This is a genomic window from Methanobrevibacter sp. (assembly GCF_017431965.1).
Lineage (GTDB): Archaea > Methanobacteriota > Methanobacteria > Methanobacteriales > Methanobacteriaceae > Methanocatella.
In genome coordinates this window covers 57,672-115,342 of sequence record NZ_JAFRKB010000039.1, presented here as the reverse complement: position 1 = coordinate 115,342, position 57,671 = coordinate 57,672, and the positions used below count along the sequence as shown (strand labels likewise).

At 33.8% G+C, this 57,671-nt stretch carries 55 protein-coding genes and 1 tRNA gene (2 of these 56 cut by a window edge); 25 read left to right on the top strand and 31 right to left on the bottom strand.

Features of this window, described 5'->3' with window-relative positions; all coding sequences use genetic code 11:
• The 5 genes from IJI93_RS05885 to IJI93_RS05865 form a co-directional block, all read right to left on the bottom strand.
• A protein-coding gene (locus IJI93_RS05885; protein WP_292821183.1) for an aminodeoxychorismate/anthranilate synthase component II crosses the window boundary here: on the bottom strand, positions 1-549 show its 5' portion. 36 nt of this gene lie to the left of the window's left edge; the window shows 549 of its 585 coding nt (coding positions 1-549); the start codon lies at positions 547-549; its stop codon lies off the left edge, out of view.
• Positions 546-2,042, bottom strand: coding sequence for an anthranilate synthase component I (gene trpE / locus IJI93_RS05880; protein WP_292821181.1), 1,497 nt, complete (start codon positions 2,040-2,042; stop codon positions 546-548). Before trpE ends, IJI93_RS05885 begins: the two co-directional genes overlap by 4 nt.
• Positions 2,043-2,127: 85 nt before the next feature.
• Positions 2,128-2,529 (bottom strand): hypothetical protein, encoded by a 402-nt coding sequence (locus IJI93_RS05875; RefSeq protein ID WP_292821179.1) that lies wholly within the window; start codon positions 2,527-2,529, stop codon positions 2,128-2,130.
• A 27-nt stretch (positions 2,530-2,556) separates the two neighbouring features.
• The gene (locus tag IJI93_RS05870; RefSeq protein WP_292821177.1) at positions 2,557-3,318 is read right to left on the bottom strand and encodes a CPBP family intramembrane glutamic endopeptidase; all 762 of its coding nucleotides are present in this window, start codon (positions 3,316-3,318) and stop codon (positions 2,557-2,559) included.
• A 216-nt stretch (positions 3,319-3,534) separates the two neighbouring features.
• Positions 3,535-3,738 (bottom strand): helix-turn-helix transcriptional regulator, encoded by a 204-nt coding sequence (locus IJI93_RS05865; protein ID WP_292821175.1) that lies wholly within the window; start codon positions 3,736-3,738, stop codon positions 3,535-3,537.
• Between the two features lie 148 nt (positions 3,739-3,886).
• Here IJI93_RS05865 and purB point away from each other — a divergent pair, with 148 nt between their 5' ends.
• Together purB and IJI93_RS05855 are read left to right on the top strand one after the other, a co-directional pair.
• Positions 3,887-5,236 carry an adenylosuccinate lyase gene (gene purB, locus IJI93_RS05860; RefSeq protein ID WP_292821173.1) on the top strand — a complete coding sequence of 450 codons (1,350 nt, stop codon included), beginning with the start codon at positions 3,887-3,889 and terminating at the stop codon, positions 5,234-5,236.
• Between the two features lie 9 nt (positions 5,237-5,245).
• The gene (locus tag IJI93_RS05855) at positions 5,246-6,091 is read left to right on the top strand and encodes a hypothetical protein (RefSeq protein ID WP_292821171.1); all 846 of its coding nucleotides are present in this window, start codon (positions 5,246-5,248) and stop codon (positions 6,089-6,091) included.
• Between the two features lie 8 nt (positions 6,092-6,099).
• Here the strand turns inward: IJI93_RS05855 and IJI93_RS05850 are convergent, their stop codons facing one another.
• The 11 genes from IJI93_RS05850 to cfbD all read right to left on the bottom strand — a co-directional run bounded on the left by IJI93_RS05850 (position 6,100) and on the right by cfbD (position 16,698).
• The gene (locus tag IJI93_RS05850) at positions 6,100-8,592 is read right to left on the bottom strand and encodes a heavy metal translocating P-type ATPase (RefSeq protein WP_292821169.1); all 2,493 of its coding nucleotides are present in this window, start codon (positions 8,590-8,592) and stop codon (positions 6,100-6,102) included.
• A gap of 70 nt (positions 8,593-8,662) precedes the next feature.
• Positions 8,663-9,454, bottom strand: coding sequence for a nitroreductase family protein (locus IJI93_RS05845; protein ID WP_292821167.1), 792 nt, complete (start codon positions 9,452-9,454; stop codon positions 8,663-8,665).
• Positions 9,451-10,665 (bottom strand): amidohydrolase family protein, encoded by a 1,215-nt coding sequence (locus IJI93_RS05840; protein ID WP_292821165.1) that lies wholly within the window; start codon positions 10,663-10,665, stop codon positions 9,451-9,453. Before IJI93_RS05840 ends, IJI93_RS05845 begins: the two co-directional genes overlap by 4 nt.
• A 7-nt stretch (positions 10,666-10,672) precedes the next feature.
• Positions 10,673-11,062, bottom strand: a complete 390-nt coding sequence (locus tag IJI93_RS05835) for a DUF126 domain-containing protein (protein ID WP_292821163.1) — start codon at positions 11,060-11,062, stop codon at positions 10,673-10,675.
• 14 nt (positions 11,063-11,076) lie between these two features.
• Positions 11,077-11,760, bottom strand: a complete 684-nt coding sequence (locus tag IJI93_RS05830) for a zinc-ribbon domain-containing protein (protein ID WP_292821161.1) — start codon at positions 11,758-11,760, stop codon at positions 11,077-11,079.
• Between the two features lie 8 nt (positions 11,761-11,768).
• Positions 11,769-13,031, bottom strand: coding sequence for a tRNA pseudouridine(13) synthase TruD (truD, locus tag IJI93_RS05825; protein WP_292821160.1), 1,263 nt, complete (start codon positions 13,029-13,031; stop codon positions 11,769-11,771).
• A 19-nt stretch (positions 13,032-13,050) separates the two neighbouring features.
• Positions 13,051-13,124, bottom strand: a tRNA-Arg gene (locus IJI93_RS05820).
• A gap of 51 nt (positions 13,125-13,175) precedes the next feature.
• Positions 13,176-13,613 carry a hypothetical protein gene (locus IJI93_RS05815; protein ID WP_292821158.1) on the bottom strand — a complete coding sequence of 146 codons (438 nt, stop codon included), beginning with the start codon at positions 13,611-13,613 and terminating at the stop codon, positions 13,176-13,178.
• A gap of 51 nt (positions 13,614-13,664) precedes the next feature.
• Positions 13,665-15,029 (bottom strand): AIR synthase-related protein, encoded by a 1,365-nt coding sequence (locus IJI93_RS05810; protein ID WP_292821156.1) that lies wholly within the window; start codon positions 15,027-15,029, stop codon positions 13,665-13,667.
• A gap of 2 nt (positions 15,030-15,031) precedes the next feature.
• The gene (gene hisH, locus IJI93_RS05805; protein ID WP_292821154.1) at positions 15,032-15,628 is read right to left on the bottom strand and encodes an imidazole glycerol phosphate synthase subunit HisH; all 597 of its coding nucleotides are present in this window, start codon (positions 15,626-15,628) and stop codon (positions 15,032-15,034) included.
• The gene (gene cfbD / locus IJI93_RS05800) at positions 15,625-16,698 is read right to left on the bottom strand and encodes a Ni-sirohydrochlorin a,c-diamide reductive cyclase catalytic subunit (RefSeq protein ID WP_292821247.1); all 1,074 of its coding nucleotides are present in this window, start codon (positions 16,696-16,698) and stop codon (positions 15,625-15,627) included. The genes hisH and cfbD overlap by 4 nt, the downstream gene beginning before the upstream one ends.
• Positions 16,699-16,785: 87 nt before the next feature.
• On the opposite strand from cfbD, the gene IJI93_RS05795 reads away from it, so the two are divergent.
• Both IJI93_RS05795 and IJI93_RS05790 read left to right on the top strand, forming a co-directional pair.
• Positions 16,786-17,184: a C-GCAxxG-C-C family protein gene (locus IJI93_RS05795; protein WP_292821152.1), complete on the top strand. Its 399-nt coding sequence runs from the start codon at positions 16,786-16,788 to the stop codon at positions 17,182-17,184.
• A gap of 17 nt (positions 17,185-17,201) precedes the next feature.
• A complete protein-coding gene (locus tag IJI93_RS05790) occupies positions 17,202-17,519 on the top strand; it encodes a TfoX/Sxy family protein (RefSeq protein WP_292821150.1) in 318 nt (105 codons plus the stop codon).
• A gap of 149 nt (positions 17,520-17,668) precedes the next feature.
• Here IJI93_RS05790 and IJI93_RS05785 read toward each other — a convergent pair whose 3' ends face one another.
• From IJI93_RS05785 to IJI93_RS05775, 3 genes are all read right to left on the bottom strand, one after another.
• Positions 17,669-18,679, bottom strand: a complete 1,011-nt coding sequence (locus IJI93_RS05785; RefSeq protein ID WP_292821148.1) for an SLC13 family permease — start codon at positions 18,677-18,679, stop codon at positions 17,669-17,671.
• Between the two features lie 15 nt (positions 18,680-18,694).
• Entirely contained in the window at positions 18,695-19,018 is a 324-nt protein-coding gene (locus IJI93_RS05780; protein WP_292821146.1) for a TIGR04076 family protein, read from the bottom strand.
• Between the two features lie 814 nt (positions 19,019-19,832).
• On the bottom strand, positions 19,833-21,023 hold the full coding sequence (locus IJI93_RS05775) for a redox-regulated ATPase YchF (protein ID WP_292821144.1): 1,191 nt from the start codon (positions 21,021-21,023) through the stop codon (positions 19,833-19,835).
• Between the two features lie 81 nt (positions 21,024-21,104).
• Here IJI93_RS05775 and IJI93_RS05770 point away from each other — a divergent pair, with 81 nt between their 5' ends.
• Both IJI93_RS05770 and IJI93_RS05765 read left to right on the top strand, forming a co-directional pair.
• Positions 21,105-21,974, top strand: coding sequence for a metallophosphoesterase (locus tag IJI93_RS05770; RefSeq protein ID WP_292821142.1), 870 nt, complete (start codon positions 21,105-21,107; stop codon positions 21,972-21,974).
• The gene (locus IJI93_RS05765) at positions 21,971-24,091 is read left to right on the top strand and encodes a phage holin family protein (RefSeq protein WP_292821140.1); all 2,121 of its coding nucleotides are present in this window, start codon (positions 21,971-21,973) and stop codon (positions 24,089-24,091) included. The genes IJI93_RS05770 and IJI93_RS05765 overlap by 4 nt, the downstream gene beginning before the upstream one ends.
• Here the strand turns inward: IJI93_RS05765 and IJI93_RS05760 are convergent.
• Complete coding sequence (locus IJI93_RS05760) at positions 24,088-24,939, bottom strand: hypothetical protein (RefSeq protein ID WP_292821138.1); 852 nt, start codon at positions 24,937-24,939, stop codon at positions 24,088-24,090. The genes IJI93_RS05765 and IJI93_RS05760 overlap by 4 nt on opposite strands.
• The gene (locus IJI93_RS05755) at positions 24,939-25,724 is read right to left on the bottom strand and encodes a protein-ADP-ribose hydrolase (RefSeq protein ID WP_366513285.1); all 786 of its coding nucleotides are present in this window, start codon (positions 25,722-25,724) and stop codon (positions 24,939-24,941) included. The genes IJI93_RS05760 and IJI93_RS05755 overlap by 1 nt, the downstream gene beginning before the upstream one ends.
• A gap of 130 nt (positions 25,725-25,854) precedes the next feature.
• Here IJI93_RS05755 and IJI93_RS05750 point away from each other — a divergent pair, with 130 nt between their 5' ends.
• The 4 genes from IJI93_RS05750 to IJI93_RS05735 all read left to right on the top strand — a co-directional run bounded on the left by IJI93_RS05750 (position 25,855) and on the right by IJI93_RS05735 (position 30,064).
• Positions 25,855-26,238: a helix-turn-helix domain-containing protein gene (locus IJI93_RS05750; protein WP_292821134.1), complete on the top strand. Its 384-nt coding sequence runs from the start codon at positions 25,855-25,857 to the stop codon at positions 26,236-26,238.
• 1 nt (position 26,239) lies between these two features.
• Positions 26,240-26,878: a cobalt-precorrin-7 (C(5))-methyltransferase gene (locus IJI93_RS05745; RefSeq protein ID WP_292821132.1), complete on the top strand. Its 639-nt coding sequence runs from the start codon at positions 26,240-26,242 to the stop codon at positions 26,876-26,878.
• 127 nt (positions 26,879-27,005) lie between these two features.
• Positions 27,006-29,888, top strand: coding sequence for a hypothetical protein (locus tag IJI93_RS05740; RefSeq protein WP_292821130.1), 2,883 nt, complete (start codon positions 27,006-27,008; stop codon positions 29,886-29,888).
• Entirely contained in the window at positions 29,885-30,064 is a 180-nt protein-coding gene (locus IJI93_RS05735) for a hypothetical protein (protein WP_292821128.1), read from the top strand. Before IJI93_RS05740 ends, IJI93_RS05735 begins: the two co-directional genes overlap by 4 nt.
• 38 nt (positions 30,065-30,102) lie before the next feature.
• Here IJI93_RS05735 and IJI93_RS05730 read toward each other — a convergent pair whose 3' ends face one another.
• Together IJI93_RS05730 and IJI93_RS05725 are read right to left on the bottom strand one after the other, a co-directional pair.
• Positions 30,103-31,116: an ArsA family ATPase gene (locus tag IJI93_RS05730; protein ID WP_292821126.1), complete on the bottom strand. Its 1,014-nt coding sequence runs from the start codon at positions 31,114-31,116 to the stop codon at positions 30,103-30,105.
• 158 nt (positions 31,117-31,274) lie between these two features.
• Positions 31,275-32,102 (bottom strand): BRO family protein, encoded by an 828-nt coding sequence (locus tag IJI93_RS05725; protein ID WP_292821124.1) that lies wholly within the window; start codon positions 32,100-32,102, stop codon positions 31,275-31,277.
• Positions 32,103-32,874: 772 nt separating this feature from the next.
• Between IJI93_RS05725 and IJI93_RS05720 the strand changes: the two genes are divergently transcribed.
• A complete protein-coding gene (locus IJI93_RS05720; RefSeq protein ID WP_292821122.1) occupies positions 32,875-33,015 on the top strand; it encodes a hypothetical protein in 141 nt (46 codons plus the stop codon).
• On the opposite strand, the gene IJI93_RS05715 is transcribed toward IJI93_RS05720, so the two are convergent.
• Positions 33,007-33,303, bottom strand: coding sequence for a hypothetical protein (locus IJI93_RS05715; protein ID WP_292821120.1), 297 nt, complete (start codon positions 33,301-33,303; stop codon positions 33,007-33,009). The two genes, IJI93_RS05720 and IJI93_RS05715, sit on opposite strands and share 9 nt — an antisense overlap.
• Before the next feature lie 357 nt (positions 33,304-33,660).
• On the opposite strand from IJI93_RS05715, the gene IJI93_RS10515 reads away from it, so the two are divergent.
• From IJI93_RS10515 to IJI93_RS05695, 5 genes are all read left to right on the top strand, one after another.
• A complete protein-coding gene (locus tag IJI93_RS10515) occupies positions 33,661-33,831 on the top strand; it encodes a zinc-ribbon domain-containing protein (protein ID WP_366513283.1) in 171 nt (56 codons plus the stop codon).
• An 88-nt stretch (positions 33,832-33,919) separates the two neighbouring features.
• Entirely contained in the window at positions 33,920-34,084 is a 165-nt protein-coding gene (locus IJI93_RS10510; protein WP_366513282.1) for a hypothetical protein, read from the top strand.
• A 362-nt stretch (positions 34,085-34,446) separates the two neighbouring features.
• A complete protein-coding gene (locus tag IJI93_RS05705; RefSeq protein ID WP_292821116.1) occupies positions 34,447-38,076 on the top strand; it encodes a chitobiase/beta-hexosaminidase C-terminal domain-containing protein in 3,630 nt (1,209 codons plus the stop codon).
• A gap of 1 nt (position 38,077) precedes the next feature.
• The gene (locus tag IJI93_RS05700) at positions 38,078-38,848 is read left to right on the top strand and encodes a hypothetical protein (RefSeq protein ID WP_292821114.1); all 771 of its coding nucleotides are present in this window, start codon (positions 38,078-38,080) and stop codon (positions 38,846-38,848) included.
• A 1,034-nt stretch (positions 38,849-39,882) separates the two neighbouring features.
• On the top strand, positions 39,883-40,299 hold the full coding sequence (locus tag IJI93_RS05695) for a hypothetical protein (RefSeq protein ID WP_292821112.1): 417 nt from the start codon (positions 39,883-39,885) through the stop codon (positions 40,297-40,299).
• Positions 40,300-40,323: 24 nt separating this feature from the next.
• Here the strand turns inward: IJI93_RS05695 and IJI93_RS05690 are convergent, their stop codons facing one another.
• Positions 40,324-40,719 (bottom strand): nuclear transport factor 2 family protein, encoded by a 396-nt coding sequence (locus IJI93_RS05690; protein ID WP_292821110.1) that lies wholly within the window; start codon positions 40,717-40,719, stop codon positions 40,324-40,326.
• 62 nt (positions 40,720-40,781) lie between these two features.
• Here IJI93_RS05690 and IJI93_RS05685 point away from each other — a divergent pair, with 62 nt between their 5' ends.
• The 3 genes from IJI93_RS05685 to IJI93_RS05675 all read left to right on the top strand — a co-directional run bounded on the left by IJI93_RS05685 (position 40,782) and on the right by IJI93_RS05675 (position 45,287).
• The gene (locus IJI93_RS05685) at positions 40,782-41,567 is read left to right on the top strand and encodes an NAD+ synthase (protein WP_292821245.1); all 786 of its coding nucleotides are present in this window, start codon (positions 40,782-40,784) and stop codon (positions 41,565-41,567) included.
• Positions 41,568-41,577: 10 nt separating this feature from the next.
• Positions 41,578-44,433, top strand: a complete 2,856-nt coding sequence (leuS, locus tag IJI93_RS05680) for a leucine--tRNA ligase (protein WP_292821108.1) — start codon at positions 41,578-41,580, stop codon at positions 44,431-44,433.
• A 110-nt stretch (positions 44,434-44,543) separates the two neighbouring features.
• The gene (locus tag IJI93_RS05675) at positions 44,544-45,287 is read left to right on the top strand and encodes a Cna B-type domain-containing protein (RefSeq protein ID WP_292821106.1); all 744 of its coding nucleotides are present in this window, start codon (positions 44,544-44,546) and stop codon (positions 45,285-45,287) included.
• A gap of 49 nt (positions 45,288-45,336) precedes the next feature.
• Here the strand turns inward: IJI93_RS05675 and IJI93_RS05670 are convergent, their stop codons facing one another.
• A complete protein-coding gene (locus tag IJI93_RS05670) occupies positions 45,337-46,068 on the bottom strand; it encodes a tRNA (adenine-N1)-methyltransferase (RefSeq protein ID WP_292821104.1) in 732 nt (243 codons plus the stop codon).
• 9 nt (positions 46,069-46,077) lie between these two features.
• Positions 46,078-47,037: a zinc metalloprotease HtpX gene (locus IJI93_RS05665; RefSeq protein WP_292821102.1), complete on the bottom strand. Its 960-nt coding sequence runs from the start codon at positions 47,035-47,037 to the stop codon at positions 46,078-46,080.
• Between the two features lie 136 nt (positions 47,038-47,173).
• Here IJI93_RS05665 and IJI93_RS05660 point away from each other — a divergent pair, with 136 nt between their 5' ends.
• Both IJI93_RS05660 and IJI93_RS05655 read left to right on the top strand, forming a co-directional pair.
• A complete protein-coding gene (locus tag IJI93_RS05660) occupies positions 47,174-48,121 on the top strand; it encodes a replication factor C small subunit (RefSeq protein ID WP_292821100.1) in 948 nt (315 codons plus the stop codon).
• Positions 48,122-48,130: 9 nt separating this feature from the next.
• Positions 48,131-49,621, top strand: a complete 1,491-nt coding sequence (locus IJI93_RS05655; RefSeq protein WP_292821098.1) for a replication factor C large subunit — start codon at positions 48,131-48,133, stop codon at positions 49,619-49,621.
• Here IJI93_RS05655 and IJI93_RS05650 read toward each other — a convergent pair.
• From IJI93_RS05650 to rhuM, 3 genes are read right to left on the bottom strand one after another with little or no spacing between them, the layout of a single operon-like run.
• Complete coding sequence (locus IJI93_RS05650; protein ID WP_292821096.1) at positions 49,611-50,291, bottom strand: ATPase; 681 nt, start codon at positions 50,289-50,291, stop codon at positions 49,611-49,613. The two genes, IJI93_RS05655 and IJI93_RS05650, sit on opposite strands and share 11 nt — an antisense overlap.
• Positions 50,292-50,295: 4 nt before the next feature.
• Positions 50,296-51,147: a shikimate dehydrogenase gene (locus IJI93_RS05645; protein WP_292821094.1), complete on the bottom strand. Its 852-nt coding sequence runs from the start codon at positions 51,145-51,147 to the stop codon at positions 50,296-50,298.
• 40 nt (positions 51,148-51,187) lie between these two features.
• Positions 51,188-52,228: a RhuM family protein gene (gene rhuM / locus IJI93_RS05640; RefSeq protein ID WP_292821092.1), complete on the bottom strand. Its 1,041-nt coding sequence runs from the start codon at positions 52,226-52,228 to the stop codon at positions 51,188-51,190.
• A 254-nt stretch (positions 52,229-52,482) separates the two neighbouring features.
• Between rhuM and hisS the strand changes: the two genes are divergently transcribed.
• Genes hisS through IJI93_RS05620 form a run of 4 tightly spaced genes read left to right on the top strand, consistent with a single transcriptional unit; the run spans position 52,483 to position 56,782 of the window.
• Entirely contained in the window at positions 52,483-53,778 is a 1,296-nt protein-coding gene (hisS, locus tag IJI93_RS05635) for a histidine--tRNA ligase (protein ID WP_292821090.1), read from the top strand.
• Between the two features lie 2 nt (positions 53,779-53,780).
• Entirely contained in the window at positions 53,781-54,185 is a 405-nt protein-coding gene (hisI, locus tag IJI93_RS05630) for a phosphoribosyl-AMP cyclohydrolase (RefSeq protein WP_292821088.1), read from the top strand.
• Position 54,186: 1 nt separating this feature from the next.
• Entirely contained in the window at positions 54,187-56,028 is a 1,842-nt protein-coding gene (locus IJI93_RS05625; protein WP_292821085.1) for a PINc/VapC family ATPase, read from the top strand.
• Positions 56,029-56,035: 7 nt separating this feature from the next.
• Positions 56,036-56,782, top strand: a complete 747-nt coding sequence (locus tag IJI93_RS05620) for a sugar phosphate isomerase/epimerase (protein WP_292821083.1) — start codon at positions 56,036-56,038, stop codon at positions 56,780-56,782.
• Here the strand turns inward: IJI93_RS05620 and IJI93_RS05615 are convergent.
• On the bottom strand, positions 56,779-57,671 hold the 3' end of the coding sequence (locus IJI93_RS05615) for a DEAD/DEAH box helicase (RefSeq protein ID WP_292821079.1). It continues 1,429 nt past the right edge of the window; only the last 893 of its 2,322 coding nucleotides appear in the window; its start codon lies beyond the right edge, outside the window; the stop codon is at positions 56,779-56,781. The genes IJI93_RS05620 and IJI93_RS05615 overlap by 4 nt on opposite strands.

The window sequence follows — 57,671 nt, the reverse complement described above, 5'->3', positions numbered from 1 at the left end:
AGTTATAATAATTAATCCATCCGGTGTTAATATTGATTCCGGGTGAAACTGAAGACCATAAACATTGAATTCATTATGCCTTATCGCCATTATTTCACCATCATCCTTTGCTTTTGAAATTATTTCAAGACATTTCGGAAGGGTGTCTTCAACCAAGCTTAACGAATGATATCTTCCAACGCTTATTTCAGTTGGCAAACCCTTAAAGATGAAATCATAATCAAGGGATATCATTGAAGATTTTCCATGCATCAATCTACTTGCATAAGATATTTTACCCCCAAATGCTTCACAAATAGCTTGATGACCCAAGCAAACCCCCAAAATTGGAATTTTATCATAAAATTCTTTTACCAAATCAATGCAAATTCCTGCATCTTGAGGTCTTCCAGGCCCCGGAGATAAAATGATTGCATCAGGATTTAAATCTTCTATCTCTTCAAGAGATATTTTGTCATTTCTATAAACTAAAATATCTGAGTCTACCGCCCCAATCAATTGGAATAAATTATATGAAAAACTATCATAATTGTCAATCAAAAGAATCATTCTAATCCCCCATCTGCAATTTTCAAGGCATTTATTACGGCAGCGGCTTTATTTAAACATTCATCAAATTCCTTATCGGGCACGCTATCTGCAACAATGCCCGCACCAGAGCGAATAAAGACCTTATCATTGCGTGCAAAAGCGATTCTAATTGAAATGCAAGTGTCAACATTGCCGCTTAAATCCACATAACCGATTGCTCCACCATAAATTCCCCTTTTATTATCTTCAAGCTCATTTATGATTTCACAAGCCCTTATTTTTGGAGCTCCGGACAATGTTCCGGCAGGCAAAATCGAATCGATTGCAGCAAGAGAATCCAAATCGCTCCTTAATGTTCCGGTAACTGTAGAGCCTATATGCATCACATGTGAAAACCTCTCAATGGACAAATACTTGTCAACGCTGACAGAACCTATTTCAGATATTCTACCAATATCGTTACGGCCTAAATCAACTAACATATTATGCTCGGCCAGTTCCTTCTCATCAGCCAATAACTCTTCTTCCAGATTTAAGTCCTCTTTGTCATCCTTACCTCGAGGCCTGGTTCCGGCAAGCGGGAAAGTATATAATTTTCTGCCGTCCAATTTGACTAATGTTTCAGGAGATGCACCGGCAATCTCAATATCATTGCTTGAAAAATAAAACATGTATGGGGAAGGGTTTGTAGTCCTCAACACCCTGTATGTATCAAACAAACTTCCGGAAATATCCGCTTCAATCCTATTTGAAAGGACAACCTGAAAAATATCCCCTTCTTTGATATAATTTTTAGCCCTATCAACCATGTCACAATATCTTTCACGTGAAAATACTGGGGTAAAATCGGATTTCAATTCCAATGGCTGTATTTCAGTTTTTCTACCATTTTTAATTAAGTCAGCTATTTCCTTCAAATCGCTGCAAGCTTGATTGTAGTTACTTTCCAAATCATCAGTTTTAATGTTTGCAATAATGATGATTTTTTGTTTGAAATTATCGAAGGCGATGACCTTATCGAACAGCATCAAATCAATGTCCTTGAATTGATCCTGATTTTCAGCATCCAAATTAAGGGAAGGTTCACAATACTTAATATAATCATAAGCGAAATAACCAACGAAACCGCCAGTGAATGGAGGCAAATACTCCAGTTTTGGAGATTTGTTTTTACAAACCAACTCCCTTATAATATCACCTGGATTATCTGTTTTGATTGTGGCCAAATCATCGTTGAATTCCTTGAAATCCTTATCCCCTTTGATTTGAACGACACCATTTTGACATGTGAATTCTAAAAGAGGGTCAAAACCTAAAAAACTGTATCTTCCCCATTTTTGTGCATCCTCTATACTTTCCAACATGTAACAATGATTGCTGATGCCTTTTAAAATTCTTAAAACTTCTATAGGAGTAGCTATATCCGAAAACAATTCATAAGATACGGGAATACGCTTATACTCCTCATTTTTTGCTATTTCTTTTACTTCTTCAATACTTGGGGAAAACATTCTATCACTATTATAAACTTAGTATAATGTACTATTTAAAACCTTGTTGTAACTTTTTGTACATTTGAGGAGAACATCAAAAAAATTATTGCATCTTATCCTGTTCCCTGCTGAATTCTATTACAATCTTTTTGATTTCCCTGCTTTCCAAATAAGGAATATTTTCACCTATTTCCCTCTCCAAATCCTTATTTAGCTGAATTCTTTTTTGAACATACTCATCGCCGGAATATTGGCTACGATATTGTTTATTCAAATTTGAATATTTTGTGATTAACGGTTGAAGAATATTTCCAATATCCTCTTCAAGCTTGTCATTGATAATTTTTCTTTTTCTTATTTCATCGACAAAACCAACAACAGTTATGAAAAATCCCAAAACAGTGACGGTCAAAGCAGGAACAAATATTTTATCATCACCAATGAAAACAACAGTGATGACAATTCCAATGAAAATCAAAGCTATTCCAATTTTTCTTAAATCCATATTAAAATATCTTTATCTTTGAATTATTTAAATATTTTTCATGCTTGAATTAATGAATATTAAAATAAAAATGAATGAGACAATAGCTAAGATAGACATTGCAACCATCACAATGCTGTTTGTGAACAAGACTTTAGCCTGGTCAATATGATAAACGCTCTCGCCAATAAAGTTATTCAAAAAATGCCCAATAATGGGCACAAAAATATTTTCACTTTTAAGATACAGTATCGCCATGCATACCGCAAATATAAATGCTGAAAAGATGCTTCCAAAGCTATGAAGTGAAGCAAAAAGCAGTGATGAAATCAGTATTGCGAAGGCTGTCGGAACTACTAACATAAGTTTGTTTAAGAAAATTCCCCTAAAAATCAATTCCTCGGCAATAGGAGAAACTAGAATTATGGAAATGAAACTTAAAATGCCGAAGAATCCCAAGTAGATGCTTTTTACTGGAATGAAAAACGATAGAAAACTATTAGGTGGAATTACATGGATTATGAGATTAGACAAATAAAGCATGCCGTAAGAAAAGCAAATGTTGGCCAATACAATAAATAAGATATGCTTAAATGAAATTTTTGAAAAAATATCTGAAATTTCAGCCAAAAATTCGGATGTATAATTTCTTAATTTGAAAATAAAATAAAGAATTATAATCAGATTGGTCAATTCCACGCCCCCACCTATATTTAAAAATTTCAAAGGAAAAATTACAAAATAAGCAAGTATAATGACAATCAGCACTTCCTTAATCGGAATACCTTTAAGTTTTTCATTGAACGACATAATATCAAAAAAAAATAATAATGGAAAAACTCCATCTTTAATTAAATTTTAATAATCTATAATGATTTAATGAAACAAAGATTAACTGTAATGCCTATTTAACCATTATAAATCAAACATAAGCATTGCTAATACCATTAAGATTTTTCCAAATCCAAATCTCCTCATCCCGCAGATAACTGTTAAATAGTATGAAAAACCATCTAGTTTTGGTATTTAATCAACATTATCGAAGATAAAAACATCTTCTATATAATCTTTTCCCAGTTTCTTAGTAATTTTATAGGCCAACAATAAGGAAGGGTTATAGCGAGCATTTTCCAAAGCATTTACTGTTTGACGAGTTACGCCAACGGAATCGGCAAGTTCTTGTTGCGTAATGCCTAATTTCTGGCGAAACTGTCTGATTCTAGTTTCCAAATAATCACCTATTTATATGTCATATAAATGGTTGATAGTATTTCTTTTATAGAACCTATATAAATGTGTTGTAAAAAAAATATAATACATACAAAGTAACAAAATAATTAATAGAATTTTAAATAATTCATTTTAATGAGATGATATAATGGCTATACACCCAATCGAATTTAGATATGGTACTCCCGAAATGAAAAAAATTTGGGAGGAAGAGAATAAATTACAGAGAATGTTAGATGTCGAATCTGCGTTGGCTCAAGCCGAAGGAAAACTAGGAATTATTCCGCAAGAGGTTGCAGATGAAATTGCCGCAAAGGCCACAACCGAATTTGTTAAATTAGAACGAGTAAAAGCTATTGAAGCTGAAACCAACCACGACATTGCCGCATTATCAAAGGGAATTACAGAAGTTTGCGAAAACGGTGCCGGTGAATATGTTCACTTCGGTGCGACCTCCAATGATATTGTAGACAGTTCAAATTCATTGCTTATCAGAGATTCAATTGCTGTTTTAAAAGAAAAACTCGAAAGATTAACTAAAATAATGCTCAAATTAGCTGAAGAAAACAAAATGAAAGTTTGCATTGGACGTACACACGGCCAGCATGCACTTCCAACCACATATGGTATGAAATTTGGTATTTGGGCTGATGAACTCCACAGGCAATATGTAAGATTAGAAAATGCTGAATCAAATGTCTGTATTGGAATGATGGACGGAGCAGTTGGAACCACTGCCGCTTTAGGAGAACAAGGTTGGGAAATTCACAAAAGCGTGGCTGAAATATTAGGACTTCCCGCAGCCACAATCACAAACCAAGTAGTTCAAAGAGACAACCATGTTGAATTCATAAGTGTTTTAGCAAATATTGCAAGTACATTAGACAAGATTGGATTAGAAATAAGAAGCCTGCAAAGAACTGAGCTAATGGAAGTCGGCGAATACTTCGACCCTGAAAAGCAAGTTGGAAGTAGCACCATGCCGCATAAAATGAATCCGATTACTGCTGAGAGAATCTGTGGTGTTGCAAGAATCATCAAATCATATGTCAATGCCGCTTTGGACAATAACCCTCTTTGGCATGAAAGAGACTTGACCAACTCTTCATGCGAAAGGATAATGTTTCCGGAAAGTTGTATTTTAACTGACTACATCCTAAACTTAACCATTAAATTGATGAGCAATCTAGTATTTTACGATGAAAACATCGAAAGAAACCTAAACTTGACCAACGGTTTAATAATGGCTGAAAGATTAATGGCCGAACTTACCCGTGCTGGAATGGGAAAACAGACCGCTTACGGAATTGTTAGAAAAAATGCAATCAAAGCAAACAAAGAAAAATTATTGCTCGGTGAGTTAATCCTAGAAGATGAAGACGTCCAAAAATACTTGACCGAAGCAGATGTTGAAAAGATTATGGATCCTCATACCTACATAGGATCCGTAGCGATAATTATCGACGAACTGCTTGAAAAATCCAAAGAATGGTTTTAGGTGTTTATAATGATTAGCGTGAAAGAATTGCAAGAAATTGATTTAACATCCTACACTATAATCTTTACAGCGATATCCGTATTGTTCGCAGTTATATTTTCTATAGTCATAACCCTATTATTTGGAATTTTGGCTCCGGGAAATATTGGAATTGCACTTTATCTAATACCAACCCTTGTAGTTGGCGCATTTATGATTGGAATCTATCGCTACTTTTCAGAAGGCCTATTTTTCAATTTACTTGCAAAAAAATTAAAAAACATTAAAATTGCATTAAATGATGGAGAAATCGTTAAGATTTCACCTACTGAAACCGCAACCATTTTGGCAACTATTGCAACAATTCAAGCAATATTGCTTTATTTGATTTCAGTTATAATTTTGCCTTTAATGATTAATACAGCAATTCAAACATTTATGCTTTCAGGCCAACAATTAATTGCTATGGAACTTTATCAGATAATGATGATTATTAGTCAACCGATGACAATAATAATGTTTATTTTTGGTACTTTCATTATAACATTCATTTCCATATTAATTGGAGCATATATCTATAATATTCTCGCATCTAAAGGAAGGGGCGTTGAATTAGAATTATCTGAAGAAAATGGGATGACCGTTATTGAATCAATAGACATGATGAAGTTTGCAATCGCGGCTGCAATAATTGGCGGAATATTAAACTTGATTTTTGGAATAATTATGTTAATTAGTGGTGGAAATATAGTAACCCTCATCAGCAATGTGATTACCGGTTTTGTAGGTGGATTTATATCCGCTGCGCTTATTGCTATCTTCTATAACTTTTTAGCTCCAAAACTTGGAAAATTAAAAATTAAATTAACTATTTAAAAAAATAGTTAATTTTTACTTTCTCTTTTTATCTCAGGAACATACCTTTTAAGCATCAAAGATAATGTAATCACTGTTACGGAACTCATTGCCATTGCAAGACCCGCCAAAGCAGGTTCGAATGTTATGCCGAAGGTTGGATATAACACTCCAGCGGCAACCGGAATCAATATTGAGTTATATGCAAATGCCCAAAATATATTCTCCTTAATTCTTCTCATTACTTTTTTAGAAAACTGTACTGCTGCAACGACATTTTCCAAATCGCCTTCCATGACAACAATGTCTCCACTTTCCATAGCTATATCAGTTCCATTACCCATAGCTACACCAATGTCCGCTTGTGTTAAAGCAGGTGCATCGTTAATGCCGTCTCCAACAAATAAAACCTTTTTGGTGTTGTTTGCTTGAGTTTCCTTTACAATATCAAGTTTGTTTTCCGGAAGGATTCCTGCCTTTACATTATCAATTCCAACTTCATTTGCAACGGTTAGTGCTGTAGATTCATTGTCTCCTGTCAGCATGTATGTTTCAACACCCATCTTATGCAGTTCTTCAATTGTTCTTTTAGAGTTATCTTTAATCTTATCTGATAGGCTTAAAATACCTTTAACGGATTTATCTTGAGCTAAAAAGATAATTGTTTTGCTTTGTCTTTCAAGTTCATGATATTTATCAATCAAATCATTTGAAACTTCAACACCACTAGATTCCATCAAAGCCAAATTTCCAGCAAGAACCTCACTTTCGTTGAGAACTGCCTTAAGTCCCTTGCCTGTTACATTTTCAAATTCGGATGTTTGATCTAACTCCAGATTCAATTCTTTGGATTTGTTTACAATAGCTTTGGCAATCGGATGGGTGGAATTTTGCTCCACACTTGCAACGAGCCTTATCAGTTCCTCATCGGAAATTCCATAACCGATTATATCATCAACTTCAGGCTTTCCTTCCGTGATTGTTCCGGTTTTATCAAATGCGGCAACATCAATTTGACCTGCATTTTCTAAAGTATCCCCATTTTTAATTAAAATACCGAATTCCGCCGCTCTTCCAACACCGACAGTGACTGCAGTTGGAGTGGCTAAACCCAATGCACATGGGCATGCTACAACCAATATTGAAATCAGACAAGTGAGTGAGAACAATAACGGAGCTCCCAAGACGACATACCATATTAAAAATACCGCAATAGCTATTGTTAAAATAACTGGAATGAAGTATGTTACGATTGTATTTGCGAACTTTTGGACTGGAGGTCTTGAGGATTGAGCTTTTTCCACTAAACGAATGATGTTTGACAATACTGTCTCTTTTCCGATTTTTTTAGCTTTGATGTATAAAACTCCATCCTGGTTAATAGTTCCTGCAAATACCTCTTCACCATCTTTTTTAACTTTAGGAATCGGTTCACCATTAATCATTGATTCATCCACATACGATTCACCGCCGACAACATCACCATCAACAGGGATTTTTTCACCCGGTTTAACAAGCAATAAGTCATCAAGAACGATGTCTGATATTGAAACTTCCTTTTGAGAGGTTATTTCGCCGTTTTCATCTATTTCGATTGCAGTCGCTACAGTCGGTTGAAGACCTATCAATTCCCTTATGGAATCGGATGTCCTCTTTTTGGCTCTTGCCTCCAAATACCTTCCAATCATTAAAAATGATGGAAGCATTACGGCTGAATCATAAAACATGAATGAATGGTCAAGCACTATGTGGAATGTTCCTAAAATACTTGAAACATATGCAACCACAATACCCATTGAATACATTACATCCATATTGAGATTCTTATGCATCAGACCGTTGACTCCCGCTTTTAAAATAGGTAAGGATACATATAAAAATGGAGCAATACTTGCGATTAATGATAAAAGTCCCATTGAGGATATATCAATGCCAACGGCTTGCTTAATTGAATGAGTTACTCCCATTAACGGATCCCATCCGCTAAACATTAAAATCATTAAAATAGCTGAAAAAATAAGACCTACAATAATTCTGTTACGTTTTTCTCTTAAGTCCTTTTGATAAATAGCTTCTTCGTCAATTTCGCTTTGACCTTCAATTCCTAAAAGCTCAAATCCTAATGATTCAATTGTTTTTTCAATTTCATCCATATCGATTTTTGATGCATCATATCTGATTTTTGCTGATTGTGAAGTCAAATCTGCCTTTACATCAAAAATTCCATCCAATCTTATTAAGAAATTTTCTACATTCATGGTGCAGGAAGCACAATGCATACCTTGGATTCTTAATGTCATTTCATCGGAGTGCAGTTCAAAACCTAAGTTTTTTACCAGCCTTTCCATCTCTTCATAGGAAATTTTTTTAGGGTTTACTGTTATATGCAGTTTATTTGCGGCTAAATCCGCATCCACTTCTTCTACACCATCTATTTTTTCAAATGTTTTATTAACGCTTAAAACACATGATGCACAATGCATTCCTTCAATCGGCAAATCCATACTTTTAAGCTTTGCCATGATTTCTCCCCCCAAAGTTATAACAATAGTTTTATTTTTAATACAATAAAAAAGTTTAGGTAATACTAAATTATTTGAATGTCACCTTAATTTCTTTGTGAGGAATAGTCCTTCTAAACCTCTTTTTTGGATATCCTATGATAAAAGACGAGTACATATGCTTATCCCGATTAATTTCCGGGAAAAATTCCATCAGTTTTTCATGGTCGATTTCATCTGCCTTTAATATAAACAATGAATAAAATCCTCCAAGACCTAATGAGTAAGCAAGCAATTCCAGACGGGTATTAGCTATTACCGCACTGGTTTTATCGGTTGAAAATGTCAATATCAATTGACTACCCTCCCAAAGCAAGGGATGGAATTCTTTTGTAGAGTTATCCCTTAAATAATCTCCAAATTCCTTAATTCTGAAAAACTCATCTTCCTTGACTTTGATTATATCATATACAAGTTCCATGAATTCATCCAATTTTTCATCCAAAACTACAAATTCCACATCCTGCTGGTTTTGAGCAGAGGGCGAGTAATAAGCACCTTCAAATAATTTAAAAAAAGTTTCTTTATCTATTTTCTTGTTTTTAAACCAACGGATAGATCTTCTCTGCTTTAAGAATTGGAGCAAATCTTCATACCCCACCGGTATTTCACGAGGATTATAATCCACTATCCTATCCTCATGGCCTAAAAATGATTTGAGGGTAATTGCTCCTTCCTTGCAGATGGCCATGCAATGGCCGCATTCAAAACAGTTGCTTCCTGTTTCAATTGCAAAATCTTTTACAATAATATTATCACGAATACAAACCTGTTGGCACAATTTGCATGCTTTACACAATTCTTTATCAATCAGTAGCTTCATTTAACTATCCTGCCATCTTGCATAACATTCAATATATTGTCATTATCGCTTAAAATGGAAACATCATCCAAAGGATTTGAATTGACTAAAATCAAGTCGGCAATGTAATTTTCCTTTACCAAACCCAAATTATCCTGATTTAAATATTGTGCTGCTTTTATTGTTCCGCTGGCAATGGCTTCATCAGCAGACATTCCAATATCAGTTAGATGAATCAATTCTTCCAAGTTGTGTCCATGCGGAATCACTCCGCTATCGGTTCCCATCAATATATTTACACCTTCTTCATAGGCGATTGAAATATTTTCCTTGTGAACTTTGACAATTTCTTTTAATTTCTGGGTTTTTTCTTCAGCATAGCTGTCCCATGCAGGAAAACCGTTTTTGTATAAAAATTGATGAACCAGAAGTGTTGGAACCAAACTTACATTCTTTTTAACCATTTTACAAGCTGTCTTTTTATCGATGAATGTAGCATGTTCAATTGATGAAAATCCTGCATCAATACAGTTGTTCATTCCTTTTAGGCTATGGCAGTGCGCTGAAACCTTCATGTCATTAGCACTTGCTTCCTTAACAATGGTTTTAAGTTCCTTTTTATTGAACTGAGCAAATTCGGGAGAAGTGTTTGTAGTCAAAACCCCTCCACTTGCCATTACCTTTATAAAATCAGCGCCCGCTCTTTTCACTTCTCGAGTCTTTTTTAAGACTTCTTCTATACCATCACATCTTCCTTTTGGAAATCCAGGATACATTATCTCCATATCAAAGCCGGAAGGCAATAGCAAATCAAAATGCCCTCCAGTCATGACTAACGGAGTGATTGATAAATAGATTTTAGGAGCGGTAAACAAATTTCTTTGCTGAGCCAATTTAAAACTCAAATCAGCAGATCCGCAATCCCTAATTGATGTAACTCCTGCATTGATAGTCTGCAATGAGTGGGGAACAGCATTGTAAAAATGAATTCCTAACGGATTTGCCATATTTTCCTCTTTATGAAATCCTTTAGCAAAAATATGGCAATGACAATCAATAAATCCGCTCAATAAATAATTATCATTACCATCAAGGACATTGACATTATTTTTAGCGGCAATTTTATCTGAAGAAATTTCCTTAATTAGATTATCCTCTATTAAAACATTCTGATTAGTTTTTACTTCTTCAAAAGGGTTGATTATATTAACATTTTCAATTAGAGTTTGCATACTTCACCTACAAAATTTCGATTGTTCCGTTATCGCCGTCAACTTCAACCAAAGTTCCGTCAGTCAGTTCTTTAGTCTCAGCAGGTGAGTCGACCATCGGAATATCAGACATTATTGCGCCAGTAGCAATAATCGGTTCGGCATTAAGACAAATAATTGCTTTAGGAGCAGTATTGTTTTTCATCATCTGAAAAATCACGTAAGACCCAACAGTGGAACCTTTTCCCCCTGGAATGAACAATACCTTATCCTTAATTATTTCTCCTTTAAGTTCATGATTCGGATCAATAATTTGGCCGTTTTGAGGATTCACCCCTCCAAGAAAACTGATTGGTTCTGAGGAGGTAATTAACTCCCCCTTAGCTTTTCCTTTTGCAATACTTCTACATTCAATCATTAAATCACATCTATTTAGAATAATTTATCTTCAACATATTCTCCATTGTTAATGGCTTCAGTGGTTTTGATTGCATCGAATAACGCCCAAATCCACACTATGAAAATTAAAATAAAACCAATTAGAAGAAATATTAGGATTGCTGATACTATATATGCAATAATAAAGCTAACTCCCTTTCTAGTTAATCCATTGTATAGGTGACCTAAACCAGGGAACAAGAAACTTAATATCGCAGCCACAGCAACACTTTTTTCCTGACTTAAAGGTGCAGGTGCAACTCTTACACCACAATGAGGACAAATTTCTGCATTTATATTGATTTTTTTACCGCAACTTTGACAGAATTTTGTCTGAGGCACTTCCTCTTGATTAAGTTTGAAACCACATTGCGGGCAAAATGCAGTATTCTCAGTGATTTCAGCACCGCAATTTGCACAGAACTTGGACTTTTTAACTATATTTGTTTCAATTGGTTCCTCATCAGCTTGATTGCTGGCTGTTTTAACTTCGATAGTTTCCTCTCCAACAACATCTTCAGGAACAACTTCTTCTACAACTTCATTATCAATCATTTCATTAGCACTTTCATCTGCAACTTCCTCAACAGGCTCTTCAGCTTTATGAAGAACCGCGCCACAATTTGAACAAAATTTTGCATCTTTTACATCTTTTCCACAATCAGGACATACAACCATTCTATCACCTAAACAACATCTTTTTTCATCACTTCTCTTAAAACTGCAGTAGCATAAGATCCCTTATTAATTGAAAATTCGCATAAAACACCATCATCAGTCGGAATGGCAGACGCATCCCACACCTGAAAACGCATGGAACGCCTTAAGCCATGACTTCCCAAACGGGGCATCTTTGGAACTTCAAAATCTGATTTTTCCAAATCATATTTTTTTAAGACATTCTCTTCCATCTCACCAACTTCCCCACCGGCAAATGGAACTTTTGTACCATATAACGGGCAAGTCGGACTTGCTTTGAAGTTATCGATTAACTCCTGGAATTCATCAGGAGTTTTGTCACGAACAATATGTTCTTCCTCATCAATAATAATATCTCCTTCAACATATTTGTTTATTCCCATAGCCACCCTATTACTTACCGCTTCATTAAACAGATAGGATTGATAAGCATGTACGAACATTCTCTGAAGGGGTTTTGGAAGGGCATGCAATGCATTCATATATGACCTATCAGTCAATTCCCCCTTCTTAGAGTCTTTAATAAGCTCCTTTATCATCATTTTCTCATAACGCATTCCTTTACCCATCAGATTAAGAGATTCTTCAAGGTTACCGTCATCAAATGCCTGTCTCGCCATTTGATTTTCCTGGCTTTCCTCTTCTGACGGGTTACCAATATATCTTCCGACAGCCTTGGCCAAATCGTTTTCAACCAAAGCTTCGCCCACCAAATGAGTATTTGTTCTTGGTTTTCCAAATCTCTGCCATCCAAAGTAATTAGGAACACCTGTTACCTCCAATTGCTTTAAAACATTATTTGCAACATCGGCACTGCCTTCAATATCATCCAAATCCCTAATTAGAATTTTAAATTTGTTTCCCTTAAGCTGTCCCATTCTGAGCTTTTTTCGACCACGGACTATCTTTAAAAAATCAGTCTTATATATTGTACCGTCTAAAGCCTTAACCTGATTAAACTGCTCTTCAGAATCCATATTTGAAATACAAATCCACTGGCGAGTCAAAGCTTTCTTGTCCTTCATTCCGGCAAAGCCCATTCTTTTTCTGGAAATGTGTAAATCACGGGCAATATCCAAAACAACATCCAAAGTTGTCCTTCCCAATTTTTCAATCCAGATATATACATTCGGACCTTCGCCTGTCGGAATTACTTCCGGAATTTCTTCAACGTAAAAATCCTCATATCGGTTTCTGATTGTTCCACCAATACCTTTTTCATCGGTTACATAAGAATTAGCATTTAACATAATAATCACGAGAAATAAATGCCCTGACCGGGATTTGAACCCGGGGAATGGGATCCGCAGTCCCATGTGTTATCCAAACTACACCATCAGGGCAAAACAAAATAAGATAACATATACTTATAAGAATTTTATAGTATATAATGATTACCATACTGATAATGTATAAGAATAATCACCATAAGTTCTCATAGCAACTGAAACATTCTTTGCTTTTGATATATCTCCTTTGCTTGCTAAAGGCTCATCATCCAAAACATTCGTTTCACTGAACCTGTAATTTTTAAGATTCAAACTTTTTAATTTGTCTTTGCATAATTTAGATACTTTATCAACCGATTCTTTTGAATTGTCATTTTCCTTTAAAATTTCTGAAATGTCACCAATGAAAGTCCTATCCGTGAAATTGATTTTCCCACTTAAAATCTCCATAGTATCCTGTGCAGTTTTTGAATTTTTTATTTCGCCAGAATATGTTGGATTTGGAATAGAAACAGTATAATTAAAAATTAAAAACAAGAATAAAAGTAAAATAATAGCGAATATCGCTTCGATTACAAATAAATTTCCCTTTTCATCTAACATGAATTGAAATTGGCTTTTAGAATTAATAAAAAAAGTGGAAGTGTGAAAAAATTAATTTTCACGGATGTGTTTTATCACTTTTTCTTTTTTAGCGATTGCAGCATCTGATGCTTCCTGAACTTTTCTTTTCATTTCCTCAAAGTCTTCAGGAGTTGTTTCGCCAACCAATTTTTTAATTTTAGTGTAAGCGGCTTCCCTAAAGAGCGGAACTAATTTTTCCTGAGAACCATCCTCCTTCATCAAAATCGGTTCGCCGGAATTGTTTACCTCACCAATCTCAGAGATTGCAACATCATATTTGGCAACTGCCTTTTTAATGTCACCGACAATTTCAGGCGGTGCAATTAACATCAATGAATCAGTTGAAACGCCCAATGGATCAATGTTTAATGTTTCAAGCATGTTCAACACATTAGGAGCCACCATTCCTCTGATTTCTTTTTCATAAAACTCCAATCCAACACCTGTAGTATTGGATATCTCATGTGCATCCCCTCTAAGACCGCCATTGGTCACATCAGTCATTGCGTGAATGTCTTTAACCAAATCAGCTTCAAATAGTGCATGTGATGCTTGAACAAAATTAACATTCATTGTATCCCATACAACATCGAAAAATCCATTATAAATAGCGGTAGTAGTAATTGTTCCTCCACCTGAGCCTTCAGTTAAAAGGATAATGTCGCCTTCGGTTGCTCCCTTTCTTGCAGTTGGAGGATAAGGTGACACTCCAACACTTCCAACGGCAGAAACAAATCTATCTCCTAAAACCATATCTCCGCCGACACGAAGAGTACTTCCTGCAACGATTGGAACATCAACGAGTTCTGATACTGCTGCAACACCTGCTGTAAAGTCAAATATTTTAGCAACATCCCCATCATCCGCAAGGTGAACATCACTTAAAATAGCTACCGGGTCTGCTCCCATTACACAAACATCCCTTAATGTTGCACGGGTTACATGAAAACCACCTAAAAATGGATATTCGCTTAAACGGGAGTGAATTCCATCGACAGCTGTTGTAATATAAACTTCATCATTATTGACTGGTGCCTTGACAACACCTCCATCGTCCTGTTCTGACGGATTTACTAAAGAAGCTGTGTTTGTTGAGGATACTATTTCAGCGATTTTTCTGTGAACAAAAAAGTCTCCGGCTCCACGAGATCCTACTCCCATCTCACCCATCAAAACATCAGCCTTATTAACACTAGCTATTTCTTTTAAAAATTCATCATCACTTTCATTTAATTTTAGAGTAGTTGAAACTTCATCGATTACAGCTTTGGCCATTTCAATAGAATTTTCTTCTGAAATTTTTTTATATTCCCTAATTCTTACGGCCAAAATATCAGCCAATTCATCATAATCGTAATCATCGATTCTTGCTCTTACAAATCCTTCAATATCCATAATCAAATCTCCAAGTTTGTGAAATTTTTTAAAATCTTAAGTCCAGCCTTACCGCTTTTTTCTGGGTGAAACTGTGTTGAAAACAAATTATTTTGACTTAGTGAAGCTACAACTTCACCGCCATACTCACAAGTTCCGGCAATAATACTTTCATCATCAGGAATGACGTGATAAGAGTGTACAAAGTAAAAGAACTCTCCATCTATTCCATCTAAAATCGGTGAACTATTTACAACATCCAATTTATTCCAACCCATATGAGGGATTTTAACACCTTCCGGCAATATTTCGACATTGCCTTTAAACAAATCCAAACCTTTAACGCCAGGTGATTCTTCACTAGAGCTCATCAGGACCTGTTGGCCAAGGCAAATCCCTAAAAAGGGCTTATCATCGGCCACATGCTCATGAATTACATCTTCAAATGGTTTTAAATTATCCATTGCACTTCCAAATGCTCCGACACCCGGCAAAACCAAATAGTCACTATCGGCAATGATTTGTTTATCATCAGTTATTTGATAATCACAACCAATTTTTTTAAAGCCGTTTGATATGCTTTTTAAGTTTCCACTTTTATAATCAATAATTGTAATCATTCGTTTAACCACCCAATAGCTGATCTAATCATTCCGCCAAAGTCAGAAAATACTATTTCATCTACACCCAAAGTTTTTGAATGTGCATCAAGCTCAGCAACAACATGAGTGTAGCCCAAATCCCTTAAAGGTTCGACTAAACGAGGCCCATCAGTTACTGCAATGGATTGTGTGTCAAACTCTTCAATTGGAAATGCATGCGGAACCCCAAACACAACAATTAAATCCAAATCCTTATCCTTAAGATACTCTGCTGCCCTGTTTGCAGTAATAGAATACTCATCAAGACCCCCTGTAATAAATTCAGGCTCAATATCCAATTGATTTTTAATATTTACTGCATGTTGCCTGATTCTTGGAAGGCCAATGTTTTCATCCAAATTAGCTACAAAAATAGGTTTATTATCAGGGTTGATTTTCCTATAATCAAAGTTAATAATATCTGAAAATAAATATGATGTTTCCTTTTTAACGTTTAGGACAAATGCCACTTTTTTATTGTCTTTTAATGCTTTAACAACAGTTTTTGCAACAGCTTCTTTTGAATCACCGAAATTAGGTTTGATGTATTTGCCTTGTGCCATTCCACGGGTTTTTTCAACTTCCGTTGCCTTTTCAAGCATTTCGATTTGTCTATCAGATTCCTCTCTTGAAATCACCCCTGCTTCGACTGCTGCATCTAGTGCCATTATTGCACCAACAGTGTTGTCACCTTCACCAGATCCCCCATGAGATTCAACAGGAATAACAGTGCACGGCAAATCTGCAGTTGCAATTGCCTCTTTTAAATCTTCACCGATAATCATACTTGCGCAAGTGCCCGCAATACCCATTAGTTTAGGATGAAACATATCATAAGCCTCAATCAATGTATCGACTAACTTTTCGCCAGCACCCAATATAAAATCATTTTCAGACATTCCAGTAGTTACGACACGAACGCCATCACCTTCTAAAAGTCTGGCTGTCCTAAAACAGCATCCGGTAGGCCCATGCATAATAATAACGTCAACATTCATATCCCTTAATGTGTAGAGGGTAGCGGCTATTGGACTTGGTCTAGGATGTATAATTTTTATCACCTAAATAATTTTAACAAATAAATATTTTAAATTCTTAATTTAAATAATTAATTAACAAATTCAGGAGATTGTATTATGAAGCTTGATGAGAAAATTTTAGAGGAAAAGATTAGGGAATACAGAAAATCCAAAAGCTGTTCCGAATCAACCTTAATGGGCCTTTGTGAAACTGCCGAAGCGAATATTTCAAGTGATGAGATGACAAAGCTGGCTTGCGGATTTGCAGGAGGAATGGGTGGAACATTTGATGAAGGAACCTGCGGAGCAGTAACCGGCGCATTAATGGCAAACGGCATTATTTTAGATGACACCGGGAAAATCAAAGCCAATGCAAAAGAGATTTTTAACACTTTCAAAGAGGAATACGGCACTGTACGTTGTGATAAAATAACCAATCACGGGAAAGATAAGTCTCCATGTGTTGACTGCTGCGTATTCATTGCAAAAAAAGTTGCTGATTTGTTGGATGAATAAAATAAGAGGAAATTAATATGGCGTCAAGCAAAGAGTATCTAGACTACATATTGGAGCAGCTATCGGATTTGGATGACATCTCCTATCGGGCAATGATGGGAGAATACATAATTTACTATCGTGAAAAGATTGTTGGAGGCATTTACGATGACCGTTTTCTTGTAAAACCAGTAAACGCTGCTAAATCAATGATTCCTGATGCAAATATGGAAAAGCCATATGAAGGTGCAAAGGAAATGTTGCTCGTTGATGAGGTGGAAAACCGGGAGTTTCTAAGAGACCTTTTGGAAGCAATGTATGAAGAGCTTCCAGCCCCCAAGAAGAAAAAAAAGTAAATTCTAATTTTATTTCAATGTGCGAAAGTGACAATATTTGGATGCATTAACAGTGATAACAACGATATGGTGATGAGTGCGGGTATATAATAGATGTTGAAGATGATTATGATTTGGATTTACTTGATGAATGACGCCAATATCCAAAACTAAGTTAAAATATAAACGCCAAACAAAATTATCAATAAAATAACATTCAAAACAGTAAATGTCACCAAATATTTAATTTTAAATTCATCAAACTCACGAACAAGAATCTTATAGGAAATAAGATTTGCCATAGATGCAATGAGAGTTCCAAATCCTCCAATATTAATTCCCACAATAATTGCTTCGTAGTTGGTGCTGAAACCGCTTAAAAGAATTGCTGCCGGAACATTGGAAATTACCTGGGATGCAATTACACCCCAAAGAACCTCATTACCCACTATCCATCTTGTAAACAGTGAATTGAAGAATGGAATATTTTCCAGATTACCAATTAAAACGAATAATGCGATGAATGTTAAAAGCAAATAGTAATCAACACCTAAAAAAACCCTTTTAAAGAAATTTTTCCTGTCAATGACTATTTTACTCATTTTAGGCATAGTAATTTGATCTCTTGAAACAAACAACAGCAATACAACTAAAAATAGCACAGATACTAAAATATAAGGTAATAACAATAGGAAAAACGATGCAAAGGAGATATTGGATACTGTATACATTACAATATTGTGAGGGGCACCAATGGGAAGAACCATGCAACCAACATTGGCGGCAATGGTCTGTAGACAAACAGTAAATATTATTAAATCAACCCTTTCAACTTTTTTCAAGGCCAATATGGCAAATGGAACAAAAATAATCAGAGAAACATCATTCGTAATGAATATTGAACTGGAAAAGCAGATGAAAACCAATACCAGAACAAGCCCGCGGGCATTGCCTATTTTAGCCAATAATTTTCGAACCAAAATCTCAAAAATAGCCAAATTCTTTAAAATCTCAACAATAAGCATTATCACAAAAAGCAATATGATTGTTTCCCAATTGATATAATTGATATAATTAAAACTTGGTTTGACAAAAAAACAGGAAATAATAGCTAAAACTAATGATATTGAAAATATTATTTCTTTTTTAAAAAATTCAAAAGCTTCAACTAATTTAGGCATATTATCAATTTATGATTAATCTGCTTTTTCATCTAAAGTTTCCAAAAGAAAGCTGACTGGCCTAAAACCATCATTGCATGAAATCATTGCGGATTTCTTATTTTTCATCCAGCCATCATAAAAGTCTTCAACACCATTAGCCAAAGCCAATACAAATGGGGAAAGGCTTTCCCATGCACTGTCACAAAAATTTTCTGGTTTTTCCCATCCATTGGCAATGAAAACCTGGTTGATTTCCACATCACACTCATGTTCTAGAGGATTTTCATATTTTTCGATTAAATCGTCATGCCTGACTTTCTTGACAACTGTGATTTTTACCTTTTGCAAACTAATCACCTAGATTAATATTAGGGGTCATTGTTAAAATAATTTAACTTTTGAATATGGACATGAATTGAAAAGAATTATCTCTTATGCATGTAGATTCATTATTAATCAAAACCATTAACTTAATTTTCAGTGTAATTAACAATGAAAAATTTAGAAATTTGTAAACAATACAGAAAAAATAGAAATTTTAAGAATTGAATAAGGATAAATTTGTACTAGACAAATTTCGACACATCCTCATCCAAATACTAAAAACATAGGCTGCAATATGCAGTCCAACATCATTTGATGCTATAAATTATTATAAACATCAAAATATATAAACATTTCTACAATCTTCATTACAAATATAAACCAATATTTAATTTTAAAAACAATTTTACATATTGAATATAACATTTATTTTTAAAATAAACAAATTATATATTGTTTTAATTTAAAACAATAATTTCTAAAACACTAATACAAGTCTACTAAAAACATTGGTGTTTTTATGAATGGAAAAGAGCATTATATTAAAAACACTCCAAAAAAATCGGAGAACATGAAATATGCTAGTCGAAAATTTAGTACTTGCCATCTCTTACATTTTCATGGCTAGTTACTACATTTTGTTGGCAGTTAACTTGTTAATGTGCTAACAAACTGTGATGTCGAAAGGAAGCCTAGTTGGATTAATCCAAAAATTTTCTAATTTGATAAACCGACAATTTATATGATGATTAGCTTTAATGTGTGTTTTATAGCTTCCTTTTTACACATGGTCCAGTTATAATACTTTAAATTTTAAGGTTATTTAAAAATAAAAAAAGTAGAGGAATTATCCTCTTGTAACAATACTGATAATGTCGCCATCCTGCAGCTCATAGTCACTGGCCACACGCATGTTTTTTCTTGCATCAACTGCATGCATGAACTTATCACCAATGTCTGTGTGAACAATATAAGCCAATTCACGTGGAGTTGTTCCTCTTGGAACCAAGAATCCGTCTGGCAAGACATTACCTTTTTGATCTGTGTATTTATGTTCGTCCTGAACCGGATAGACAACTATATGGTCCAATAGCTCAAAAATGCCATAATTTAGGGCATCCTGAATTCCAGTACTTCCATAAACATCCAAAATATTAGTTTGAATATACTCAAGAGCCTTTATCTGATTTGCATTCAGCTTATCCTTTTCAAGAATCTCAAAGTGGTCATCACCGGAAACATAACTAATCAACCCTGCTTCATTAGCTCTTACAAGGGCAATTTCAGACTCGGCGGATGTCGGAATTACATTTGGATATTTTTCCTTGATTCTTTCGATATTTGCTTGAGAAGTTGGCAAATCTGCCTTGTTTGCAATAATCATCATCGGTTTTGCAATATGGAGGATATTTCTTGTAAGCTCAATCAAATCCTCTTCTTCCCACTTATTAAAATCAGGATCAACAGTTCTTTTCGCTTCGATAATATCTTCAATAGCTATTCCGGTACCGGACAATTGGTCAAACAATACTTTAGCGACATCCAAATGTTCAGCACCAATTTTTCTTACAAGCCTAACCCAATTTTTTGATAATATTCCATACATCCACATGACAATCTCATTTTCTAAAAACTCTAAATCATCAAGAGGATCATGGCTTCCAGGATCGACTGGGTTTCCTTCCAAATCAGTAGAACCTGAAGCATCAATAACATTAATAAATACTTTAGCCTGCATTAAATCATCTAAAAACTTATTACCTAATCCTTTTCCTTCATGAGCGCCAGGAACTAACCCCGCCACATCAATCAATTCGATTGGAAGCAATCTTTTTCCATCTATACAGATTGAATTGTGAGGATTGCAGGTAACACCTAATTCTTTACATGGACAATCCTTAATTACATGAGCAACTGCCTTATTGGCATCAATTGTTGTAAATGGATAATTAGCCATTTCAACACTAGAAGCGGTTGCTGAATTGAAAAATGAGGATTTTCCAACATTTGGTTTTCCACAAACTGCAATTTGAAGCATAATAATCACATTAAAATTAATAACAACTTAATATTTGCCTTTTAAAATATAAATAGTTTCAGAAAGCATATAATAAATTACATGAAAGATGAAGATATTGACCGTCCACAGGCAATGAAAATTCGCCAGGGAATACAGGATGCAATGACAAATTCCCTACCTGAAAAAAAGTTTAGTGAAGATGATATTGATTTAGTAGAAATCGATATTGAAATAGACAACTTGGGTTGGAATTTTCACAATTACCGGATTTTAAACCTAACTGACATACATTTGGGCCAATGGATAAATCCTGAATATTTAGATGACCTTGTGGATTATGTCAATACGTTGAATTATGATTTGGCTACCCTAACCGGAGACTATTTCTCATATGTTATGGATGAATATGAAGAATCTCTAAAAAAGTCATTTAAAAAATTAAAAGCTAAAGACGGGAAATTTGGCGTTTTGGGAAATCATGACCATTGGATGAATCCGGAAAAAATTAGAAAAATCTTTAAAGGCTCAAACATTACTGATTTAAGTAATGACGTTTATACCCTTGAAAAAGATGGAGAATTCTTGAATTTGGCAGGCATTGACAGTTGCACAGTTTGTGCGGATAATATGGATAAAGTATTGGAAAAACTTCCTAAAAACATTCCGAGCATTTTGCTTGCCCATGAGCCGGATTTTGCAAAAGAATCATCCCAAACCAAAAGATTTGACTTGCAGATATCGGGACACTCTCATGGAGGGCAGTTTATAATTCCCAAATTTGAGACAACCCCATTTAGAGGGCCAAATTCAACAAAATATCCAGTAGGACTTTATAAAGTTGGAAATATGCTTCAGTATACAAGCAAAGGTCTTGGAACAAACTCATTTAGAATACGAATTAACTGCAAACCTGAAATTACAATAATAACTTTAAAAAATAAAAACAAAAGAAAAATACCGATAGAATGATTAATAAATTTATTTCATATTCCAAAACATTAATAACAACTACATTGTTAATAATGGCAAATTTATTGGCCATTTATGGAGTAGATTATATCAGCACCGATTTTACGGTTGGCCCTTGGTATAATGCCATAATCATTGTAATAGCTCTTGCTATTGCAAATTCACTGCTGTGGCCAATTTTTCAAAAGTTCTTTATGAAAATTATCATATTTACATTTGGAATTGGAGCAATTTTAATTAATTCACTGATATTTTATATTTCATCCTATGCCATCCCCGGAGTTCATGTTGGAATATATGGGGCTTTCCAGGTCCCGATAGTTATGGCAATATTTACAGTATTTATTACTAACCTTACGAACACCAGTTATTTCGACAGTTACCTTAAAAACATTTTGAAATATGCTGAAAAAAGAAAAACACGGTATAAAAAAAGATATCCTGGAGTCATAATGCTTGAAATTGATGGCCTGTCCATCAATACATTAAAAAAAGCGATTGATAAAGGTTTTATGCCAAATTTAAAGGGATGGCTTGATGAAAAATCCCACACACTCAAGGAATGGGAAACTGATTTATCCTCACAAACCGGTGCAAGCCAAGCGGGAATCCTGCATGGAAACAACAAGAATATTGTTGCATACAGATGGGTTGAAAAGGAAAATAACAACCAAATTTTGGTTTCCGGAAAATTAAGTGACGCTCCTAAAATTGAAGAAAGAATCAGTAATGGAAACGGATTGCTTGTTGATGGAATCAGCATAGCGAACATGTTTTCAGGAGACAGTAAAATTTCCCCATTAACTTCATCCAAACTAGAAGGTTTAGCGAAGATATATGATAAGACCTTGCATACCATATTTTTAGATGCCAATAACTTCCAAAGAATATTTGTTTTATTTTTATGGGATATCCTATTAGAGCTAAAATCACAATTAGTTCATAATTTAAAAAATATACGGCCAAGACTTAGAAGAACAATTGTTTATGCAGCCGTAAGAGCCGGAGCTAATGTCGTTTTAAGAGAAGCAGCAACCGAAATTTTAACAGGAGAAATATTGACTGGGGATATTGACACTGCATATTCAACATTTATGGGTTATGATGAAGTAGCTCACCATTCCGGAGTAGAGGATGACGACGTATGGGGAGTTCTAAAACAGATTGACCAGCAATTTCAAAGTTTAAAAACCGCCATTGAACTGAGTGAAAGAGACTATAAATTAGTTGTTTTATCTGACCATGGGCAAAGTAAAGGGGCGACATTTAAACAAAGATATGGAATTACACTTGGCGATTATGTAAGAAGATTGCTTCCAGATGACTTGAAAGTGTTTGAGAAAAAATACAATATCGATCACTTTAGAGATGCAGTTATTCCTGAAAATAAACAGATAAGAAATTTTAAAGAAAGAGTTGGAAACATACGTGATGTTTTTGATGAAGTCGAAACAATTCAAAACATTAAAGAAGGAATTGACAATAGAAAACCTGAAATAATATTTGAAAATGAACAGTATTTGAATCTGAGAGAGAAATACTCAAACAGCTTAGACTACATCAGAGGCTATGAAAGTCACGAACAGAGCACTAAAAAAGCAGAAAATTCCGAATTGATTGTTTTAGGTTCCGGTAATTTAGGATTAATCTATTTAACGCAATGGAAACAGCGATTGACTTATGAAGAAATTGTAATGTTATTCCCAGATTTGATTCCGGGTCTTGTCAAACATACAGGAATCGGATTCATAATGGTAAATTCCATAAACAATGGTGCAATGGCAATAGGGCAGAATGGAATTAACTATATTGACAATGAAAAGATTGTTGGTGAAGATCCTCTTGAAGGTTTTGGTAAAAATGCTTCAAGACACCTTAAAAGACAAAATACCTTTGACAACATGCCAGACATACTGGTAAACAGCTTTTATGACTCAAAAACCGACGAAGTTTGTGCATTTGAAGAGCTGATAGGAAGTCACGGAGGCCTTGGAGGAAATCAGACAAAACCGTTTATTGTCTATCCGTCCGAATGGAACGACCCCGGTGAATTGATTGGTGCTGAATCAATATATAGATTCTTGAAAAGCGAAATAGAGAATTTAAAAAATACTTAAATTCTCCCGCACCAGTAATCAAATATCTCAGATAAATCCTCATCAAAACTAATTGTCTTATCCTTATTTTCTGGAATTGCTTGTGAATGACTCCTGTTTAATCTAATCAAACTTACATTAGGATTATTATAAGTCATTTGCTCAAACGGATACCTGATAATTACTGGAGTGTTAAAGCCAACCCCCAATTCCAAAAGCACCAGCTTATCCTCTTCATTGATTTTACCTAAAAATCGGGAGTAGTTTTCAGCCATTTCATGCCATTTTTCATTTTCAACAAAGAAATTATCCTTTCTGACATTTATTTCCATATTGCCCCCACAAACTGGACATACAGGAACTAATTCACTTGGAATTTTGCAATCATCAGTGCTTTCAATAGCTTTAAAAACCAATTCCTCATTGGAATACAATTTATCATGACAGGCTTTTGCACACTGCATCATGCCATAATCCCCCTGAGTTGCAAAAATTCTTTCATCTTCAAAGCCGTTTATCCAGAATTGATGCTCGACATTGGTTGTCAAGACAAAATAGTCCTTATCTTTAACTAAATCAAGCAACTGCCCATATAACTTTGTTTTTCCAACAGAATACCTATTAACATAAACATGGCGTGCCCAATGAGCCCATTTTTCCTCTTGGGTTTCATATGGATAAAATGTTGCAGAATACATGTCTTTAACACCATATTTCTTAATGAAATCCTGAAAGTTATCATCGAAACGTTTACCAGAATATTCAATTCCCGCCGCAGCGGAAAAACCTGCTCCTGCCCCAATAAGTATATAATCAGCATCCCTGATTTCATTGATAGCCTTATCTAATCTTAAAACAAACTTATCCATTACATATCACCAAATAATAAATCTTTATAAATCAAATAGCTTCTGTCTGAAAATACATCGAAAATAACCTTTTCTAATGTGGTCTCATTTTCATTTAAATATTCTTCAACCGTTTTAATTGCGATTTTAGCGGCAATATCTTGAGGAAAATTAAAAACACCAGTGGAAATACTGCAAAATGCTATGGATTTAAGTTCATTGGCATCAGCAATTTCCAAACAAGACCTATAACACCCCGCTAGTTTTTCACAATCCTCCCCTGAAGGTTCAAACCCCTGAGGGATTGATGGACCCACAGTATGGATTACATACTTGGAAGGCAAATTATAGGCACTTGTAATTTTTGCCTTTCCAACTTCCTCATCCCTTCCCTGAGTTTGCATTATCTTATTGCATTCCTCCCTTAGCTGAATACCTGCTGAAGAGTGAATGATATTGTCAATGCAATTATGCATTGGAATAAAACAGCCAAGCAATTTTGAATTGGCTGCATTTACAATAGCATCGACTTTCAATGTAACAATATCACCCTGCCACAGAGCTAATTTTCCTTTTACTTCATAAATTTCATCGACTGAAGTTAATTTTTTGTTTAAAGTTTCATTGGTTAAAAATTCATCTTGAACCTGTAAAAATTCATTTGACACCTCTCTTGGAGGTCTGACATTCATCAGGGATCTAAATAATGTTTTTTTATCATTTAAACTATTTGGAATATCTATTCTTTCATTACGTTCATCAATCAAATACTCAATCAAAAAATCCAATTGTTCTTGTGCTTTTATTTTAATCCCCCCATATATCTTTAATTATTAATAGAATTTAGATATTTAAATGATTTTTGTAACTAAAAGGGAACTTTGTTACTTGAAAGTAACTAAAAAACATATATAACAATTAAGCAAATTATTAAATATGGAAAGTAAAAATATTGCATGCCCCGTCGACAAAACATTGAATTTGATAAATAAAAAATGGAGCATACAAATCATCAGAGATTTATTTTTCGGTAAAAAACATTTTAAAGAATTTAAAGAAGATAAACCTAAATTAAGCAATAAAGTATTATCCAACTGTTTAAAAGAATTAGAGGAAAATGGCTTAATTAGAAAAGAAGTGTTGAATACCACCCCAGTTACTACTGAATATTACTTAACCGATTACGGCAAATCAATGAATAGAATTGTCTATGAACTTGCAATGTTTACATTGCATGATAAAAATGACAATAGCTATTCCGATGAGACTCGTGACGAATTGAAAAATGCATTTAAAGAAAAATTAGAGATTAATGATTAAAATGACTGGTAAAATTTATATTGTTGGAATAGGTCCCGGATCCAGTGAATTTTTAACAAAAAAGGCAATCGATACCGTTAAAAATAGCGATTACACTGTTGGAAGTACAAGAGCTATAGAACTGTTCGATGATGTCAACAACAAGATTGCCTTTAATGTCAAGGAGTTATTGGATAAACTCAAAGAAGGCGTTGAACTAGCAATTAAAGGAAATACCGTATCCATATTGTCAACAGGAGACCCCGGATTTTCAGGAGTATTGAATACTGTTTTGAGAATATCTGCCGAGAAAGGATTTGACAAACAAAACATTGAAGTCATTCCGGGAATCAGTTCACTTCAGCTGGCTGCTGCAAGAACCCAAATACAATGGGACAACGCTAACGTGATGACATTTCACGGAAGGGAGAATATTGAAGACATCCTGCCGGTCATAAACAATGGAAAAACAACAATAGCCCTTCCTTCAAGAAAAGTGAAGGACATGGCTCAATTTTTACTAGACAATGGCGTTGAGGAAGAAAGGAAAGTTGTTGTCTGTGAAAGGTTGAGTTACCCTGATGAGAGAATTGTTGAGTCTACTTTAAAGGAAATTGCTGAAAGCGAATTCACTTATATGTGCATAATGGTCATTTACTAGCATAATTGAGCTTAAAAAACCATTATATTAATTATTTACTATTTAATTTTAAAATCAAAGCTTATATAATCCGATTTATATAGTTCAATTGTTGATTTTAACTAAAAATTGACATAAGGTAGATACTATGAATCGGAAAATAAACACCCTGTGTTTCATTTTCTTATTTCTATTTTTAATTTCTGCCGTATCCGCAGCAGATTTAGAAAATGAGACACCAAAAACCATATCCAAAAGCAATTCAGATGAAGATAACATCTACAATGCAAGTAACGAAGAGACAATTGATTTTGAAAATGATAAACTAGAGCAAAGTTACTGCGAAAACACTAGCTCTGCAAATGAAAATAAAAAGGAAGTAATCTTAATAGCGCCAAACGTGACAATGTATTTCAATAAAGGACATAAGTTTATTGTCAGTTTAAAAAGCAAAAATGAAAGACCCCTCAGCAATGCAATAATTAAAATAAATATTGCCGGGCATTCCTATTATCCAATTACAAATAGGAATGGGGTTGCAACTCTTGATTTGAATTTAAAAAGTGGAACCTATACTGTCATCAGCACTTTTTATGGAACAGACATGTACAAAAAGCAAAGCGTAAAAAGTACAGTGAAAATTAAAAGCACAATCAAATGTTATAGTCTTACAAAGTATTACAGGAGTATTTCATCATTTTGTGTAAAATTTTACGATGAAAATGGATATTCCCTCAAAAATTCCATCGTTAAATTTAAAATAAATGAGAAGACATACATCGCAAAAACGAACAATATCGGAATTGCAAAGATAACTTTTAAATTAAACCCTGGAAAATATCTCATAACCTCCGTAAATTCAAAAACCGGCGAATCCCTCACCAGGATAATGCATATCATATCTCCCATTAAAACGGAAGATCTAACAATGAAATATGGGGAAATTGGTGAATTTGAAGTAAAAATACTTAACTATTGTGAAAAAGCAGATTCCAATAAAAATGTAACTTTAAAAGTCAATGGAGCAACTTACATTAAAAAATTGGATGAAAACGGTAAAACTACTTTACCTATTAATTTAGATGCTGGAGAATACACAATAACAACAGAATACAATAATCTAAAAGCGAATAACAGAATTATTGTAAATAAATTAACTCCATCTCCCTTTAAACATATGACGATTATTCCAAACTATGTTAATGTAACACTCCCCCAAGTATTTCCAAATGAGGAGTACTCCCTTAAAGTTGGCATTAACGGAACAGTAAAAATGCCAAAAATAGAAATTTTTACCGTGCAGGTAGGCTCTAAAACATACCAGTTTGCAACCGGGAAAACAGGCAATGGAGATGCTGTTATAATGGGGCAAAAAAATTATTTAGTACCATTCAACGGAGGTGCCGTACTGTGTTGTTCAAATAAGGAAAACTTAGTTGAAGATGGAATAATGATTACAAGGTTTTACAACTATACCAAAATTGAATATAGAAGCAAAACTAATGATTCCATAGAATTATTCGGATTTTATGCTGATAAAGGTTTGGAAAATAGTGAAATTTTGACATACACTCAAAACGATAAAATCGTATGTAAAGTTTCAATTCAAACACAATATTTTGACGAAACAGGTGTAAAATATAGTTTAGCCAAACTCTATAACAGAGTAAATACCGATTTTGCCTACTATGAAATTACAAATCATGTATCCGATCCAGTCATATTCACGAATACAGGCAAAGCTGTGACATATTCCTATTTTGGAAATAGTATTGTAGGTTACTGTTCTAAAGAGGAAATAACAACAAAATTCATCATCAATGGAAAGGAAGAGCTTGAAAAAAGAGAGACAATAAGCTATGGTCTTGGTGAGAAATACAGAAGGGGATTCGGCTTTGAAGTGCTTCAAGCATACAGCATAATTGCTGAGAAAGTATCTAAAACAACATTGGAAAATTGGATTTCATCAAATTCCAATTATTTAAATAGATACGGCATTATGAACCTATATGGAATGCATTTAGCATCACTTGAAACAACTTGGCTTGCCGATGAACTAGCAGACAAATATGCAAACGAATTTAATGTGAATTGGATGAGAGGAAACACACTTACGATTTTAGGAGGAATCAATCTGGAGGATACCTACTTAAACATTTTAAATGCAGATATGGGGATGACAGTCAAAGGAAAAGAAAAGAATGTAATCTTATTTAGATTGCTAAACTCATTGAATCTTCCAAATGTCGAGGATTATGTGCTTTTACCAGTCAGTAAAAGATATATGGACAACACAACAAACTCTTTAGACAACATTTTTCTAGCAATCAGTGAAAATAGATTTAGCATTACTCAATTAGGAGACATAATATATGTATTTTCAGAAGATAACTCCGCAATAATACTGAATACCACAAGTGGCGTTGCAAGTGTCATTCATTCGAAAAACGATTCCACATATAAAGGTTCAAGCATAGCCACAAGTCGAGACTGCTGCGGTGTTGGAATAATTCCCAAAGACATAATAGCAGGAATAAGAAATTCGATAGGAACATTTGCACCAGGAATTTATTTATTCTCAGATGAATTGAATAAAACACATCCCTTATCAGTTTTAGGATATATGGGCATAAAATTTCTCCTGGAAAAAACATTAAAAGGTGGTTCGGCTGCTTGCATTGGACTACTCTCAACAATGACCCTTATTCAAACTGGAGGAACAATGTATAGGGACAATATAGTAAATGAAAATGAATGGCACAAAGTAATGGATACACTGACATTTACACGCCCAGGATATCTGCAAGCAAAGAAAGTATATAACATTCCAAACAAAAACGGAGGATGCGATTATATTGAAGTGAAAATCAATGATGACTTAACTTTGGACAGGAATAATGCGGTATACATTAGTGATGGTAAAACAAAACAACTAACCAGACAAGAAACATACCAATATTTCTGCGATGAATACTGGACACCATTCAGCATGCCTGAAAAATATTGGGATGAAAGTTGGGTGGGAAAATGAGCATGATTGATAAATTTAGAAAACAGCACATTTTAGTTCAGATATTGGATGTAATCTTTATTATAGTTTTAATTTATGGACTAATTACGATGCAGATTTCGCCCATATTATGGATAATGCTATTTTTAATCGTATTCATCCCATTTTGCCAATGGTTTTTAAAAAAAGAAGAATAATGAAGTTAAAATAAATTTTTTATTTTAACTTATTTTTTTTAAAGCTGAATAGCTTCTTGAGTCACTTCATCGTTGTCTTCATCATCATATAAGATGTGAGCTAATTTTAACAGTTTTTCCTGGCCCTTTACCTCATCCTTGAATAAAGGAACTTCAGCAATGTGCTGGTCAGGGAACTTTTGGTCAATTAAAGCCAAACGTTTTTGCTGCAATTTGTGTCTTGAATGGCAGAAATCACAATCGCAAATGTCAGGCATTACCTGATTTACAATAACGCTGTCAACAGTAATGTCATATTTTCCGAGTGCCTCCAAAGCCCTTTCGGATTCATAAATTGACATCTCTTCAGGAATGACAACCATCTTAAATGTGGTTCTGTCCGGATCAGATAAAACTGCTTTTGCCTTGTCAATTTCCTCTTTGGTTCTTTTTAGCTCTTCGGAAGTTTGCGGGTCATCAACCGCCTCCATGAAAGGCATTATTTTTTTAAGCGCATTTGTTGCAGTTCCCAATTTGGCCTTTGCCAACATCAATTTTCCTACCCAAGAGTCCATCACTTCAGGGAAGGACAATAATCTTAAGGTGTGTCCTGTCGGTGCGGTATCAAATACAACCACATCATATTCATCTGAATTCATTACTGCCATAAACATTTCAAATGCAGCCGCTTCATCAGCACCCGGAGAAGAGGAAGCCATATCTAACTGGTCTGATAAAAAGTCCATTCCCAATAAACCTCCATCCTCTGAAGGGTTGTTTTGTTTTTGAAGTTCAAGGGCAGCTTGTTTTTGTGCCATAGCTTCATCAGGGTCGATTTCAACAGCAAATAAATTTGTTTTAATTTCACGTGGATAGCTTCCAATCGGTACTTCAAGTGAATCTGCTAAAGAGTGAGCAGGGTCGGTTGAAACAATTAAAGTTTTTTTACCTTGTTCAGCCAACCATAATGCAGTAGCAGATGAAACGGAAGTTTTTCCAACTCCTCCTTTACCACCTACAAAAATGAATGTTGTTTTATCTTTATTAAATCTAAAATAATCTTTAAATGCCAAATAAATTACCTCCTCAGATAAACTTACTTTTAGTTACTAAATGTTATTTTAATTTTTTATAGTATATAAAGTTTGGCTAAGAATATTTTGAAAATTTGCAATAATAGAAAATAATTAACTTCCACATAATATACTATTGTGTTAATAAGATTCTCTCTTTATTTTTCATCCAACAATTTAGGATTTTTAGAATTATTACTACTCACAACTTTTTTTCCAGTTCTCTGTTCTAACTCTCTGCGAGCATTACCTGCAATACTTCCACCATCATGAGCAACAATTTTACTTTCCTCAAAACCATCAGGATTTTCGGATTTGCTAATTTCAGTAGTGGCCAACTCACCCAACATATTAATTACCAATTCAGCATTAGTCATATTATCACGCAAGTTTTCTTTTTTCAAACCTTTGACTTTCTTATGCTGGCCAGTTGTTATTCCAAATGATGCTTTACTAATTTCATTAGTCAATATTGCATATTCTTCTCCTTGTTTAACACCTGACCTATTCCATTCTGCTGTTAAATCTTTTCTAATTTCAATGCTTCTTATTCTTTGAGTAATCCATTCTTCACTGTATCCCTTTTCACGATAAGTAATGATTGCTCTTTCAATTGCAATTTCAGGGTCTGTTATTTCATCAAGTCTTTCACTGCCTACTTGAGCCAACCATTGTTTTAAAGGTTCTGCATTTGGTGAAGGCACTGATTGGATTATACGCAATAACTGTTTTCTAGTTGCAACATCAGTTTCACGTAATTTACCATCACGAGCGGGCATTTTCAACCGTCGACAATTTGTCGACAGATCAATTCCATTTTCCAATTCACGTTTTTTCAAACGATACCAATAATCCCTTGGCTTTTTACTTTCAGTCAAAATTGCTATGACATCGATTACTGAAAAATAGTGCTCTTCTATTTCTTCATCCCATTTTGTCCTTATTTCCTGGTTTTGAAATAATTTTATATCTGTTTCTTCGGTCATTGTTTACACTCCAGTTCACATTATGTTTTATCTTTTGTTTCAATCATTTCAAATGCTTTTCCAAGCATAATCATAAAATAACCTGCTTATTTTTTTGAGTATTAAAATAAGACCCCATTTAAAATCTCCAACTTATTTAGTATTATGCTCAAAATCATATTATTTAAAATTTAATGAGATTTACATAATACTTTATCAAAATATTTATAACCAATTATTCCAAGAGCACATGCAAAGTATTATGCTTAACATTACTTTAAAGTTACTTATTTAAATAATTTATCTTCTAAATGAAATCAATTTTAAATATCCAGATAATTTATGCTTTAAATATGAAAATAAAGAATATGCCTCTCAATATAACAAAATAAAGTATGATAGTAAAATTCAAAGGACACAAATCCTCTTCACAAATGCCAAAATAAACAAAACAATACCCGATAATTACACTGACCAATGTGAAAAATCATTATTTAGTCAAAGATTAATTTAAATAAAATTAATTAAAATCTGATAATGAAAAACCTAATAATCTTTATTATAGATAATTAAAATATAGTATTTTATAAGTTATCCATGGAAAAGTGGTAAATAATCAAAATTCCAATTACATACTTTTAGTTACTAAATGTTATTTTAATTCATCATAGTATATAAACTTAGTTATTATCTTTAGATATTTTTATAGAATTATTGCATTAAATTCATTGAAACAACAATTATTTAAATAATAAGAAACATAGGAAATGTATAAATTTAAGAGGTGATAAACATGGCAAAACCAATTGGAGATACTCCTACATTATACGGTAAAGAAGCATCTGATTTTTTAAATAGAATGGTTGAACCTCTTACAAAAAAGGATAAAGAATTTAAAAAGAAGTATGATGCGGCTAGAAAAGTATCATTCTAGAACTCTTAAATCCAAATATAAATAGAATGTTTGCTCCGGATCTCGTTCTATTATGATATCTAATTTTTCCTTTATTTTATCATCATCTTTTTTCATGTTAATGAAGTTATGATTTATATAAAAGCCATATGCACTTGCATAACCTTCTACAGTGACGAATCTTAATCCAACATTATTTTCAGCAATATTTTTAACATTGAATAATATACTCATCAAAATCTCAGAACCTAATCCCTTATGAGCATATTTCTCATCTATAGCTAATCTTCCAATTTTAATTGCTGGCAATTTTCTCTTTTTGGAAGTAATATCCAATTAATCTTTAATATCCTGTTTAATGTCTTCATCACGAATATCTTTTAATGGTATTGTGTCTGTTAGTAGAGAAACATAACCAATTCAGTAGTTAATCTAATACCGAATTAGAAAAATGGTTTAAACCTTATAAATTTATAAGATTTTCATTTTTTCTTTAATTTAAAGATACTTTTCCTTTACTGTATGTTTTGCCTTTAACTTATTTTCGATGAAAATTGTATATTATTTTGTAAAAAACGCACCAACTTACAAGAGATGGCAATTCAAAACCATGCACTATAAACAATTATAGTTATATTTTTATCCAGTGAAGACATAATTTTAATCATGAAATATTGTGGAGAATGCGGTTTTGAAAATAATAATGAAGCAAAATTTTGCACAAATTGTGGTAAAATGCTCAATGAAACAAATCAGGAAGTATTTTATAAAAATGGGGAAAAAATTATTATTGTTAATAAAAATAACGATTCTCCCGTTCATGATATATATATATAGAACTGAGAAAAATGCCGGCCTGGCTAAATGGGGCAAATCTAAAATAACCAAAATTTCATTATTTAATTCAATACTGATATTTGTTATTATGTTTCTATATGCATTTTCTATCGTGCCCCATCCCAATAATCCCCCATTACCAATTTTAGTAATCGCAGCAATACTTTTTGCATTGGTGTTTGCCCTTCCAGTATTTGCAGCCGGATACTTTATCGGATGGATTGTAGAAAGAATTTTAAAAAATACAAAGTAAGTTTCACCGAAATCCATATAACTTTTTGCCACACCATTCAGTTTATACATTCAGATTTGATTAATTCTTTCCCTGAATCATCATCCTATGACCAACGGATTGATTTCTAGACTATTAAATAATCTTTCAGAAAAATCTCTCAATTATGATGATGTATATCCTATCTGCAGATAAACATCTCCCACCACCATTTTCCATGCTATTTAAATCTGTCCTGCAAAGAGTAAACTGCTTTGAATATTTCCTTAGTGAGATAAAATACAATAAATTTTTATATTTTATTTGATAAAGTTATATTGTATATTTATTATGTTTAATTGAGTAATTGGAGATTTTTCAGTTGATTTATAAATATTTTTTTATTGTCCTTGTGTTTTTTTTTAAGTATTTCATGTTGTTTCGCTGTTTCTAATGACAGTTATGTTAATGACGATGCTTTAAACAGCAGCGATGACTACATTTTTGATGATAGTGCTCTCGTGGATGAAAATATTAGTTCTGTTGATTATATGGGAAATGGTTTATATAAAGGTAGATTAGCTACACCTTTAGAAGAAAATAATACGATTGATAATAAAGCGCCATTAGTATGGAGCAATTATTTATCTGATTTATATGATTCACCATTTTATGTTAATTTATCTAGTTGGGACAATGTTGATGAAAATCCGTTAATTTATTATACTCTTGATGGCTCTAATCCAAAAGATAATGGAATTTTATATCAAAATCCAATTCTTATATCCAATACAACTACATTAAAATATTATTCTAAAGATTCAACTAACCATAGCACTAACCTTTCTGTATGCAATTATATCTTTGAGTGTGTCGGAAATCTAAATACTGGAAAAGGATATGTCACTATACAATCCGCAATTGATGATTTGACTACTGTAAATGGAGATATTATATTAGTTAAGTCGGGTATTTACAATGTCAACATAATTCTCAACAAATCTTTAAATTTGATTGGTAAAAATGCAACTTTAACTGCATTAATAACCTCTTATTCAGTTATTGATGTTGATATTAATGGAAGTGGAAGTTTAATTAGTGGATTCAATATTATTAACTCAGAACAGGGAATCAACATTAATGGAGCATCGAATGTATCGATAATTAATAATTCTTTTTGCAATGTATTAAATTCAATTAATGTTAATTTGGACAATAATACTGTTATTGCAGAGAATATTATCAATGATGTTAATTATTACAATACAAAGTCTAATGTCGGCATAAAAGTCAATAAATCTAAAAACTTACTAATAACAAAAAATTCGATTACACTAAACTCCAATTCTGGCTATGCAATTAGAATAATCAATGATAACTGTAAAAATGCTTACATTGTAAATAATACATTAAGGAATAAAAAAAATTGTAAAGGATATGGAATATCTGTTAGAGGATCAGGAAACGAAATTGCTTCAAACCATATTTCTAATTTTAGAGGTGGAATCTATGAATTAGCCAGACAATCCATTTTCTATAATAATATCATTACATCCAACAAATATGGAATAAATATGGCAAAATCAATAAATAATACCTATAAATCCAATAATTTTTATAATAATATATATGGTGTTTTTTTAAGTTCGACATCAGTTTCTGATAATGATTCCTTTTATTTAAATAGATTATGTAATAATTCATATTATGACTTCTGCTCTGAAGCTAATTGCTCATATATTGTTAATGATAATTGGTGGGGCGAATATCCGCCAAAAATTAGTACAAATACAAGCATATACGCCAATATCTATAATGGAACTGGGAGTTTCGTTTTAAATTCATGGATAGTGATGAAACTTGGCGCATGTTCTTATAAGATTGGTGATAATGCTTTAATTGAAAGAGCAAAATTTTATGTTGATATGACTTATAACAACAAAGGCGAATGTTTATCATATAAAGGTTTTCTTCCAGATGGTTTAGAAGTTTTTATTGCATGTTTTAATAGTAATTGGAACTCCATATATAACCTTTCATATTTGAAAAACGGTCAAGCTTTTGTTGATTTTGATTTAAGTGATTTATTTAATAACGTTGATTTTATTTATGTTCATGCTAGAATGGACTATAGCAATCTAACTTACACTTTTAATAAAAAAGCTAGCATCAATATTGCAGTTTCATCTTCATCATGGGATATTGATACGAATTATTTCGTGAATTACTATACGAATATTAATTTTACGGAAGATACATATTGGATTACAGTAAGTTGGTCTGAAACTGGATTATACACTGGCGTAATAAATATAATCATTAATGGGGAGATTATTGAATCAATTAACATCACCAATTACTATTACCAATCTTTAAAAAATAGTCATAGCAGTGCCTTCTTTGAGGGTATGAAATTTTATAATGAAGTTTTTGCCAGTACTCGTCAAGGAGTTTGGGAACCTAATTATTACTACTTCAGTTTTGCAAATACATTTAATCTGGACTTTTATAACCCTAGTCAAGTATCTGAAGTCCTATTATGGTATATTCAAATAGTATATAATTTGACTGATAATGAAACAAATTTAATTAGAACATACCATAATTTATTTGTTGATTTTGTTGAAATTGGTATTGATTATCATGGCGATATGGCGCCCAATATTAATTTTAATTATAATGGAGAGCATAGATATCTGGATTTGCCATCAGAGTGCGTTCATCGTTTGAGCAATATTTATTATAGCAATATTGAAGATGAATACGGCGCCAGTATTGGTTATGAGGGCATGCGAAGTTTTGCTATAACAAAATCTAAATTGACTAATATTAGTTTATCTTATTGGCTAAGCCAGAAAAGTTTATATCCTCAGGGTTTGATGAAAGCAGCTTATGGTACTTTTTTAACTGCTTTTTTAGTTATTTGGGAAAATGACTGCGTGGCTAATGATGCTGCTTTAAGGTTTAATGTTACTTGGTCTCGAATCTGTCCTGTTTGCGTGTCTTTGTGTAATGATTATAATTGTCTCTACATTACTGGCGAGTCTGATCATGGGATGGGTCGGGAAGCAATTGGTAATGTCACTAATATTTGGAAGTTTAATTTTGCAACTTCATACAGTTTTAGTTTAATAGAGCAGCTAGTGGGAAATAATGTTTGGAATGATACAACAATTGGTAGCGTGACATTAGGTTTGATTCAAAGTTATCTGAATAATGAAACTTTGGAGATTTTCACTTCTAATGGTTATATTTTTATTAAAAGATTAAACGATAATTCTACATTGCTGTTTCTAGATACTACGTCTGGCATTGTTCGTGATGAATTCAGTTATTATGGACTGCTTGGAACAATGCCATGCTACCATGACAATATAACCGAAATGGCCTGGAGATATGGAAATGGCTTATTGAATCCGAATAGTAAGGAATTTAAAGATTTGATGAATATTTCTACGGCAGCTACTAATAATTTGATTCTTAATAAATTTACTGAGATATTTGCATTTTTATTCCCAGATTGTGATTCGACCGAATTTATAGATAATTTAATAATTGGAATTTTGGGAAGTGAGATAGTATCTGTAAGTGTAGTAGTTTTTACCATAGCAGTTTCTTCAACAAATCCCGAGTTAATTGCCACAGCATTTATTACTTATTTAATAGGCGAACTCTTTATTGCTTATTCTGATGGTATGTTTAATAATCCAAATATTATTGATTGTGGATTTTTCATTGTTGATTCGACATTAGCAATGATAGCTCCATTTTCAAACGGTGGTTTAAAAGTAGGTTCACAAACATTAAAAGTTATTATTGAGAAAACAACTTTAAAAATGGGAAATTATGAATTTCATAGTTCTCGTATTATTTTTAATTTGGATTATGTTGAATGGGATTTAGGCAAAATTATTTTTGAAAATGTTTTTAATAAACCGGCAAATAAGTATATTCTAGATTTTATTAATGATTTAGGTTTATCCTATTTGCATGAAGTATTTTCAAACATCTTTGATAATTATGTGGAGGCTTAAAATGGAATTTAAAGGATGGGGCGAGGCAGATGAACATGAACTGAAATTAATAGCCTTGAGATGTTTCATAATACTAGGTTTATTTGGTTCATTTGTTATTTCTGCAATAATGTATTTTCTTATGAAAAACATTGCTGCTGCTGAAATTGCTTTTGCAGGAGTGTTTTTAGCATCAATTTATTTTACTGTTATCCTACTTAAACGTGATTGGTTGGATGAAAAAATAGGTTTATTCGACCCAGTTTTGCATGGTGTTTCTTATCAAGGCATGGTAGTATTATTGTGTACTGTAAGTATTGGTCTATCAATTATATTTTTTGCTATGGCCTGGGACATGGGTGGTATTTATTCAGGTATTGCTCATGGTTTATGTGTTAATTTTGCATCAATTTTTATGTTGTTGAAATTGGATGTTTATAACAGTGAAAGTAAGTTAATGTATTTGGGTAAAAAAGATGGACACCCCTATTTTGAATATATGTATGGTTATAATCCTACTTATTATTATCTTTTAGGCCTTCACCACGGGTGGGGTCCATTGGGCGTGTCTTTTAGAAGGGTTCTTGAGTGCATATTTTTAAATAATGGCTCATTAGTGTATACTTTGTTGTGCTTTATTTTATGTTTGCTTGTGGGCTGTTTTATTTTATCACCCGATATTGCAAATAACATATTTCCCTTTGAGATAAGAACTTTTGATGGATTTAGAAAATTTTTAGCAATTGGATTACTTTTAATGGGACTCTCTTTAATCCCATTAATAGTCTTGTAGAAACCCTCATTTAATACATGAATTGTTTCTTAAATGAATATGAATCCTGTTAATTAGAATTAATATTTCCAATAATTTTTATCGGAGATATAGAGAATCATAAAGTATAAAAAACTAATATTTAAAAGAGTCGAAACAATGCCCATATTAGCCACAAGCAAAATTCAAAGTAATTATCAAACCACAATTCCCCAGGAAATAAGGAAAAAATTATGATATTAACAATACTGCATTCTATAAATTGTCCACACAAGTGGTAAATCTGCGAATAAACTTTAGTTACTAAATATTATTTAATTTCTTTAGTATACAAAATAGTTATTATATCATTTTTCAATCAGGAATCTCATATTTTAAACAAAATAATTAAACATTTAACGTTTTTCATTGAATAATCCTAAACGTATGTCTCCCTCACTATCAACCGTCTTAACTAAATTAGGTATAATAAATACAAAAACTAATAACAAGAGCAAAATTGAAAAAATTACCACCATTACAATAGTTTTCCAAAAGTTTTGAAGGATATCGAAAATTCCGCTAAACACCATAAAATAAAGTATAATTGCAGAGGATGAAAAAATTATCAAAAAAACTTTAGTTGTTTCATAACCCTCAGTTTTAAAAATATATCCAAAAAATACAATAAATCCAACAGCAAAACTAATTACTGCAATCGTATTGCTTTTTAAATTAGTGAATGCTATTAATAACAATAAGCTCAATCCAAAAGGAACATACATAATAAGACGATATTTATTATACCTACCACGTAAACTAATTATATCCTCTCCAGTTAATCATAGTTAAAGTTTATTATTAAATTATATAAAGTTTTTTTGAATATTCATTTATTCTATCAGAACATTTAAATTAATATAATTATATGTCCTTTATGAAAGTCTATTCTTTCAAATATTCATTAAATACTCAAAAATGAAGTTTCAATAGAAATTATCTTTAAAATAAATATTTCTGTCGAAAAACACATCAAACTTAAATATTTATAAAAAAAATATATCATCATGACTTTCATGAACAATAATGCAAATATAAAACAGTTCCAGTTAATTAAATTCATTAATGATAACTGCAATGATGATCATGTGATATCAAAAATTACAATAGTGCTCCGCCGGGACAAAATAGAGGCCCCTTATTATATGATTACCAAAATCAAACTGTCTTCATGCATTGATATGCCGGATAATGGACTTATCCATGCAATGGATATATTGAACCATGCAAGAAGATATAATCTAACAGAAGAGGCGTACAATGAAATTAAATCATTAATTGCTGATAACGAATATGAATCCGAACAGGTGAAAATCTCCAAAACGGATGAACAGCTTAAGATGATTTTAATGTCCAAAAATGATGACGAAATCAGAAATCTTTTTAAAGACTATCAGAAACTTTTCGATAGAATAGACAATCTGATTGATTAAAAAAAATTCATCATAATTTAAACTTCAGTTATCCCACTTGGTGAAATACCATTCACCATCGATTTTTTCAAAATCAACTGTAGTGTCCAATGTCCATTTACCGTTTATTCCATAGACCTTTGCTGTCAATGTTACATCAGCAATCAAAGTGGCCCTTTCATTATCATCCCACAGGATTGTAGGTTCAATAATCTCAGACTTGTAATAATTTAAAGTGCCGTCCATAATTTCGCCGATGAACTCTTCTTTACTTTGCTTTTTACCGGACATGTGGACCAATTCATATTTTTCAGTCAGAATTTCATTTAATTTGCTTTCATCCTTATCAATCAATGCTTGTTGAAACTCCATGAACCTATCAATTATCTCATTATCGCTATCACTGAATGATTTTTCACAAATAAGTTCTACATCACACATACAATATTATATAAATTAATAAATACATATTATTTACTAATGAATGATAAGTTGGTGAAACCATTAGTAAAATTCCAGAATTAGACTGCGAACAAACAAAGAATGACATTGTTGAGTTTATCAAATCAAAAGTCTCAGAATCAAAAACCGACGGAATTGTAGTTGGATTAAGCGGAGGAATTGACTCAACATTGATTGCATATCTTGCATGTGAAGCAGTTGGAAAAGACAATGTCTTTGGAATTGTAATGCCATCGGCTACAACACCAAATGAAGACAACCTTCATAGCATTGAAATAGCTCAAAGATTAGGCATTGATTATAAGAAAATATGCATTGATGGTATTTTAAATGAATATTTATCTGTAAGCCAACTTGAAGATAATAATTTAGCTATTGGAAATCTCAAAGCTAGAATTAGAATGTCAATCATTTATTATTTTGCGAATCATAAGAATTATCTCGTCAGCGGAACAGGTAACAAAAGTGAAATCCTGATTGGTTACTTTACCAAACACGGAGATGGTGCGTGTGATATGGAACCTATTGGAGATTTATACAAAACCGATGTTTATAAATTAAGTGAATTTATGGATGTTCCCAAAGGGATTATTGAAAAACCCCCACGTGCGGGTTTATGGAATAATCAAACCGACGAGGATGAAATTGGAATGTCTTATGCCTTGCTTGATCAAATCCTTTATCTTTACGTTGAAGGTATGAAAAATACTGAAATAGCTGAAAAACTTGACATTTCAGTAGATGATGTTGATATGATTATTAATAAAGTAAACAGGAACGAACACAAAAGTAAAGTTCCTGAAATCCCAGAAAAAACAATCTTATAATGGTGATTTGGTGAGTGAAAATATAGAAAAGAAATGGCAGAAAAAATGGGCTGATGCAAAACTCTTTGAATCAAACCCAGATGAAAGGGAAAAACTATACCTTACAGTAGCTTTTCCATATCCTAGTGGAGCAATGCACATAGGTCACGGACGTACATACACCGTTCCGGATGTTTATGCTAGATTTAAAAGAATGGAAGGTTATAATGTATTATTCCCAATGGCATGGCACGTAACCGGTGCTCCGGTTATTGGAATAGCAGACAGGATTAAAAGAAAAGATCCGTGGACTTTAGATTTATATGAAAGGGTTCATGGCGTTCCAAAAGAAACATTGCCTAAATTGGAAGACCCTGAATTTATTGTTAAATACTTCTCCACAGAATATCATGAAGTAATGGAAGAAATGGGATATTCAATCGACTGGAGAAGAGAATTCAGGACAATCGATCCAACCTACAAAAAGTTCATAGAATGGCAAATCACAAACTTGCATGAAAAGGGACTTGTCGCTAAAGGTGAACACCCTGTTAAATACTGTCCTAACTGTGACAACCCTGTCGGAGACCACGATCTGCTTGAAGGTGAAGGTGTTGGAGTAAACGAACTAACACTTTTAAAATTCAAAATTGATGACAAGGTTTTGGTAACTGCAACATTAAGACCTGAAACCATCGTTGGAGCGACCAACATCTGGTTAAACCCTGATGTCGAATACGTATTGGTTGATGCTGAAGGAGAAAACTGGGTAATTACAAAAGAAGCTCACTACAACTTACAACACCAAATCAAAGATTTAAAAATCATATCTGAAATTGATCCTAATGATTTAATTGGTAAAATGGCTACAAACCCATTTACAGGTGATGAATTGCCAATTTTCCCTGCAAGCTTTGTAAGCGCATCCTATGGAAGTGGAGTCGTTTTCTCAGAACCTGCGGATGCACCTGCAGACTACATTGCACTTCAGGACTTGAAGAAAAACGATGAGCTAATAGCCAAATATCATTTGGAAGGCATTATTGACAAGGTAGTTCCAATTCCTGTTTGTACCCTTAAGGGATATGGTGAAATTCCTGCTGCAGACATTATCGAAAGGCTTGGAATTACCGACCAAAACGATGAAAAGTTACATGAAGCTACCAATGAACTATACAAACAGCAACACAGTAAAGGTACCATAATCGAATCCATTCCAGGATTTGGTGGTAAAAAAGTCAGATTTGCCCGTGAAGAATTGAAAGAGGAATTGATTTCCAAAAACATGGCTACAATCATGTATGACTTTGCAGAAAGGCCAGTTGTATGCAGATGCGGCAACAACTGTGTTGTCAAAATCATGGATGACCAATGGTTCATGAAATACGGTAATGAAGAATGGACAGAAAAAACCTTAAAAGTTCTTGAAGGCGAAACAATCATTCCTAAAGAATTAAAGAACAACTTTGATTATTACATTAACTGGTTGGATGACTGGGCTTGTTCCAGAAAAGTAGGTCTTGGAACAAGACTTCCTTGGGACAACCAATGGTTAATCGAACCATTAACCGACTCTACAATTTACATGTCCTATTACACAATTGCCAAATACCTAAAAGACATGAATCCGGATGATTTGAACCTTGCTTTCTTCGATAAAGTGTTATTGAATAAGGATTCAGGTGAAATTACCGTCCCTGAAGAAAAGGTTAAGGAAATCCAGGATGAATTCAACTACTGGTATCCGCTTGACTGGAGATTATCCGCAAAAGATTTGGTTGGAAATCACTTAAGCTTTTTGATGTTTGCCCACAGTGCAATTTATCCGGAAGACAAATGGCCTAAGGGAACCGTAGTATTCGGAATGGGTCTTTTGGAAGGAAATAAAATGTCCTCATCAAAAGGAAATGTAATTCTTTTGAAGGACGCTATTAATGATTACACTGCAGATGTCGTAAGGCTCTTCCTGATGGCTTCAGCCGAACCATGGCAAGACTTTGACTGGAGAGAAAAAGAAGTTTTAGGTACCAAAAGAAGACTTGAATGGTTCAGGGAATTTGCAGCCAAAATCGAAGAAATCAAAGGCTCTGATTTAGATTTAAGCAATATTGAAAAAGTTGAACTGACCCGTACCATTGACTTATGGATGATCAGCCAACTTAATCAGCACATCAAAAAATCAACTGAAGCTTTAGAAGTATTCCAAACAAGACAGGCTTTACAGGAATCATTATTCTTGCTTAAAAAGGATGTCGACCACTACCTGTATAGGGTAAAACACTTGCTTGATTCACAAGACCCTGCTGTTGTCTATGTCTTATCAACAGTGCTTGAGGCATGGATCAGGCTTCTTGCACCATTTACACCACATACCTCTGAAGAGCTATGGTCCGAATATGGTGGAGAAGGCTTTGTAAGCCAAGCAAGTTGGCCCGAGTATGATGAATCATTAGTAAGTCCTGAAATTGAAAAATCAGAAGAATTGGTGGAAAACATCATTAAGGATATCGCACACATCAAACAGATGGTTGGAGATGAAGTGGAAAAAATCCACATCTACCTTGCTCCTGATTGGAAATGGGACTTATACAAAATAGCTGACGAAGTCGGAAAACCTGACATTGGCCAAATTATGGGTCGGGCCATTGGAGCCAACATCTATGATGATAAAAAAGAAATAGCTATGGTGGCTAAAAAAATCGGTAAGGAAATTACCAAAACAAGATATATCGGCAAAATTAACGAAGAAGAAATACTTACCGATGCCCTTGACTACATCAAAGAGGAATGCGGCAATGAGGTTATCATCCATACCGATGATTCATATGACCCTCAAAACAAGGCAAGAAATGCAATGCCTTACAAACCGGCTATTTTCATGGAATAATTAATTTTATTCCTATTTTTAATTTTTTCAATTAATTACCCTAATTTTTAAAACACTTAAATATTACATCTAAACAATAATTTAATTAATTATACATAGGTGTTTGAAATATGAACAAAAAAATATTTGCAATAATATTGGTCTCAATTTTTTTACTATCTGCCATTAGTTTTGTTTCAGCAGAAGAAACCTCAGATAGTGGAAATGATACATCTCACTCAATTACTGTGAAAATTAACTGGAACGATAATGGCAAGACAGATGCAAGACCCGACTCTGTCACAATAACACTCATGAAAGATGGCGAAGTTATTGGTAACAAAACATTGAACGAAAGCAACTCCTGGAAAACTACCTTTAATGTTACAGAAGATGGAAATTACTCAGTTAAACAAATAACTAACCTTTCAAATTATTCCGTATCAATAGATAATAGCTCAAAGGATGAAATTGTAATTACAAATACACTTAACGACAGTGCTTCAGGCGAACCCCAAGAAAACGATTCATCTGAAAATGCAAATAAATTGGCTGCAGTCGTGATAGAGGAAAGTGCGGCAAGTGATAATAACAGCAGTTCTAATGAAACTAACCCTACAAACAATACTACAGACAATAATTCCACCAACAATATCACAAATAACACTACTACAAACAATACCACAAACAACACAGCAAATAACACTGCAAACAATACAAGCAACGATACTGCCAACAATACGACTGTAAATAAAGATACTCCAAAACCAGTTCCTAAAAAAGAAGATAATAGACCAACCGAACTGATGAAAGTTGGTATTCCAATTATTATTTTGCTGATAGCTATATTCGTAGCTGTTATACTTAAACGTTAAAAGCAATTAAGTGGATGATTTATCATCCACCAATTCTATTTTTTTAATATTATAGTTTTCTTGCAAACAAAAGGTATCCGCTATGGCCCACCATGCGAGTCTTTGGCCTTACGCCTTGCTGTCTGACTTCCAAACCGCGTTCTAAAAGTTCAATAATTTCAATGTCATAAAATCCAAGCTTTTTTGCAACCCTATAAGAAGTTTCGGCTTGATCAATGTATGGAGCATAAACCGCCAACCATCCGCCGACATTCAATGACTCCAATACATCCTCAAATATCTCAAATGGTTTTGGCAAATCTAAAAAGATTAAATCGATGTTGTCTTCTTCAATGCCCTCTTTGATGTTTTGATTTTTAACTTCAATATTGGTGATTCCAAAATTGTCAATATTCTTCTTTGCGACTTCGGCAAAATCCTCACGAATTTCATAAGTAAAGACCTGGCCCTCAGGACCGACAACATTTCCAAAATTAAGCGCAATAGCTCCGGCACCAGTTCCGGCATCAACCACCCTTGAGCCTGCACCCAAACCAGTGTGAGCCAAAACCTGCCCAATATCTTTCTTAATAAGAATTGAACACCTGCGGTCCATCAAATCAATGAAATCATTGATGTTAGGTTTTACGATTTTAAATGTGTGGTCAAGATGACTTTTAACTTCATCACCAATTTGAGCATCATCCAAAACATCAGCCTTAATTATTCCCAAATCACTCTGAAATTCCTCACCGGGTTTTAAAATATACTTTTTACCACGTTCATCTAAAATCATTTTCATATCTAACACCTAATTTTCAAGTTCCGCCAATCTTTTTACTCTTTTTAATGAATCAGGGTGAGTTGATAACAGTTCCATGATTCCGTTTTTAGAAGAAATTTTAACTTCAGAATTTGCAAGTCTTCTTAACTCCTCATCGGAAATGCGTCCGTCTCCATCAAAGTCAATTTGCTGGAAATCAGTAACGTCATTTTTTGCATTATTGATATCATTTACAAAAAATGCACGATTTGAATTAAGATCAGCAATTGTTTCTTTGTTGCATCTTGCAGCACCATAAGATAGCTTATAAAGTGCAGAAACCAAAGCTGCAGGACGATTGCCGAACTCAACACTTGCTTCATCGGCATAGTATTCCCTTGTTCTTGAAATGAACAATACCAATAGCTGACCTATCAAATAAAATACATAGCCTAAAATACCAATGATGATACCAGAGCCGTTTCTGCTGTCGCCTGAAAACATGAAAGACAATGCAATATAATAGCAAATCATTGGAATTACGCTTACAGCAGCAGTTACAATCATATCATTATGTTTGATGTGACCCATTTCATGGCCAATTACAGCCCTTAGCTCATCACGGTCAAGCAATCCCAATATAGGACGGGTGACTGCAATATGGCCGCTTCTGCTGGATCTTCCATAAGCAAATGCATTTGGAATGTTGATTTCAGACAAACCGATTTCAGGTTTTGGAATGCCTGCCGCATCAGCCAATTCCTGAACCATCTGGTGAATATGGGGTGCTTCAGCTTCAGACAATGGCCTTACATTCATTGAACGTTTGACAAGACTTGGTCCAAACCAATATTGTAAAAATACAATAACTATGCTCGCACCAGCATATAATCTCCAACTGCTTATGCCCAAATACCATCCAACAATCATGATAAGGAAATAAACAATTGTAAACATTAAAACGGATGTGAGAATCATCCTTAACTTAAGTCTCCATGTACCTCTCATTTTTAACACCTTCATATTAGTAATCAAATGCTCTTTAATTGTATGTATATATAACTTTTCAATATATAAAAACATTAAGCAAAACTTAATTATTAACAAAAAACATATCATTTTACAGTAAAATATTGGTGATTTAATGACTGGACCATGGGTAGAAAAATATAGACCGCAAAACTTAGAAGACATTGTAGGACAAAAACAAATTATTTCAAGGCTTGAAAAATATGTAGGCGAAGGAAGCATGCCTAACCTAATGTTTACAGGTCCTGCAGGTGTTGGAAAAACAACCACAGCATTAGCTTTAGTAAAATCAATCCTTGGAGAATACTGGAGACAAAACTTTTTAGAGTTAAATGCATCCGATGCAAGGGGAATTGATACAGTAAGAGACCGAATTAAAAATTTCTGCAGATTAAAGCCAGTCGGTGCCCCATTCAGAATAATATTTTTGGACGAAGTGGACAACATGACAAAAGATGCACAGCACGCTCTTCGTCGTGAAATGGAAATGTATACAAAAACCGCTTCATTCATACTTTCATGTAACTATTCTTCCAAAATTATAGACCCAATCCAGTCAAGATGTGCAATCTTTAGATTTGCACCGATAAAAGGTGAAGATATTGCTGAAAGATTAAGATTCATCTGTGAAAAGGAAGGATTTGAAGCAGATGACAAAGGTCTTGAAACAATAGTCTACTTTGCTGAAGGAGATATGCGTAAAGCCGTCAATGTCCTGCAGGCGGCTGCAAGTGAAGGAGAAGCCATCACAGAAGAATCCGTTTATGAAGTAGTCTCTAAAGCGAAACCTCAAGACATTGGAAACATGATAAATAAAGCGCTGATGGGTGACTTTTTAGGCGCAAGAAACATTTTAAGAGAAACCATGGTTTTACAGGGCACAAGCGGAGAAGATATGGTCAGCCAGATTTACTCAGATGTTTCCAAAAGAGTTGTCGATGGAAAAATGGAACCTGATTTTTATATTGATTTGATTGAAGCAATAGCAGATTGCGATTTTAGAATAAGAGAAGGAGCAAACCCAAGAATTCAGCTTGAAGCTCTATTAACCAAATTCATTTAAGGTATGGAAATGTTATGGACTGATAAATATCGCCCACAAACCTTAGATGAAGTGGTCGGTAACAATAAAGAGAAGAAAATAATCCAGGATTGGGTTGAAAACTGGAAAAATGGTAATCCGCAGCAGCCTCTGCTTTTAGTTGGCCCTCCGGGAATTGGAAAAACCACACTTGCACTTGTTATCGCTAGAGAATTTTCAGAATCAATAGAGCTTAATGCAAGTGATAAGCGTTCCCAAGACATTATTAAAAGTACAATCGGTGAATCATCTTCCTCCAGATCTCTTTTTGGAGATGAATACAAGCTAATCATAATGGATGAAGTGGACGGAATCCATGGTACCAATGACCGTGGAGGGGTAAAAGCAATTGGTGATATTATAAAAAATTCCAAACATCCAATGATTTTGATAGCAAATGATTTTTATTCTAAACGTTTACAGTCCCTTAAACCAAAATGTACCGTTATCAAAATGGCTAAAGTAAGAAGTCCGAGCATCAGAAAAGCTTTAAGAGAAATATCACAAAAAGAAGAAATTAAAGTTAATCCAAAAGCTCTTGAATTGATTGCTAAAAAATCAAATGGAGATATGCGCTCAGCAATCAATACATTGCAAGCCTTGGCTGATAAAAATGAAGTCCTAGAGCCTGCTGACGTTGAAAACTTAAGAACAAAGGATGACAGGTCAGATATTTTCAATGCAATTACCGGCGTTTTAAAAAGTAAAAATCCGCAACATGTAAGGGAAGCTTTAAGAGTCGATGAAGACCCAACACTCGTCATGGAATACATTGCAGAAAATATCCCAAGGGAATATTCCAAAAAGAATGAAATTAAAAAAGCTTATGAAAACATAGCGAAAGCTGATTTATACTTTGGAAGAGCACAGCAAAGCAGAAATTATGGTTATTGGAAATATGCAAGCGATTTTATGGGAATTGGAGTAAGCAGCTCCAAAAAAGAAACCTATAAAAAATTCTCAAAAATCCAAACTCCAACAATATTCACATTGATGGGGAGAAATAGAGGCAAAAGAAACCTAAGAGATGGAATTGCTGAGAAAATGTCTGATAAAATGCACATTTCACATGCCATTGCAATATCAATGTTTCCTTATCTCGAAATAATGTTTAAAAATGACGAACTTGCTTGGGAAATCTCCGACTTTTTGGAACTTGAGGAAAATGAAATAAAAAGATTCAGATCTAAAAAGATTCCTAAAAAAGTCATAACAAAAATGGAAAAAAGGAAAGCTCAAATGAGAGTTGAAGAGCGTGACAGAAGGTTTGAAGAACTTCAAAATCAAATGTTGAATGCTCCTGAAGAAATTGAAATGGTTGAAGAGACAACCGAAAGCGAACTTCCATTTGAGATTGAAGGCTTGGACATTGAAGAAGAGCCTCCGCAAGTTGAAGTTCCTAAGGAAGATGCTAAAGAAGAACCTAAAGAAGAAAAACCTAAAAAGAAAACTGATAAGCAAGTTTCACTCTTTAGTTTCTAATTTTTTTTTCAATATACTCTGATGCCTTTAAAACGTTTTCACGATATTGTGGAGCCACATCTTCCAAAAATTCCATAAAAGAAGTGGCCAATTCATCACTATTTTCATTTTTAATTATTTTTCTACCATCCATTTCTAAAAAAGAGTTGATCCAATCAAGTGGAACATTTATTAGCGGATAAATTTCATTGGATTTTTTTGTAAAGTTTAATCCTTCACCACTGAAAATTGTTGAAAATATGCCGTTTACCTCATCATCAAGAATTGTAGGATTTACAATCAAGTCATAATCCCCTTCATGGACCAATTTAACGCCATATTTCCGGGTATACGGCTCCATCAATACATCAATGATAAAATTGTCCTCAGGCATTAAAATTACAGAATTGGGCTTGATTTCTAAAGCAAGAACTTTAGATGATTTGGAACAAATTTTTTGAAACAGGCTGCTTCTCACTACTTCAATTTCAGGATATTGATTGTTAAAGGTATCTTCACGTTTCCTTGAAAACTTTGAAAATCTTAAGTTGTTAATGTAAATTTTTTCAGGAGTGTATGAAATAAAACGGGTATCGACACCGATTATCTTTAGAAATTTCAATACATCCCTTTTGGATGTTGAAAATTCCTCCTTTTCATTTACATTTGACAAATTAAACATTAAATCCATAATATCATTCTAAGTTAAGTGTTTGTTTCAATGCTTTTTCCATCTCCTCAACTGGAGCTTTCCTGCCTGTCCAGATTTCAAAACTTTCTGCGCCCTGATACAATAGCATCTTAATTCCATAAACCGGTTTTGCGCCTGCTTTAATAGCCTCTTTTAAAAGAACTGTTTCATTCGGATTGTAAACCGCGTCAAAAACAACCAACTCCTCCTGCATATTTTCAGCTGTAGCTATCGGTTCATCATCAATATGGGGATCCATTCCCAAAGGAGTAGTATCAATTAAAATGTCTGCATCTTTTAAGTAAGCATTAATTTCAGAAATTGAATCTGATTTGACATCACTGATTAAATCGGAACTCAACACATCCCTGGCCAAGTTTTGAGCTTTGGATTCGTTTCTATTAAGTATTGTTAAACTTTGAGCGTCATATTTAGCAATGTAAAAGGATATTGCCCTTGATGCGCCACCTGCACCCACAACAACTACATTTTTACCTTTAATACTGGTTACCTCTTCAATGGCTTTAATGGCACCAATACCATCAGTATTGTAACCTTTCAAGTTTTTAAAATCAATAGTGTTTACGGCACCTATCAGCTCGGCCACTTCATCCAATTCATCCAAATATTCCATTACATTAACCTTATGAGGAATGGTTACATTAAATCCCTTAACATTTAATGCCTTTGCACCTTCGATAGCTGATTTTAAATCTTCAGGTTCAACATCAAAAGCGACATAAGCATAATCCATCCCCAATGCTTTAAATGCAGCATTGTGCATTGGCGGTGAAAAACTATGTTCAACAGGATGGCCTATCAAACCCACAATATTTGTACTACCTTTAATATTCATATAATAATAATTAATTTAAAAAAATATAAAAAGATTGATGTTAAACCAGGTATCTTCTGGTTTCCTCATCAAACTTATTATAATCGGACTTGAACAACCTGTCCTGAACCGGCTTGAATTTCTCAAATTCAATTTCAACAAATTCATCAACGGCTTCCCGGCTAATTTTTCCCTTGTCTTTTAAAACTGCATATTCATAGAACTCCAAAAATTTATCCAATCTTTCAGCCCAGTCTTTCATAGACATTGGAATTTGCCTTTCAGCCCTATCTTCAGCATAATCCAAATACATGCTTACAACACGGTTTAATGTTTTCAATTCTTTTTCGCTCAAGTAATTTTTAGCAATTTTTGCATCCCTCAGCAATACCTTTCCATCCGGTGCCCTTGACCATGTGGTCAATCCCATGTGTTCTTTCTTACTGTCAGCTCTCTCGTATATGATTTCAGGAGCAGTCAGACCAACAACGGCATAATGAAGTTTGTTTTGAACTTTGGCATAGAACTCCCTTGTTATTTCAGCATTTTTGTTATAATCATAAGAAGTTGCAAACAAGTCCGTTACTTTTTCATACACCCTTCGCTCGGAAGATCTGATTTCGCGAATTACATCAACAAGTTCTTCAAAATATTCTTCAGTGAATTTTCCGCCTTTCATCAAAAGCTCTTTGTTGATTACAAAACCTTTTCTCATATATTGCTTCAAAATATCTCTAGACCATATACGAAACTGTGTAGCCTTTTTTGAATTGATTCTATATCCTATTGATATGATTGCGTCAAGATTATACCATATCTGAGGTCTACCTCGATTATTAGAATTTTGCAAGAATTTCTTTCTAAATTCTAAATCATCTTTAAATAGTTCTTTAGAACTTATACTAACTTCATTTTCTTCAAGTTCACCTTCTCGAACAATATTCCTGAAATGATCAGAAATATTTTGTCCAGTAGTTCCAAAAATCTCAGAAACAGTCTTTCTACTTGCCCACAGAGTATCATCACCAATGATGAATTTTCCTTCAACAGCACCTTCTTCCGTCTGATACAGTAATGTATCCACCAACTTATATTTTACCATGATATCACTCACAGAGTTTATTTAATAATTTACTGCATTTACTAACAGTTAAAACTATTTTAACTGCAAAAATGTGTAAAAACACAGTTGTGCCTTTATGTAAAATCACAACACAAAAACCTATTTAAAAATAAAAAACTCAATTAACTAACAGCTTGCCTAAGAGCATCAGAAAAGTAAGCTTAACAAAAGATTATATAACTTCAAAAATACAAATTTTAATTATAATATATTATATTCATAGGAGAGCAAAAATGGAATTTACAAGACCAAGAGGTACTAGAGATTTCTTATTTGATGAAATGAGACAGAGAAAAAAGGCAGAAAGTACCTTAAGAAATATTTTTGAAAATTATGGTTATCAAGAAATCAAAACACCATTATTTGAAGAATTAAAGTTATTTACAACAAAATCTGGAGAAGAAATTGTTGACCAATTATACAACTTTAAGGATAAATCAGACAGGGAATTAACTTTAAGACCGGAAATAACCGCTCCTGTTGCAAGATTATACCTGAACGAACTTGAAAAAACTGCAACAAAACCAATTAAATTATATTACTATGGAAGCTGTTTTAGATATGAAAGACCTCAAAAGGGAAGATTCAGACAGTTCTGGCAATTCGGCTGCGAATTGATTGGTGCTAAAACACCTCAGGGAGAAGCTGAAGTCATTGCCCTTTGTACAGATTCCATCAACGCCTTAGGAATAACCACCGCAGATGTCAATATCAACCACTTGGGAATTATTAGAGGACTGTTTAAACACTTTGAAATTTCAACTGAAACCCAAAGGGAAATAATGGTCGTCATTGATAAAGGAGACAAAGATTTATTAATAGAATCGTTAAGCGGTGAAAGTCCAGTTATTGACAATGATGAACTGAATCAAATTTTATTAAAATTGATTGATTTGGTTGGAGATAAATCCATACTAAGTGATGTCGAAGAATTGATTGCACCTTATGATGAGCCAAAAGAAGCACTAGAAGAGTTAAAGGAATTAATTTCATTGCTTGAAAGCTTCGATGTTGAAAACTATACCTTAAACCTAGGTGTTGCAAGGGGACTTGACTACTATACCGGAATCGTGTTTGAAATCTATGTTCCGGAACTAGGTGCCCAAAAACAGATCTGTGGCGGAGGGTCATACAGTCTCGTTAAAGTGTTTGGAGGCCAGGAAGTCGAATCAACAGGCTTTGCATTAGGTTTTGACAGACTGATGAATGCAATCGAAGAGTTGACAGAAGCTGAAGAATTGCCTTCACACTTAGACATCTATGTAGCTCCGATTTCAGATGATGTGCGCGACAAGGCCTATGAAATAACCCAAATTTTAAGAAGAAATGACATTAAGGCGGATGTTGACTTAAACGGTAAAAAGTTCAAAAAACTAATGAATCATGCCGATAAAATCAAAGTTGGTAAAATAGCAATTATAGGCGCTAAGGATTTGGAGCAAGGCAAAATTACAATCAAGGATATGGTTAGCGGCAATCAGGAATTAATCGACATCGACAATATTGTAGAATACATAAAAGGTGAATAAATATGGAAATCAACTTCAGACATGAAATTAATGGACAAAAAGTCATTACCGCTGTTGCTCAGGACGCTGATACAAACCAAATTCTGATGCTGGCAAATATGAACAAAGATGCTCTCCAAAAAACAATTGAAACAGGCAAGGCCCATTACTGGAGCACTTCAAGAAATAAAATCTGGCTAAAGGGAGAAAGTTCAGGGCACTTTCAAGAAGTTAAGGAAATTCTTGTTGACTGTGACATGGATGCGATTGTTTTGAAAATTAAGCAAACAGGAGCCGCATGCCACGAAGGTTATCTTTCATGCTTTTTTAGAAAATTAAATACTGAAGATGTTGATATTTGTGATTTAAAGGATGATGATTTAGAAGTTATTTTAGAAAGACTTGTAAACCCAGATGATGTGTATTAAAATGAAACGTATAATTCCAGACACCAGTGCCGTCATAATAGGTGCAGTAAGTGAAATAATCGAAAAAGAAGATCTGGACTATCCGGAGATTATTGTGCCTGAAGCCGTTGTATGTGAACTTGAACATCAGGCAAATGCAAACAGAAATGAAGGCAGAAAAGGTTTAAAAGAGCTTCAGAAACTACAGCATCTGCAATATGAAGGTGAACTTGCAATCAGCTTTAAAGGAAAAAGACCTACCAATTATGATATCAAATATGCAAAAAGCGGTGAAATCGACAGCATTATCCGTGACCTTGCAAGATCAGAAATGGGAACATTACTTACAAGCGACAAGGTACAAGCCGAAACCGCAAAAGCACAGGGAATCCCTGTTTACTACTTCGAACAGAAATATGTTGAAAAAGCTCTCTCAATTGAAAAATTCTTTGATGAAAATACAATGTCCGTGCATTTAAAGGAAAATGTTTGTCCAATGGCCAAGAAAGGAACTCCCGGACATATTGACTTTGTTAAACTTGAAGATGAACCTTATTCATACTCACAAATTCATGAAATCGTTGATGAAATTCTTGATAAGGCAAATAGCGATTCAAGAACATATTTGGAATCCGATAAAGAAGGGTCATTCGTAGTGCAATCACGAGAATACAGGATTTCAATAGCTTACCCTCCATTTTCTGAAGGATTGGAAGTTACTGCTGTCAAACCAGTTGCCAACATTAATTTAGATGAATATCGCTTATCTGATAAATTGCTTGAAAGAATAAGAACCAATGCAGAAGGAATATTGATTTCAGGTTCTCCAGGTGCAGGTAAATCCACATTCGTACAGGCCATCGCAAAATACTACTCATCAAAACTAAATAAAATTGTAAAAACAATGGAATCCCCAAGAGATTTACAATTGCCTGATGAAATAACACAATACAGCCCACTAGAAGGAAGTATGGAAAATACTGCAGATGTATTGCTGCTTGTAAGACCTGATTATACAATTTATGATGAGCTTAGGAAAAATACCGACTTTAACATTTTTGCAGATATGCGTCTTGCTGGCGTTGGAATGATTGGTGTTGTGCATGCAACAAGACCTATTGATGCGATTCAAAGAATAGCTTCAAGAGTAGAACTTGGAGTTATACCTTCAATTGTTGACACAAGCATTTACATTGAAGATGGTAAGGTTACAAGCGTTTATGAAACAAAAATGACCGTTAAAGTGCCTACTGGAATGAAAGAGGCGGATCTTGCAAGACCCGTGATTGAAGTTCGTGATTTTGAAACCGGCGAACTTAAAAATGAAATTTATACATATGGTGAGCAGACCATCGTAATGGATATGGATTTGGTGAATGGAACCGACAGCACTGAGAGATACAAATCTTCCGTTGACAAAATTGCCGAGAAGGAAATCTTAAGAAAAATCAAAAAGATTCTCCCTAAAAAATCAAAGGTAGATGTTGAAGTAATATCCCCTGAGCGAGCCAATATTTATATCCCTGAGCAATACATTCCGAAAATCATTGGTAAAAATGGAAAGAGGATAGCTGAAATTGAAGATGAAATTGGAATAAGTCTTGGGGTGGAAATAATCGAAGAAAAGCCAAAGAATAAAACTCCATTTGAAGTTGATATCATCCATACAAGAAAACAGCTGATTTTAGACCTTGGAAGAGACAATGGAAGACAAAATTTTGATGTTTATATTGAAGGAGAATATTTGCTTACCGCAACCACTTCAAAAAAAGGTGAAATAAAAATCAAAAACGGAATTGAACTATCTGATTTGATTATTGAAGCTATTGAAATGGGATTGGAAATAACTGCAGCGAAAAAATAGTGATAATATGAAAATAGGCGCATCCACATTAGCAGGACTACATGAGAATTTAGAAGATATTTTAGGCTTTATTGAAAGCTTAGGATTGGAATATGCGGAATTGGTTCATCAATTCCCTTACGAAAAAATTGATAGTGAACTTTTAGAAAGCTATAACTTAAAATATTCCATTCATTCACCATTCATGGACGTGAATATTGCATCCCTTCAGGAAAAAAGCAGGTTAAATTCAATATCACAAATCAAATCATCGATAGATTTGGCCAATAGAATTGACGCCGAAACCGTAGTTGTTCATCCGGGATTGATGCCGTTTTTAGCAAGACCATTTGAAGATAAAGTCTATAAAATCGCCAATGAATCAATTAAGGAACTTGGAGATTACGGTAAAGACCTAGGCGTGAATGCCGCAATAGAAAATATGCCTACCTTCGAGGGAATGATTTACCAAAATCTGGAAAAATTGGACGAGTTTCTTAGAGAAAATGAAATGTTTATGACACTAGACATCGGCCATGCAAATCATGTAGGATATCCTGCAGACGAGATGTATTTTGATTCGATTAAACACATACATGCCCATGATAATTTTGGTGATGATGACTCACACCTTGCATTAGGTGAAGGCTCTATTGATTTAAAACATATCATCAATAAATTCGAGTCTAAAAATTATGATGGCATCTACATCATAGAAGTAAATGATGAAGATTCTATTAAAAAAAGTTATGAATATATAAAGAAAAACTTCTAGAGAAGTTTTTTCTCTTTAATCTCTTTTTTGAAATACAAATATTTTGAGTCAACTACTTTTTTAATTGATTCTGCTGTTTTTTTACCAATTCCTTCAACTTCCTGAAGTTCCTTTTCAGAAGCATTGATAACATTTGAAACAGAGCCGAAATGTTCCAATAAATTTTTTGCATTGACCGGACCTATGCTAGGCAGTGATTCGACAATAAACAGTTGTTGTTCCAATAGGCTAAGTGGTTTTTTATCTGTTCTTATCTGAACTGGTGTTCTTTCACCATTCTGTTCTCTGATAGCTATTCTTTTAATCATTGCAGCAGTATCCTGTGCATTTCTTGTAGGAATAATGCTGATTCCAAAATCAAGAGCAATTGAAGCGATGGATCCCCTAATCGCATTTGCATTTACCATGCCTGCGTATAAGTCATCCCCTTCAAGAATTAAAATAGGCTTTTTAAACTCTTCAGACAACTCTCTGGCTTGTTTAAATAATCTTTTATCAATTATTGAGTCGACAAAGTCTTTTGCAGTTTTCCTCTCGATAGCTACCTCATCACTTACCTGATAATCTGCAACAGCCATCGATTGAATTTTAACATCCATTTCCATCTCAGTCAAATGTCTGATTACCTTTGAATTTCCTTCGCGGGAGTCGGCATAAACTATTGGAAAATTATTTTCCTTTTTAGGCTTTTCAAGGACTTTGACCTTTTTCTCGTTTTCCATTCTTAAGGCTGCAGAAGCATTAAGCTCCTCTAAAACGTCAGGGTCAATTAATTGATTTTTCATACTAACTTCCTTATTAACTGAAGACCAGTAATATCCTTCATCTCTTGTTCCGTTAGTGATTAAAACCTTTACACGGCCAGTTCTTTTACGGCCGGTTCTGCCTC

Coding starts and splice junctions, on each gene's coding strand:
- trpE (WP_292821181.1), bottom strand. CDS start 2,042: ATGTTTTCCCCAAGTATTGAAGAAGTAAAAGAAATAGCAAAAAATGAG.
- IJI93_RS05875 (WP_292821179.1), bottom strand. CDS start 2,529: ATGGATTTAAGAAAAATTGGAATAGCTTTGATTTTCATTGGAATTGTC.
- IJI93_RS05870 (WP_292821177.1), bottom strand. CDS start 3,318: ATGTCGTTCAATGAAAAACTTAAAGGTATTCCGATTAAGGAAGTGCTG.
- purB (WP_292821173.1), top strand. CDS start 3,887: ATGGCTATACACCCAATCGAATTTAGATATGGTACTCCCGAAATGAAA.
- IJI93_RS05855 (WP_292821171.1), top strand. CDS start 5,246: ATGATTAGCGTGAAAGAATTGCAAGAAATTGATTTAACATCCTACACT.
- IJI93_RS05850 (WP_292821169.1), bottom strand. CDS start 8,592: ATGGCAAAGCTTAAAAGTATGGATTTGCCGATTGAAGGAATGCATTGT.
- IJI93_RS05845 (WP_292821167.1), bottom strand. CDS start 9,454: ATGAAGCTACTGATTGATAAAGAATTGTGTAAAGCATGCAAATTGTGC.
- IJI93_RS05840 (WP_292821165.1), bottom strand. CDS start 10,665: ATGCAAACTCTAATTGAAAATGTTAATATAATCAACCCTTTTGAAGAA.
- IJI93_RS05835 (WP_292821163.1), bottom strand. CDS start 11,062: ATGATTGAATGTAGAAGTATTGCAAAAGGAAAAGCTAAGGGGGAGTTA.
- IJI93_RS05830 (WP_292821161.1), bottom strand. CDS start 11,760: ATGGTTGTATGTCCTGATTGTGGAAAAGATGTAAAAGATGCAAAATTT.
- truD (WP_292821160.1), bottom strand. CDS start 13,031: ATGTTAAATGCTAATTCTTATGTAACCGATGAAAAAGGTATTGGTGGA.
- IJI93_RS05815 (WP_292821158.1), bottom strand. CDS start 13,613: ATGTTAGATGAAAAGGGAAATTTATTTGTAATCGAAGCGATATTCGCT.
- IJI93_RS05810 (WP_292821156.1), bottom strand. CDS start 15,029: ATGGATATTGAAGGATTTGTAAGAGCAAGAATCGATGATTACGATTAT.
- hisH (WP_292821154.1), bottom strand. CDS start 15,628: ATGATTACAATTATTGATTATAAAAGTGGAAACTTAAAAAGCATATCA.
- IJI93_RS05795 (WP_292821152.1), top strand. CDS start 16,786: ATGAAGCTTGATGAGAAAATTTTAGAGGAAAAGATTAGGGAATACAGA.
- IJI93_RS05790 (WP_292821150.1), top strand. CDS start 17,202: ATGGCGTCAAGCAAAGAGTATCTAGACTACATATTGGAGCAGCTATCG.
- IJI93_RS05785 (WP_292821148.1), bottom strand. CDS start 18,679: ATGCCTAAATTAGTTGAAGCTTTTGAATTTTTTAAAAAAGAAATAATA.
- IJI93_RS05775 (WP_292821144.1), bottom strand. CDS start 21,023: ATGCTTCAAATTGCAGTTTGTGGAAAACCAAATGTTGGAAAATCCTCA.
- IJI93_RS05770 (WP_292821142.1), top strand. CDS start 21,105: ATGAAAGATGAAGATATTGACCGTCCACAGGCAATGAAAATTCGCCAG.
- IJI93_RS05765 (WP_292821140.1), top strand. CDS start 21,971: ATGATTAATAAATTTATTTCATATTCCAAAACATTAATAACAACTACA.
- IJI93_RS05760 (WP_292821138.1), bottom strand. CDS start 24,939: ATGGATAAGTTTGTTTTAAGATTAGATAAGGCTATCAATGAAATCAGG.
- IJI93_RS05750 (WP_292821134.1), top strand. CDS start 25,855: ATGGAAAGTAAAAATATTGCATGCCCCGTCGACAAAACATTGAATTTG.
- IJI93_RS05745 (WP_292821132.1), top strand. CDS start 26,240: ATGACTGGTAAAATTTATATTGTTGGAATAGGTCCCGGATCCAGTGAA.
- IJI93_RS05740 (WP_292821130.1), top strand. CDS start 27,006: ATGAATCGGAAAATAAACACCCTGTGTTTCATTTTCTTATTTCTATTT.
- IJI93_RS05735 (WP_292821128.1), top strand. CDS start 29,885: ATGAGCATGATTGATAAATTTAGAAAACAGCACATTTTAGTTCAGATA.
- IJI93_RS05725 (WP_292821124.1), bottom strand. CDS start 32,102: ATGACCGAAGAAACAGATATAAAATTATTTCAAAACCAGGAAATAAGG.
- IJI93_RS05720 (WP_292821122.1), top strand. CDS start 32,875: ATGGCAAAACCAATTGGAGATACTCCTACATTATACGGTAAAGAAGCA.
- IJI93_RS10515 (WP_366513283.1), top strand. CDS start 33,661: ATGAAATATTGTGGAGAATGCGGTTTTGAAAATAATAATGAAGCAAAA.
- IJI93_RS10510 (WP_366513282.1), top strand. CDS start 33,920: ATGTTTCTATATGCATTTTCTATCGTGCCCCATCCCAATAATCCCCCA.
- IJI93_RS05700 (WP_292821114.1), top strand. CDS start 38,078: ATGGAATTTAAAGGATGGGGCGAGGCAGATGAACATGAACTGAAATTA.
- IJI93_RS05695 (WP_292821112.1), top strand. CDS start 39,883: ATGAACAATAATGCAAATATAAAACAGTTCCAGTTAATTAAATTCATT.
- IJI93_RS05690 (WP_292821110.1), bottom strand. CDS start 40,719: ATGTGTGATGTAGAACTTATTTGTGAAAAATCATTCAGTGATAGCGAT.
- IJI93_RS05675 (WP_292821106.1), top strand. CDS start 44,544: ATGAACAAAAAAATATTTGCAATAATATTGGTCTCAATTTTTTTACTA.
- IJI93_RS05670 (WP_292821104.1), bottom strand. CDS start 46,068: ATGAAAATGATTTTAGATGAACGTGGTAAAAAGTATATTTTAAAACCC.
- IJI93_RS05665 (WP_292821102.1), bottom strand. CDS start 47,037: ATGAGAGGTACATGGAGACTTAAGTTAAGGATGATTCTCACATCCGTT.
- IJI93_RS05660 (WP_292821100.1), top strand. CDS start 47,174: ATGACTGGACCATGGGTAGAAAAATATAGACCGCAAAACTTAGAAGAC.
- IJI93_RS05655 (WP_292821098.1), top strand. CDS start 48,131: ATGTTATGGACTGATAAATATCGCCCACAAACCTTAGATGAAGTGGTC.
- IJI93_RS05650 (WP_292821096.1), bottom strand. CDS start 50,291: ATGGATTTAATGTTTAATTTGTCAAATGTAAATGAAAAGGAGGAATTT.
- IJI93_RS05645 (WP_292821094.1), bottom strand. CDS start 51,147: ATGAATATTAAAGGTAGTACAAATATTGTGGGTTTGATAGGCCATCCT.
- rhuM (WP_292821092.1), bottom strand. CDS start 52,228: ATGGTAAAATATAAGTTGGTGGATACATTACTGTATCAGACGGAAGAA.
- hisS (WP_292821090.1), top strand. CDS start 52,483: ATGGAATTTACAAGACCAAGAGGTACTAGAGATTTCTTATTTGATGAA.
- hisI (WP_292821088.1), top strand. CDS start 53,781: ATGGAAATCAACTTCAGACATGAAATTAATGGACAAAAAGTCATTACC.
- IJI93_RS05625 (WP_292821085.1), top strand. CDS start 54,187: ATGAAACGTATAATTCCAGACACCAGTGCCGTCATAATAGGTGCAGTA.
- IJI93_RS05620 (WP_292821083.1), top strand. CDS start 56,036: ATGAAAATAGGCGCATCCACATTAGCAGGACTACATGAGAATTTAGAA.